Origin of the sequence: Nostoc sp. (assembly GCF_036918245.1) — a bacterium.
GTDB lineage: Bacteria > Cyanobacteriota > Cyanobacteriia > Cyanobacteriales > Nostocaceae > Nostoc.
Genome location: NZ_JBALEF010000111.1, coordinates 1 through 45,329 on the forward strand (window position 1 = coordinate 1; position 45,329 = coordinate 45,329).

The 45,329-nt window shown below is 42.4% G+C and carries 48 protein-coding genes and 2 pseudogenes; 17 read left to right on the top strand and 33 right to left on the bottom strand.

Annotated elements, in window-relative coordinates; genetic code table 11:
- Window positions 1-177 precede the first annotated feature (177 nt).
- From V7L12_RS32030 to V7L12_RS32045, 4 genes are all read right to left on the bottom strand, one after another.
- Window positions 178-1,926, bottom strand: a complete 1,749-nt coding sequence (locus tag V7L12_RS32030; protein WP_335090652.1) for an NAD+ synthase — start codon at window positions 1,924-1,926, stop codon at window positions 178-180.
- A gap of 105 nt (window positions 1,927-2,031) precedes the next feature.
- Window positions 2,032-2,778: an NUDIX hydrolase gene (locus V7L12_RS32035; RefSeq protein ID WP_334816162.1), complete on the bottom strand. Its 747-nt coding sequence runs from the start codon at window positions 2,776-2,778 to the stop codon at window positions 2,032-2,034.
- Window positions 2,739-3,338, bottom strand: coding sequence for a nicotinate-nucleotide adenylyltransferase (locus tag V7L12_RS32040; RefSeq protein ID WP_334816217.1), 600 nt, complete (start codon window positions 3,336-3,338; stop codon window positions 2,739-2,741). The genes V7L12_RS32035 and V7L12_RS32040 overlap by 40 nt, the downstream gene beginning before the upstream one ends.
- Window positions 3,339-3,342: 4 nt before the next feature.
- Window positions 3,343-4,788 (bottom strand): nicotinate phosphoribosyltransferase, encoded by a 1,446-nt coding sequence (locus V7L12_RS32045; RefSeq protein WP_335090595.1) that lies wholly within the window; start codon window positions 4,786-4,788, stop codon window positions 3,343-3,345.
- A 452-nt stretch (window positions 4,789-5,240) separates the two neighbouring features.
- Here V7L12_RS32045 and V7L12_RS32050 point away from each other — a divergent pair, with 452 nt between their 5' ends.
- Window positions 5,241-5,393, top strand: a complete 153-nt coding sequence (locus V7L12_RS32050; protein ID WP_334816158.1) for a hypothetical protein — start codon at window positions 5,241-5,243, stop codon at window positions 5,391-5,393.
- Window positions 5,394-5,845: 452 nt separating this feature from the next.
- Window positions 5,846-6,532, top strand: a complete 687-nt coding sequence (locus tag V7L12_RS32055) for a hypothetical protein (RefSeq protein WP_335090596.1) — start codon at window positions 5,846-5,848, stop codon at window positions 6,530-6,532.
- Between the two features lie 124 nt (window positions 6,533-6,656).
- Here the strand turns inward: V7L12_RS32055 and V7L12_RS32060 are convergent, their stop codons facing one another.
- From V7L12_RS32060 to V7L12_RS32090, 8 genes and pseudogenes are all read right to left on the bottom strand, one after another.
- Window positions 6,657-6,908: a BrnA antitoxin family protein gene (locus V7L12_RS32060; RefSeq protein WP_335090597.1), complete on the bottom strand. Its 252-nt coding sequence runs from the start codon at window positions 6,906-6,908 to the stop codon at window positions 6,657-6,659.
- Window positions 6,883-7,155, bottom strand: coding sequence for a BrnT family toxin (locus V7L12_RS32065; protein WP_335090599.1), 273 nt, complete (start codon window positions 7,153-7,155; stop codon window positions 6,883-6,885). Before V7L12_RS32065 ends, V7L12_RS32060 begins: the two co-directional genes overlap by 26 nt.
- 89 nt (window positions 7,156-7,244) lie before the next feature.
- Window positions 7,245-8,780, bottom strand: coding sequence for a trehalase family glycosidase (locus V7L12_RS32070; protein WP_335090601.1), 1,536 nt, complete (start codon window positions 8,778-8,780; stop codon window positions 7,245-7,247).
- A gap of 215 nt (window positions 8,781-8,995) precedes the next feature.
- Entirely contained in the window at window positions 8,996-11,788 is a 2,793-nt protein-coding gene (treY, locus tag V7L12_RS32075; RefSeq protein ID WP_335090603.1) for a malto-oligosyltrehalose synthase, read from the bottom strand.
- A gap of 142 nt (window positions 11,789-11,930) precedes the next feature.
- Window positions 11,931-12,215 (bottom strand): annotated as a pseudogene (locus tag V7L12_RS33445) (hypothetical protein); the annotation flags it as partial.
- 61 nt (window positions 12,216-12,276) lie between these two features.
- Window positions 12,277-14,124: a malto-oligosyltrehalose trehalohydrolase gene (gene treZ, locus V7L12_RS32080; protein ID WP_335090605.1), complete on the bottom strand. Its 1,848-nt coding sequence runs from the start codon at window positions 14,122-14,124 to the stop codon at window positions 12,277-12,279.
- A gap of 252 nt (window positions 14,125-14,376) precedes the next feature.
- Window positions 14,377-14,784 carry a thiol-disulfide oxidoreductase DCC family protein gene (locus V7L12_RS32085; RefSeq protein WP_335090607.1) on the bottom strand — a complete coding sequence of 136 codons (408 nt, stop codon included), beginning with the start codon at window positions 14,782-14,784 and terminating at the stop codon, window positions 14,377-14,379.
- A 126-nt stretch (window positions 14,785-14,910) separates the two neighbouring features.
- The gene (locus tag V7L12_RS32090) at window positions 14,911-15,516 is read right to left on the bottom strand and encodes a Uma2 family endonuclease (RefSeq protein ID WP_335090608.1); all 606 of its coding nucleotides are present in this window, start codon (window positions 15,514-15,516) and stop codon (window positions 14,911-14,913) included.
- Between the two features lie 75 nt (window positions 15,517-15,591).
- Here V7L12_RS32090 and V7L12_RS32095 point away from each other — a divergent pair, with 75 nt between their 5' ends.
- From V7L12_RS32095 to V7L12_RS32115, 5 genes are all read left to right on the top strand, one after another.
- Window positions 15,592-15,927, top strand: a complete 336-nt coding sequence (locus V7L12_RS32095; RefSeq protein WP_335090610.1) for a hypothetical protein — start codon at window positions 15,592-15,594, stop codon at window positions 15,925-15,927.
- Between the two features lie 25 nt (window positions 15,928-15,952).
- Window positions 15,953-17,002 (top strand): aldo/keto reductase, encoded by a 1,050-nt coding sequence (locus tag V7L12_RS32100; RefSeq protein WP_335090612.1) that lies wholly within the window; start codon window positions 15,953-15,955, stop codon window positions 17,000-17,002.
- 115 nt (window positions 17,003-17,117) lie between these two features.
- On the top strand, window positions 17,118-17,690 hold the full coding sequence (gene dps / locus V7L12_RS32105) for a DNA starvation/stationary phase protection protein Dps (RefSeq protein WP_335090614.1): 573 nt from the start codon (window positions 17,118-17,120) through the stop codon (window positions 17,688-17,690).
- 459 nt (window positions 17,691-18,149) lie between these two features.
- On the top strand, window positions 18,150-18,866 hold the full coding sequence (locus tag V7L12_RS32110) for a pirin family protein (protein WP_335090615.1): 717 nt from the start codon (window positions 18,150-18,152) through the stop codon (window positions 18,864-18,866).
- A gap of 279 nt (window positions 18,867-19,145) precedes the next feature.
- The gene (locus tag V7L12_RS32115) at window positions 19,146-19,382 is read left to right on the top strand and encodes a hypothetical protein (protein ID WP_335090616.1); all 237 of its coding nucleotides are present in this window, start codon (window positions 19,146-19,148) and stop codon (window positions 19,380-19,382) included.
- Between the two features lie 68 nt (window positions 19,383-19,450).
- On the opposite strand, the gene V7L12_RS32120 is transcribed toward V7L12_RS32115, so the two are convergent.
- Both V7L12_RS32120 and V7L12_RS32125 read right to left on the bottom strand, forming a co-directional pair.
- Window positions 19,451-21,307, bottom strand: a complete 1,857-nt coding sequence (locus tag V7L12_RS32120; RefSeq protein ID WP_335090617.1) for a CHAT domain-containing tetratricopeptide repeat protein — start codon at window positions 21,305-21,307, stop codon at window positions 19,451-19,453.
- An 81-nt stretch (window positions 21,308-21,388) separates the two neighbouring features.
- Window positions 21,389-21,715, bottom strand: coding sequence for a hypothetical protein (locus tag V7L12_RS32125; RefSeq protein ID WP_335090618.1), 327 nt, complete (start codon window positions 21,713-21,715; stop codon window positions 21,389-21,391).
- 335 nt (window positions 21,716-22,050) lie between these two features.
- Between V7L12_RS32125 and V7L12_RS32130 the strand changes: the two genes are divergently transcribed.
- The gene (locus V7L12_RS32130; RefSeq protein ID WP_292777714.1) at window positions 22,051-22,755 is read left to right on the top strand and encodes a mobilization protein; all 705 of its coding nucleotides are present in this window, start codon (window positions 22,051-22,053) and stop codon (window positions 22,753-22,755) included.
- A gap of 148 nt (window positions 22,756-22,903) precedes the next feature.
- Complete coding sequence (locus V7L12_RS32135; RefSeq protein ID WP_335090619.1) at window positions 22,904-23,626, top strand: class I SAM-dependent methyltransferase; 723 nt, start codon at window positions 22,904-22,906, stop codon at window positions 23,624-23,626.
- A gap of 8 nt (window positions 23,627-23,634) precedes the next feature.
- Here the strand turns inward: V7L12_RS32135 and V7L12_RS32140 are convergent, their stop codons facing one another.
- The 3 genes from V7L12_RS32140 to V7L12_RS32150 all read right to left on the bottom strand — a co-directional run bounded on the left by V7L12_RS32140 (window position 23,635) and on the right by V7L12_RS32150 (window position 25,886).
- On the bottom strand, window positions 23,635-24,192 hold the full coding sequence (locus V7L12_RS32140) for a YidH family protein (protein WP_335090621.1): 558 nt from the start codon (window positions 24,190-24,192) through the stop codon (window positions 23,635-23,637).
- Between the two features lie 265 nt (window positions 24,193-24,457).
- Complete coding sequence (locus V7L12_RS32145; RefSeq protein ID WP_335090654.1) at window positions 24,458-25,114, bottom strand: hypothetical protein; 657 nt, start codon at window positions 25,112-25,114, stop codon at window positions 24,458-24,460.
- A gap of 61 nt (window positions 25,115-25,175) precedes the next feature.
- Window positions 25,176-25,886, bottom strand: a complete 711-nt coding sequence (locus V7L12_RS32150) for a cadmium resistance transporter (RefSeq protein WP_335090623.1) — start codon at window positions 25,884-25,886, stop codon at window positions 25,176-25,178.
- 225 nt (window positions 25,887-26,111) lie between these two features.
- Here V7L12_RS32150 and V7L12_RS32155 point away from each other — a divergent pair, with 225 nt between their 5' ends.
- The gene (locus tag V7L12_RS32155) at window positions 26,112-27,077 is read left to right on the top strand and encodes a LysR substrate-binding domain-containing protein (protein WP_335090625.1); all 966 of its coding nucleotides are present in this window, start codon (window positions 26,112-26,114) and stop codon (window positions 27,075-27,077) included.
- 106 nt (window positions 27,078-27,183) lie between these two features.
- On the opposite strand, the gene V7L12_RS32160 is transcribed toward V7L12_RS32155, so the two are convergent.
- The 4 genes from V7L12_RS32160 to V7L12_RS33450 all read right to left on the bottom strand — a co-directional run bounded on the left by V7L12_RS32160 (window position 27,184) and on the right by V7L12_RS33450 (window position 28,824).
- Window positions 27,184-27,552: a pentapeptide repeat-containing protein gene (locus tag V7L12_RS32160; protein WP_334816118.1), complete on the bottom strand. Its 369-nt coding sequence runs from the start codon at window positions 27,550-27,552 to the stop codon at window positions 27,184-27,186.
- Window positions 27,542-27,856, bottom strand: coding sequence for a hypothetical protein (locus V7L12_RS32165; protein WP_335090627.1), 315 nt, complete (start codon window positions 27,854-27,856; stop codon window positions 27,542-27,544). The genes V7L12_RS32160 and V7L12_RS32165 overlap by 11 nt, the downstream gene beginning before the upstream one ends.
- A gap of 178 nt (window positions 27,857-28,034) precedes the next feature.
- Entirely contained in the window at window positions 28,035-28,565 is a 531-nt protein-coding gene (locus V7L12_RS32170) for a hypothetical protein (protein WP_335090628.1), read from the bottom strand.
- A gap of 67 nt (window positions 28,566-28,632) precedes the next feature.
- Window positions 28,633-28,824 carry a hypothetical protein gene (locus V7L12_RS33450; protein WP_442947942.1) on the bottom strand — a complete coding sequence of 64 codons (192 nt, stop codon included), beginning with the start codon at window positions 28,822-28,824 and terminating at the stop codon, window positions 28,633-28,635.
- 224 nt (window positions 28,825-29,048) lie between these two features.
- Here V7L12_RS33450 and V7L12_RS32180 point away from each other — a divergent pair, with 224 nt between their 5' ends.
- From V7L12_RS32180 to V7L12_RS32190, 3 genes are read left to right on the top strand one after another with little or no spacing between them, the layout of a single operon-like run.
- Window positions 29,049-29,198 carry a hypothetical protein gene (locus V7L12_RS32180; protein WP_335090630.1) on the top strand — a complete coding sequence of 50 codons (150 nt, stop codon included), beginning with the start codon at window positions 29,049-29,051 and terminating at the stop codon, window positions 29,196-29,198.
- Between the two features lie 2 nt (window positions 29,199-29,200).
- Window positions 29,201-29,467 (top strand): hypothetical protein, encoded by a 267-nt coding sequence (locus tag V7L12_RS32185; protein ID WP_335090632.1) that lies wholly within the window; start codon window positions 29,201-29,203, stop codon window positions 29,465-29,467.
- Window positions 29,461-29,703, top strand: a complete 243-nt coding sequence (locus V7L12_RS32190) for a hypothetical protein (RefSeq protein WP_335090633.1) — start codon at window positions 29,461-29,463, stop codon at window positions 29,701-29,703. The genes V7L12_RS32185 and V7L12_RS32190 overlap by 7 nt, the downstream gene beginning before the upstream one ends.
- A 76-nt stretch (window positions 29,704-29,779) precedes the next feature.
- Here V7L12_RS32190 and aat read toward each other — a convergent pair whose 3' ends face one another.
- Window positions 29,780-30,355: a leucyl/phenylalanyl-tRNA--protein transferase gene (gene aat / locus V7L12_RS32195; protein ID WP_335090634.1), complete on the bottom strand. Its 576-nt coding sequence runs from the start codon at window positions 30,353-30,355 to the stop codon at window positions 29,780-29,782.
- A 103-nt stretch (window positions 30,356-30,458) separates the two neighbouring features.
- Between aat and V7L12_RS32200 the strand changes: the two genes are divergently transcribed.
- Window positions 30,459-30,788: a hypothetical protein gene (locus tag V7L12_RS32200; protein ID WP_012410384.1), complete on the top strand. Its 330-nt coding sequence runs from the start codon at window positions 30,459-30,461 to the stop codon at window positions 30,786-30,788.
- A 62-nt stretch (window positions 30,789-30,850) separates the two neighbouring features.
- Here V7L12_RS32200 and rpsN read toward each other — a convergent pair whose 3' ends face one another.
- The 6 genes from rpsN to V7L12_RS32230 form a co-directional block, all read right to left on the bottom strand.
- Window positions 30,851-31,153 carry a 30S ribosomal protein S14 gene (gene rpsN, locus V7L12_RS32205; RefSeq protein WP_104909185.1) on the bottom strand — a complete coding sequence of 101 codons (303 nt, stop codon included), beginning with the start codon at window positions 31,151-31,153 and terminating at the stop codon, window positions 30,851-30,853.
- Window positions 31,154-31,190: 37 nt separating this feature from the next.
- The gene (nth, locus tag V7L12_RS32210; protein ID WP_335090636.1) at window positions 31,191-31,919 is read right to left on the bottom strand and encodes an endonuclease III; all 729 of its coding nucleotides are present in this window, start codon (window positions 31,917-31,919) and stop codon (window positions 31,191-31,193) included.
- Window positions 31,895-32,995, bottom strand: coding sequence for an RIP metalloprotease RseP (rseP, locus tag V7L12_RS32215; protein WP_335090638.1), 1,101 nt, complete (start codon window positions 32,993-32,995; stop codon window positions 31,895-31,897). The genes nth and rseP overlap by 25 nt, the downstream gene beginning before the upstream one ends.
- A gap of 117 nt (window positions 32,996-33,112) precedes the next feature.
- A complete protein-coding gene (serS, locus tag V7L12_RS32220; RefSeq protein ID WP_335090640.1) occupies window positions 33,113-34,393 on the bottom strand; it encodes a serine--tRNA ligase in 1,281 nt (426 codons plus the stop codon).
- A gap of 193 nt (window positions 34,394-34,586) precedes the next feature.
- Entirely contained in the window at window positions 34,587-34,928 is a 342-nt protein-coding gene (locus tag V7L12_RS32225) for a hypothetical protein (protein WP_292869300.1), read from the bottom strand.
- 317 nt (window positions 34,929-35,245) lie between these two features.
- Window positions 35,246-35,824 (bottom strand): DUF3611 family protein, encoded by a 579-nt coding sequence (locus V7L12_RS32230; protein WP_335090642.1) that lies wholly within the window; start codon window positions 35,822-35,824, stop codon window positions 35,246-35,248.
- 647 nt (window positions 35,825-36,471) lie between these two features.
- On the opposite strand from V7L12_RS32230, the gene V7L12_RS32235 reads away from it, so the two are divergent.
- Together V7L12_RS32235 and V7L12_RS32240 are read left to right on the top strand one after the other, a co-directional pair.
- Complete coding sequence (locus V7L12_RS32235; RefSeq protein WP_334816091.1) at window positions 36,472-36,819, top strand: PadR family transcriptional regulator; 348 nt, start codon at window positions 36,472-36,474, stop codon at window positions 36,817-36,819.
- Window positions 36,820-36,871: 52 nt separating this feature from the next.
- Window positions 36,872-37,402, top strand: coding sequence for a cofactor assembly of complex C subunit B (locus tag V7L12_RS32240; protein WP_334816089.1), 531 nt, complete (start codon window positions 36,872-36,874; stop codon window positions 37,400-37,402).
- Window positions 37,403-37,852: 450 nt separating this feature from the next.
- On the opposite strand, the gene V7L12_RS32245 is transcribed toward V7L12_RS32240, so the two are convergent.
- Window positions 37,853-38,170: a DUF3155 domain-containing protein gene (locus V7L12_RS32245; protein ID WP_041566316.1), complete on the bottom strand. Its 318-nt coding sequence runs from the start codon at window positions 38,168-38,170 to the stop codon at window positions 37,853-37,855.
- Between the two features lie 286 nt (window positions 38,171-38,456).
- Here V7L12_RS32245 and V7L12_RS32250 point away from each other — a divergent pair, with 286 nt between their 5' ends.
- A complete protein-coding gene (locus V7L12_RS32250; protein ID WP_335090644.1) occupies window positions 38,457-39,806 on the top strand; it encodes a GAF domain-containing sensor histidine kinase in 1,350 nt (449 codons plus the stop codon).
- A gap of 118 nt (window positions 39,807-39,924) precedes the next feature.
- Here V7L12_RS32250 and V7L12_RS32255 read toward each other — a convergent pair whose 3' ends face one another.
- The 4 genes and pseudogenes from V7L12_RS32255 to V7L12_RS32270 all read right to left on the bottom strand — a co-directional run bounded on the left by V7L12_RS32255 (window position 39,925) and on the right by V7L12_RS32270 (window position 45,258).
- Window positions 39,925-41,166: an S-layer homology domain-containing protein gene (locus V7L12_RS32255; RefSeq protein WP_335090646.1), complete on the bottom strand. Its 1,242-nt coding sequence runs from the start codon at window positions 41,164-41,166 to the stop codon at window positions 39,925-39,927.
- Between the two features lie 414 nt (window positions 41,167-41,580).
- Window positions 41,581-42,210 (bottom strand): annotated as a pseudogene (locus V7L12_RS32260) (S-layer homology domain-containing protein); the annotation flags it as partial.
- 1,646 nt (window positions 42,211-43,856) lie between these two features.
- Window positions 43,857-44,570: a conjugal transfer protein TrbI gene (locus V7L12_RS32265; protein WP_335090648.1), complete on the bottom strand. Its 714-nt coding sequence runs from the start codon at window positions 44,568-44,570 to the stop codon at window positions 43,857-43,859.
- 403 nt (window positions 44,571-44,973) lie between these two features.
- Window positions 44,974-45,258, bottom strand: a complete 285-nt coding sequence (locus tag V7L12_RS32270) for an NACHT C-terminal helical domain 2-containing protein (protein WP_442947941.1) — start codon at window positions 45,256-45,258, stop codon at window positions 44,974-44,976.
- Window positions 45,259-45,329 lie beyond the last annotated feature (71 nt).

The following is a 45,329-nucleotide window of genomic DNA, read 5'->3' on the forward strand; positions in this document are numbered from 1 at the left end:
CGAATCCGCAAAAAACTCGATCAGTTTGATTGTTTACGAGATGCGATTGAGGATGTCTTGCGTTTGGTGTCCTAACCGCCTTGGCGGTTGCTATACTAAGCAAAACCTGTCCCTTTCCGATGCGGAGAGGGACAGGTTTGAACAAAAATTCAAGGTAGGAAGAGGTTTGATAACTAATTACTTGATTTGCTGATGTGCATCTTGTCCATCCCAACAGACTAAGGTAGGTGTAGCTATACTTTTAGTCTGGTAGGCGTTTTTAACACCAACCCAGTTACTAGCAATTGGCATTCGCCAACCGGTTCCAAAAGCGCGATCGGTGATTTTTAAGCCGGGGGGTGCTTGTCGCCGTTTAAATTCAGCCCGCGCCACCATTTGAATTACTCTGTCTACAATCACCGCATCGTGATCGGCTGCTACAATTTGCGCTGCTGATTGGTGGTTGTGAATCAGGCGTTGCAAAATATCGTCCAAAATTTCGTAAGGCGGTAGAGAGTCTTGATCTACTTGGCCTGGTTTGAGTTCGGCGCTGGGTGCTTTAGTCAAAACGTTTTGCGGAATAATTTCATTATGGCGATTTAACCAATGGCAAAGTGAATACACACGGGTTTTAGGAACATCTGCAATCACTGCTAACCCGCCATTCATATCGCCGTAGAGAGTACAGTAACCAACTGCCATTTCTGACTTGTTACCAGTAGATAAAAGCAAATAGCCAAATTTATTAGCGATCGCCATTAATAAATTACCGCGAATCCGAGATTGGATATTCTCTTCAGCCAGTCCAAACTCTGTACCCGCAAACAAATCATCTAATGTTTGATCGAAGCCTTGCATTAACTCGCCAATTGGTAAAAGATGAGTCTTAATCCCCAAATTTTCGGCTAATGCCACAGCATCACTGATAGAATGCTCGGAACTGTAAGGGGAAGGCATGAGAACGCCGAGGACATTTTCTTTACCAAGTGCAGCGCTGGCGATCGCAGCTACTATTGCAGAGTCAATCCCGCCACTTAAACCCAACACTACTTTAGAAAAGCGACACTTGTGGGCATAATCTCGCACTCCCAAAACCAACGCTTGCCAAATTTCTTCATCTTCCGATTCATACATCGGTTCTACAGAACCCAACTGCAAATCACGTTGCGCCTCGTCAAATTCTACTATTAATAAATCGGTGTCAAAACCACGGGCACGAGATATAATTTCACCTTGACGATTTAAGGCAAAACTACGCCCATCAAAAATTAGGTCATCATTTCCCCCAACCTGATTAGCGTAAATCATCGGTTGTTGAAAACGTACTGCACTATGCCTGAACATTATTTCGCGAAACTGCTGCTTGCCGACAGTGTAGGGCGAAGCAGACAAATTTACAGTCAAATCTACACCTAAAATTGCTAAGTCAGCAATCGGATTCACTGTATAACTACGTTTGCCCCAAAATTCCTCATCGTTCCATAAATCTTCGCAAATAGTTACGCCAATATGGATATCATCGAGAGTGAAATAATTAGCTTGCAAGCCTTCTTCAAAATAGCGGCGTTCATCAAAGACATCGTAAGTAGGCAAAAGTCGCTTGTGAAAAACTTGCTTAACCTTGCCATTCTCTAACAAAGCCATGCTGTTAAATAAGCTTTTACCACCACTAATATGTGCTTTAACATTCGGTTCAACAGTTCCTACCAACACAGCTAAATTTTGTGGTAAATCCTGAGCCAGGTTTTGTAAAGTCATGCCCATCGCTTCCACAAAACTAGGATTTAGTAATAAATCTCTTGGTGGATAGCCACACAAAGAAAGTTCTGGTGTCAACAACAAACGCGCACCGCTAGATGCTGCTCGTTGTGCCGCTTCCAGTATTTTTTGGGCATTTAAAAGCAAATCACCGATAGTAGGATTAATTTGAGCGATCGCAATTTTCATTTTGTTTGTCATTTTGTTTGTCATTTGTCATTTGTCATTGGTAAATGCTCAAATAACTTACTCTGGACTTGAGACTTTTAACTCTGGGCTTTGGGTAACAATTGATTAAATAAACACCAAAGGTTTATCTTTTAAGGGAGCAAAAGCTTCGGCGTCAAACTTATACAAGCTAGCCGGACGACCAGCACCCCGTGATACCTTAATTCCGGTATCGCATAAAAAACCTAACTTGAGTAGACGCGCTCGAAAATTAGAATAATCGGAAAAATTGTCACCTAAAACTGTGGCGTATAACTGATATAAATCATTCAAGGTGAACATTTCTGGCAAGACTTCAAAAGCCACTGGGCTGTACTCTAATTTATTTCGTAACCGCCGATGTCCATAAGCCAAAATTTCGTTATGGTCAAAAGCTAATTGCGGCACTTGTTTGACAGGATACCAAGCGATGCCAGTCATGCGATCGGCAATTAATTCGGCTTCTTCAAATCGCACTAAGGCAAAGTAACTAACTGATAAATAACGCACACCATAACTATCATTTGCTTCCCGTGGATCGCGATTCGGCCCGCCAAATGTATACAGTTGTTCTAAATAGAGATTGTTGACCTTAATTTTCTCTGCCATAATGCGATAGGCGGCATCTTCTAAAGACTCTCCTGGACGTACCAAAGTACCAGGAAGACTCCAATGATTTAAAAATGGTTCTTGCTGTCGCATTACTAGTAGAACTAACAGCCGATTTTGTACAGTATCTACAGAAAAAATTACATTATCAACACCAACCTTGAAATCGGCCAAAGGTTGTTGGTTTAACGGAGTTGGTATCTTTTTTTGTGAACGTCCTGGCATTCGTACAAATGCTCTTGATTAATATAGGCAACTACAGGGGCTGTGAGGGCTTGGGGATCTCCATGTTCGCGGTACGCTGTTGAGGAAACATCTAGACCGGTCAGACTAGCGATCGCAATCTTCCCTCCCAGCTTTTGCACTACCTCTGAACTAGACTCATCTATTGCATATCCCGGTCGCGGTACAATCAGTAGTTGCACTTCCTGTAACAAATCTTCAATGCGATACCAACGTGGTAGCTGACTCAGTAAATCTGAACCAATAATTAACGTCAATTCAGCATCCTCACCCCAAATAAGCTTCGCTTTTTCCACTGTTTCCAGTGTTCTGAAGCTACTTAATTCTTGTTCCAAAGCAATATTGTGCCGTGGCGCGTCTATATCCGCAATTAACAGTCGCAGCATTGCCGCCCGATGCTCTAAGGGTGTTTGATGGGACTTAAATGGATTATCCGCCGCCCAAACTGCTACCCAATCATAACGCTCAGACAACCAACTCAGAATTTTTTGATGACCAGCAGTTGGTGGATCGGCACTAGTACCAAACAAAGCAATTCTCATCATCTTACTTTGCGTCCTTTACGTCCTTGGCGGTAGCCAGCGGCTTGCCCCTGGCGCGTCTACGTTTCTTAGTCTCCTCTGTCAACTCTTGCAGTGCGGCAGAAATTTCCACTTGCACCGCGATAGGATGATCCAAACGCCGTGTCTGTTCTGGCAAACTGGCAACTGAGGCGGCGGTACGCTGACGAATTGTTGCCAACGACTCTAACGGCTGCACCCGTTCACCTTCTTGCACTACCAACTGCAACAAAGGTTCTTCTTCTTGAGGGATTTCACCTAAGAGTCCCAACCTGTCTGCTTTTACCTTATCTCCCGTAAACGAGCGAAAAATCTGCTTGCGTCCTGGATAAGTAACTTTACCACTAGACTGCTTCATCACTGGGATGCCATCAATGTCTACAAGTTTATAAACTCCATTGACAGGCGAACCTGTAACTAGTCGCGTTCCCAGTCCGTAACCATCAATCTCAGCCCCAGCAGCTTTTAATCTGGCAATTTCCCACTCGTCCAAGTCGCCACTAGCAAAAATTGGCACACCGGGAAGGAGCGATCGCACCTGTTTTGATAAGGTAACTAAATCTCCTGAGTCCAATCTCACTCCTGTTAATTTCATTTCCCCAGAATTTACTTTTTCGGCCAAGCGCTGGGCAGCAGCAATGGTATCGTAAGTATCAATCAGCAACGGCGCACCCGGAAAATATCGATGAAATGCACTAAAAGCTTGCTCTTCAGTGCCTTCTAGTGCTGACAATGCCATCACCAAGGCGTGTGCCATCGTACCACTTGGCTTTTGTCCCAGTTGTAGCGCTGCTAACACATTGGAAGTGGAATCTAACCCACCCGCCAAAGCTGCCCGTGCCGCCCACAAAGACCCTTGGGGACTAAATGCTCGTCTTGTCCCAAATTCTAAAAGTGTTGCTGATTCCCCTGCTACATCCCGCAACCGTGCTGCTTTTGTGGCAATCAAAGTCTGGTAATTAATCGTATTCAGCAGGTAAGTTTCCACTAGTTGTGCTTGCCAAAGGGGTGCTTCCACTCGCAACAGTGGTTGATTGGCAAATACAGCCGTCCCTTCCGGTACTGCCCAAACATCACCTGTAAACTTTCCCTCAGCTAAAAGTGACCAAAAGCGATCGCCTGCGTGAGCAAAAATTCCTGTTGCCTGTAATGCCGCAATTTGCGCGGAACTAAAGCGGAATTTGGCTAAATATTCCAATGCCTGCGTTAGCCCCATTGCAATTAAATAACCAAAACCCTCTGGCAATCGTCTGACAGACAATTCAAAGCTTGCCCGTCGTTGTTCTATACCTTCACCTGTGTAACAAGCTGCCATCGTCAACTGGTAAAGGTCGGTCAGCAAGCTGTAATCATCGGCAGAAAGGTTTAGTTCCTGGTTCTGCTGGCTTTGCTGTTTATATACATAGTCCAAATCTGGCATAAAAGTTGTCATGCAAGAGCTTCCTTACAAGATGCTTCTTTTATTATGGTAATATTTACCATAAATAATGTCAACTCTCAGCACGTGTATTTTCAGATATTCCTGTATAACAGTAGGTTTACAGATAAACTAATCCTAGCTTCATAGAATATTTAATATTTTTTAATAGTAAAAGTTAGCAATAATCTTGATCTGACAAAGCGGCTAATGAAAAGCAACAATATCCTGTCAGAGAAAGTTTGTTTGCCAGCCTCTTTTCCCAACTGGGGTTGGAGAAACAAGTATGTTACAATTAGAATCTAAAGGGAAAAGTTTGTTTTTCTGAAAAGCTAAAGTATTGCGAAGTTATCTGAAGAAATATTGCATATATTCTCAATATATTGAGAACTAGAGCCAGCTTTGAATATCAGTATTAGAGTATAAGTAGCACAATTAAAGCGACTCGAAAAAAGGAGTCCAATATTATGGCTATTTCCCAAATTATTGCAAACATAACCCAGTATATTTCTGAAGCTGCAATGCGGATTTTTGGCCCTACGGATGATGCTTATCCTACTATTGGCGTACAACCTTTTACAGGTGAGCCTTACGATAAGCGTACAGCCGATACTTGGTAAATTATTGAATAATGATAAGCATACTGAGACTAAAATATTTGTCCAGCAAGGCTTTGAGCGTAAAAAGGTTTCATTAATCAAACTGGAGTTCTAAGTAAGTAGGCGTGAATAATTAAAGGTTTAAGATTTATAGTAAGCGGCTCTAGCTCTGAAAATATGGCTGGAGCCGCTTACTACAAACCAATTTTATTAGTTTTACATTGCCTAACATAATTTAATTTATTTTTGCCCAGCTTTCCCGACGCAGGAAGGAGGAAAATTTCAAAGCCTCTTCCCTTTTAGGGGAGAGGTTTTCCAGACACTGTTAAAAGTCAGAGCAATTTTAAGTTGGCAAACTACTCAAAGCGATCGCATCTTATACCATTTCACTCAATGACAGATCGCCCAGCCGTAAAGATTTGTTGTACCGTTAGTTGCATTAATTTTATTTATTTTCATATTTAGAGGGAAAAATGAATAAGATTTCTTTTTGGAAAAGTTATTTTGCCTTGACTTTTAAATTTTTGGTACCGATAGCTCCTGCTGCACACTTGGTTACTTTACTTGGCCTGCTGCTCGGAGTACATCAAACGGCATCTGCTACGACGATTACGTTTGAGAAAGCATCTGTAGGGACACTATCAACCTATACTGAATCTGGTTTTACAACTTCGGTAGTTTCTGGGCCTTGGGTTGCAATTGACTCATACGGGAATCCGGCTCCCTTCATAGAGTTTACCAATGAGGCTGGTCAGAACCCGCTGGCTGCGACAATTGAAATTACAAACGATGACTCCACGTTTAAATTCAACTCGGTTGATCTTTACTCCAGCGTGACACCAATCCCTTATGTAATAACGGGATTGTTGAATTCAACGCCAGTATTTTCTTTTGAAGGTACGGTTCCAAACACTTTTGGTAATTTTCAAACTGTGGTCAACTCGAACTCGAATTACTTAATCGACAGCCTGACAATCTCTCTAACTAACCCGGCAGCACCGTGTTGCTCTAATCCTATGGGGCTTGATAATATTACTGTGACACCCATTTCCACTACTTCAGTTCCTGAGCCAAATAGTTCTCTATTTTTTTTACTGGCACTTCCAGTTGTCACTTGGCTTCGTCGAGCGACATCTGACTCCTCGCTCAACAATCCGTAATGAGTTCATAGCGATCGCACTCACGGTAATGGCTAATAAATTCATCAACGGTTATAATTTTTGGGGCTGATTTAACCATTGTGATTATTCCTCATGATTTGGGATAAGCCAGTAAGGTAAGGTGTTATAGCGATGAATTCTGCTCAATATAAGAGCGGAGAGCGGAGTTAATTAGAGATTCGTAGCCTTTTCCTTTGCTTTTAAACCAATCTAGAATATCTTGATCTAGTTGAATTAATGTAGCTTCTTGGCTAACAGGTTTTACCATTTTAGCTGTTTCCCAGAATTGCTGATCTAATTCAGGAATATCTGAAGTATCAATCGCTGTATCAGGGATATTTTCGAGTTCTTTAAGTCGATTGGGTGAGATACTCATAGTAGGTTCTCCTTTCTTTGGGGGTGGCTTTTCGGGCAGAGATTAATCGAATTTTGCCGTTTCTGTCTGTATGGACAACAGTAACAATTACAACACCTTGGATTGAGCCAATACTAATTTCTCGAATTTCTTCATAGTCGTACCGTTCATCAATTGAGGTGAAAACAACACCGTCAAATATTTCTGTAGCTTCTTCAAAACTAATTCCATGTTTCTGAATATTTTGTTGGTTTTTATTTTTATCCAATTCAAATTTAATTCAACTATACATAATTAATATAGAGTCAAGTGTAATAAATCAGATAAAGGCATGAGGAAAAACTCACGCCTTTTTATTTAAACTTTTTTATCAGCGATTGCTAAGAGTTCTAGAATCGCTCCATTTGTCCAGCCGAAACCAACTTCGTTAGAACTATACCCAAAGCAGATTTCGTCGGAAACATTGGCAGAACAGCGCTCAACATCATATTTCTCAACTAGGGTATTGTGACGCTCGAATTCTTTAACTACCATCGCTAAAAATTTGTTGGCAATACGATCGCCTTCTGCGTGAAACCCATAGCGGTGAAGTCCCTGGACGGCAATTAACGTCAATGGTGCCCAGCCAAAGGGTGCATCCCACTGGTTGCCGGTGACACGAGTACTAGTAAAAATTCCGCCTGGGGCTTCAAACAAAGAGAGATTTTTGACAACGCGTTTGGCTTGAGTTGGAGAAGCAATTCCCAACCAGAGAGGATAGAAGGTGGTAGCAAATTCGTAGCGGCGGCGTTTTCCACTCTGGAAGTGGTAGTCGAAATATAATCCTTGTTCTTCATCCCAGAGAAATTGATCGATGCGATCGCGGCGGATATCTGCACGACTACTCCATTTTTGTTGCAGTTGTTCGTTTCCCAGAATACCCTTAATTTGCGCCATGTCTTGTTCAACCTGATACAGCAAACTGTTGAGGCACACAGGAGCGTAGTGGAGGATATCAGCACTGAAAGGGCCAAATCGGTTGGTGATATCAAAACCAGACTCGCGCATGGTGCGATCGCTCTTGTAAAATAGGTTGGTCAGTTGGTCAGTTTCCTGGTTGTAATAAAGACTAACGTCATAATCCTCAACTTCAAAAGTTTTATAGTACTCCTTGACGCGATCGTAGTGGCTTTTCCCCTGCTCATCCCGCTCGGAGAACACAACTTCTGGCGCGGGGCCTTCCCCAAAGGCATAAAATCTAGATAAGCCGGTTGCAGCATTCAAATGGGGCGGAACTACCCAATAATAGTAAAACTGTTCTAAAAGCGGTACGATTGACTTTAACCACTCTTTATCCTGGGTGTGCTGGAATAATGCCAAAACCATCATGCTGAGGACAGGAGGCTGCGATCGCGACAGCATATAAGTCCGGTTGGAATTGAGGACGATGCCGTAATTCTGCACCTGGTACAGCAGTTGGTCTACTTGGCTTTGCGCTAGTTCTAATTCCCCATCGTGCAAAAGTCCCAGTAATATAAAGTAGCTGTCCCAGCCATACATTTCATTAAAACGACCACCTGGTACGACATAAGGCCCTGGTAGGTACAACAATCCGTGATCTTTAATCGCCTCCACTTCACTTGGCAAAGTGCGAATTTCCAGGCATTCCATATCCTTGGGAGATAGCGATCGCTCCAACACACTTCTAATCTTGGGAGAATCTTCTAAGGGGGAAATGTAGACAATCCAACAAGCATCTTTTTTGTGCTCTAGTTTGGTATCCCTTGCAGATTGTAATAAGTGTTCGTGCGATCGCGTTAAGGTTTTCCACGTTTTTTTGATGTGGAGGCGCACGGCATCAATCTGCGTGGTGGTAAGTGCTGGTGGAGTGTCCGTGTAAGCTGGAGTAGTCATAATTCATCTCAAAATTCAAAATGGGGCTGGAGAGACTAAGGACTAGTACCGCAAGGCGGAAGTCAAAAGTCAACGGTGAGCGAAGTCGAACCGTTGACTTTTGACTTCCCCAAAGGGGCTGACACAGCTAGATCAAGGAGCAAGAAAGCAAGGCAGAATTTTCCCCTCTGCCTCTTTTGCCCCTCTGCCCCTCTGCCTCTTTTACCCCATGCCCGTTAGTCACTGACTAACAGTGCAACTGGAAAATCGGCGAGGGCTGCTGCGATAGATAATGTTTCTGTAGCTTGTAGGGGTTGCTGAGTTAGGACGTTTTTCCAGGTTTGGGAAGTTCCAGAGGGTAATTGCAGATGCGTATCTTGCCAAACTGACTCGCCCAAGGGATTCTCTCCAGGCTGGATGAGGCTAGTTAAAAAGCGTGGCGCGATCGCGATCGCTGTTTGATTTCCCTCCCGCCGCGCAAAGGCGATAATGTGATTGGCGTAGGTTCCCTGAACTTCTAACGGCAGATAGTCGCCATCCTGGAATAATGAGACATAGTTTGTTCTAGCTTGGAGTAATTGAGCCGTTAAAAACAGTTTGATTCTGCCGTCTGTTTTGTCGTTCAGTAACTCCTGAATTAGTCCGAGAATGTCTGTTTTTGCCTGTTCGCGGATGGCGCTTAAGTAAGTACGTCGCTGTTCAAAATCCACGGGACGGCGATTGTCTGGATCGACTAGACTCAGTTCCCAAAGTTCCGTTCCCTGGTATAAGTCGGGTACGCCGGGTGCGGTAATCTTCAGTAGAGTTTGGGAAAGGGAATTAAATATCCCATAGTCTGCAATTCGCTGTTGAAAGGGACGAAAAGCTTCTAGAAATTCCCCGGAGATGGTAGGATCGAGTACTTTCCCAATAAAGGAAGTACAAGCTTCTTCATACCCGCTATCAGGTCGTAACCAGGCTGTATGCACCTTTGCTTCTCGTATTGCCTTTATTATATATTCCTTCACCCGTTCCACGAAGGATTCATGTTCGTGTTCTGCAAAAGGAAACGCCCCCACTAGGGTTTGGTAGAGAAAATACTCATCGTTGCGATCGGGGATAGCAAAGCCGTGACGATCGCTCCGATGTCCTCGATTAATAGCACTCCAAGTATTTACCTGCTGATCCCATTCATCGGGGATTTCTGAAAGGACATTCAATCTGGCCCGGACATCTTCGCCGCGTTTGGTGTCGTGGGTGGCGGTGGTGTTCATTGTGTGGGGCCAGGTTGCTTGGTGCTGTTTGTTAAAGGCATGAAATTTGCTTACTGGAATCCCAAAATGACCGGGATTTCCCCCGACTTCATTGAGCGACAGCAAGCGATTGTATACATATAATGTGGTGTCTTCTACGCCTTTGGCCATTAGCGGCCCACTGTATTGCTGCATTCGCAAGACAAAATATATCCACTGTTCGCGTTCTGTTTGAGTTAGAGAATTATCAAACTCTAGCAGCATTAACTTTTCAATAAAGGTCAGTTCGTTCTGCAACAGGGGCGTTTGTTCTTTGGCTTGGCTAATTACTTCTTGAATGGTAGCGCGATCGCTATCTCCAATTCCATCAGGGGTAATATAGGTACGGTAAATTGGGAACTGTGTTAAAACTTCGGCGATCGCTCTTTTCAAGCCATTCAGTGTAAAATCATTGCCATAGCGATATTTGCTGGAAATGTTCTTTAACAAAACAGCCAGATTGTCAATATCACCGGCTAAATTCTTTTCTAGTATCAGGTGCTTTTTATCTTTTACTACCGATGCATAAGCTGCTCTTGAACCAATAAAGTTCTGGTAAATTTTATCGAAGGATGATTCATTTTCAGTTTGACAAAATACGCCATTTACATAGTTAAGAAAGTCATATCCCGATGTTCCTTCAATTTCCCAGTTTTCCGGCAACTCTTCGGTGAGTTCTAAAATCTTCTCGACCGTAATGTAAACATCTCCTGTTTTTTCCCGCAGCCTCTCGATATACTGAATTGGATTATAAAGTCCATCAATATGATCGATCCGTAAACCGGTAAACTTGCCTTCCTCAACCAGCTTTTGAATCAAGCTGTGGGTATTATTAAAAACCCGCACTTCTTCAACTTTAACGGAAATCAATTCGTTGACAGTAAAGAAACGGCGGTAGTTCATTTCTTCTGCCCCAACCTTCCAGAAGGCGAGACGGTAAAATTGGTCATTGAGTAAATCATCTAGGAGGTTAAAGCTTTCTGAATTGCCCGGTTCTCCGTTGAAAGTTTGGATATTTTCGTCAATGAACTCGTGGATGGTATCGTTTGTGGTGTAGAGTTCCCAAACCAATCCTTTAATAAATGCGATTTGGTCTTGTCGCTGTTTACCCGCAACTTCTGAGGGCACATTTTTGAGAATGTAGAGAATCCCCAATAGCTTAATAAAATCGGGGTGATTGCGTCCCAGTGTGCGCGTGAGTTTACCTAAGTTCTGAGTGATAACTTTTGTGTAAGATTCTAACCGCAACGGCAGTTTTAAGTCGTAATAGTTGACAGTTAAACCGTTTTGTTCATATTGCAGTTGAATGTGTCCGTTTTCCAGGGATACACCGTAGAAATCTCCCAGTAGCGGCGCGAGAATTCGCTCTTGGCGATCGCCAAAGGGTGCATTCCAAGAAAGGTCGAAGTAGTCGGTATAGCTGGAATCTGGACCGTGTTCCAGTATGTCCATCAAGTAATCGTTTTCGCTACTATAGGCCATGTGGTTGGGCACTATATCTTGTAACCAGCCCATACCAAGGGATTGAACTTCATCAACTAATGCATCAAAGGATTCATTAGTTCCCAATTCTGGATTTAGTTGAGTGGCATCTACTATATCGTAGCCGTGGGTACTCCCGGATCGGGCTTTGAAAATCGGGGAAGCATATAAATCAGAAACGCCCAAATCTGCTAAATAAGCTGCGATCGCTTTAGCGTTGTCAAAGCCAAACTGAGGTGTAAACTGAATTCGATAAGTGGCGGTAGGAATTCGCATGAGTTTGTTCTAATGAGAGATGGGGCGATACGGTTTGGTTAACATCTTTGTCTCTCGAAGATCCCCCCAACCCCCCTTAAAAAGGGGGGCTTTTTCTGATCTTTACCCCCTTTTTAAGGGGGTCGCCGCAGGCGGGGGGATCTTATCTGAAATGTTTTGAGAGGTGAGGGAGTTTGAGCCTTTTTACTCGAACGTTGAGCCTTTTTGCTTGAACGTTAAGCCTTTTTACTCGGACGTTGAGCCTTTTTGCTCGAACGTTGAGCCTTTTTGCTCGAACGTTGAGCCTTTTTACTCGAACGTTGAGCCTTTTTGCTCGAACGTTGAGCCTTTTTACTCGAACCTTGAGCCTTTTTGCTCGAACATTGAGCCTTTTTACTCGGACGTTGAGCCTTTTTGCTCGAACGTTGAGCCTTTTTGCTCGAACATTGAGCCTTTTTGCTCGAACGTTGAGGTTATCAGGGTGAAACTTTAAGTTCTAACTCTCCCCCTCATCCTTTTTCATAGAGTACTAAACTAGTAGGTTGCAATTTCACTTCTTGGCTCACAGAAAGATGTTCAGGGGCCTCAGAACCATGCCCAGACCATGAGGTATCAGCCGAGTCTAACAATTTATTAGCATTTTGCTCAAACGGCAAAGTCACTGTCACCGCCGATGAATTGAAATTCATTACAAATATAACTTCACTCGATTCGCACCAACGACGCACGATCACCAAATCCTTCTCTTTATCGCTAGTCGCTTGGATGAAATTGCGGTCTTGATTCAAAAGGGCTGGATGCGTCTTACGTAAATTAATTAATTGGCGATACCAATTCCACAGAACTTTGTGCTTACCTTCATTGCGTAATTCCCAGTTGAGTTTAGACTTTAGGAAAGTTTCTGCTGATTCTGGATCTGGAGGATCGTCTGCAAAGTGAAATGCTTCAAATTCTTGTTTGCGTCCGGCTCGAACTAATTGAATTAAATCAGGATCGGAGTGACTGACAAAGTAAATGAAGGGTGCAGTTTCACCGTATTCCTCTCCCATGAACAACAGGGGTAAGTTGGGCGACAGCAGCACAGCGCCAGCAGCTAACTTTAATCCTTCAAAAGAGATGCGCTGGGTAAGGCGTTCTCCTTTCATTTGATTGCCGATTTGGTCGTGATTCTGAATGCAGACTGTAAACTGTGATAAAGGGCGATCGCGGCAAGATACACCATGAAATCGGTTGCGGTGTGGTGCGTACTTCCAATCGTAGATAAAAGTATCTTCATAAGCTTTTGCCAGATCAGCAACCTGCCCAAAATCTTGATAATATCCTTGGCGATCGCCTGTCAAAAGTGCGTGCAATGCATGGTGGAAATCATCACTCCACTGAGCATCGAGTCCATATCCACCCAATTCTGCTGGACGAATTAATTGCGGATTATTCATATCACTTTCGGCAACTAGATGGCGTTTCCATCTTTGCCCTTGTTGTGAGAAATGATGAACAGCTTCAGCTAATTCCCACAAAAAATGCTTCGCCCCCAAGTCGTAAATTGCTTGAACGGCATCCAACCGCAATGCATCAATGTGAAACTCACCCAACCAGTACAGCGCATTTTCGATAAAATAATTTCGCACACCCTGACTATGGGCATCGTCAAAATTCAGCGCTTCACCCCACGGCGTTTTATAGGTTTGAGTAAAGTAGGGCGCGAACTGACTCATATAGTTGCCTTCTGGGCCAAAGTGGTTATATACCACATCCAGCACAACGGCGATATCATTTTGGTGGCAAGCATTTACCAGTTGCTTGAGTTCAGCTGGACTACCATAGGAATTTTGCACAGCATAAGGGTAAACGCCATCATAACCCCAGTTGCGATATGCAAGAGTTGCCTCAATATGAGTGTCTCCCGGAACCTGGGAAATGGGCATGATTTCAATAGCGTTAATTCCCAGTTCCCTTAGCTCTGGTAAACGGGGAATGATCGCGGTGAAAGTTCCTTCCGGCGTGAATGTCCCAACGTGAACTTCATAGAAAATCATCGACTCCAGAGGAACACCCGCCCATCCTTCATCTGTCCACTCAAAATCATGATCGATAATTTGCGACGGCCCATGCACCCCTTCCGGTTGATACTGCGACGCCGGATCGGCAAAGGTGTCTTGGCCATTCAAGACATACTGATAAAGCGTACCTGGATATACATCGTTGACTTTCGTGTGCCAGTATCCCTCAGACTGAGGCTTGAGGGGAATTAACTGCTGTTCTGGCGTCAAAATTTTTACCGTAACGCTGTCTAATAGCGGAGACCAAACTGTAAATTCACACTCTCCGTTACCCAAGTAGTTAGCACCAATTTTCACGCAGTATCCTCCCGTCAAACTCTTTGTTGTGCCGAATTGTGGCGCGATCGCAATGTCATTGATTGCACAATGTTTACAAACACGCCAGATAGCATAATGGTTAGTCTACCAGACTTTTTGCTAGCATCTGGAGGCGGATTTTTTACCAGAACAAATTCTGTCTAATGACAAATAAGGAGGCAGTAGGGATTTTGAAACTTACGCAGCTGGGTAAAGCTTCGTGTAGCTGCGGTTTCTAACAGCCTATTTAACTTAAGTTGACTTGCAGCTACCATCAACACAGTATGCCGATTGATATGTATTAGAACGTTTACCAAAGAGTGCATAGCGGTTATCGCGGATTTGTTCGTAAAAGCGATCACCTGCCCATTTCATCCCCGGCAATGCTCGATAAGCGTCTACAAATATACTTCCTGCTGGCAATAACCGCCCAATTTCTTCTACTGCATTACTACCTTGCCAACGTCTCTGAGGTAGATTGCCATCAATTAAAATCATCCCCTGTTCGCAATCTTGGGCTGAAATTCCCCACTGTAAAAGTGTTTGCTCATCTTGCATGGGACTGTAGCGAAACAGCTTTCCCTTGTCTAAAGTTTCTAGCAACTGCACTAGGGAAACGCAGAGATTACAATTCCCGTCGTAGATTACGTAGTAATTCATAAAAATAACAGCTCTTTGGCAATTGACTTGTCGGATGTGTCTAAACACAACTTTGGTATTCTAGCTTAGAAAACCGTAGCGATCGCTTTTGCCTCACCGAATCATCCCCAGCCCCCAATCCCCAGTTCAAATATGCATAATGTCGTCTAGCTTAAGTTGTAAATTTGGCAAGACATCAGAAGAAATAGTATCTCCTAAGCGATATTGTTGCTGCTGGTATACACCGTTAACTAACTGACAAACGGTGAATGTAGGTTGTTTGGGATTGCCGATAAATTGCAAACCACCCAAACCACGAAAGTCCACAATCCAATATTCTGGGATATTAAGAAAAGCGTATTCTTCCACAATTCTTGCATAATCGTCTTGCCAATTAGTACTTACAACCTCAGCAATAAGTTTAATTGTATTGCCGTTACAAATAATCGGTTCTTTTTGCCAGAGTGGTTCTTTACTAAGTTCTGCTTTATCTAAAACAATTACATCAGGACGCAGTGCTGTAGCTTCAGCCGCAGGTGGTTTAATCAGACTAGTTTTTGGAACTAGCCAGTTGAAATTAGAATTAAAAATTTCAACATAGATTCTACCAGCAATACTACCTGCAACAGCTTCGTGTGGCCCTGTAGGTTCCATGTCTCTTATTTGTCCGTCGATTAATTCGTAACGTGTATTATCACCATATTGAGCGATAAATTCCTCAAAGGTAAGTAGTTTGGGTGAAGTGTAGGTCATTATGTCTTGTTTTGACTGAACGTAGGCTTATTGTAGCGACTGCCATTGCAAAGTACAGGAAAGGTGGGTTAATTTTTGCAAGCAATCACATTCACAAGGCGGCCGTCGCATTCACAATGTAAGCGATCGCATTTACAAGGCGGCCGTCGCATTCACAATGTAAGCGATCGCATTTACAAGGCGGCGATCGCATTCACAATGCAAGTCATCGCATTCACAATGCAAGTCGTCGCATTCACAATGCAAGTCGTCGCATTCACAATGCAAGTCGTCGCATTCACAATGCAAGTCGTCGCATTTACAAGGCGGCGGCCGCATTTAAATAGCACGACAATACAAATACTAAAAGGCTTCTCCTCAAATATCCCCTCGATTTCCAGTTATCATGCCTTTGGAATAGTATTTGCTTAGTTTTTTCATTAATCAGAAAATATTCATGAAATATAAACTTTTGGGCAAAAGCGGCTTAAGAGTATCTGAACTCTCCTTGGGAACCATGACCTTTGGTGAAGATTGGGGTTGGGGTGCATCTGTTGACGAAAGTCGGAAAATTTTTGATAGCTATGTAGAAGCGGGGGGAAATTTCATTGACACCGCCAACGGTTATACCGATGGTAGCAGTGAAAAAATTGTTGGTGAGTTAATTGCTAAAGAACGGGAAAGCTTTGTAGTTGCGACAAAATATTCCTTTCCGTTACAGATGAATGGCAAGAAGGGCGACCCGAACGCCAGTGGAAACCATCGCAAGAATTTAATTCAATCTTTGGAAGGTAGTCTCAAACGGCTAAATACTGATTACATTGATTTATTCTGGTTGCACGCTTGGGATTTTACAACACCGATTGAAGAAGTCTTGCGATCGCTTGATGATGTAGTCCGTCAAGGTAAAGTGCTTTACATCGGTATTTCTGACACACCCGCTTGGATTGTTTCCCAAGCAAATACCATCGCCCATTATCAAGGATGGACGCAGTTTGTTGCTCTGCAAATTGAGTATAGTTTGATTCAGCGAACACCAGAGCGGGACTTGATCCCGATGGCAAAAGCTTTGGATTTGGCACTAACGCCGTGGTCGCCCTTGGGTGGTGGAGTGCTGACAGGAAAGTATAACAAACCCAGTCAAGAAGGCGGCGAACAAGGGCGAGTAGCGAGTTTAGGGGGAGAAGTTTCTCAAAAGAATTTAGCGATCGCGCAAGTTGTCAGTGAAGTTGCGGCAGAAATTGGCCATACACCTTCACAGGTAGCATTAGCTTGGTTACGCGCTCAAACTGGTGTGATTATTCCGATCGTTGGGGCACGTAAATTAACTCAGTTTAAAGATAACTTAGCTTCTTTAGATGTCAGCCTCTCGCCAGAACATTTGCAACGCTTAGATGAAGTCAGTCAAATTGAACTGGGTTTTCCCCATGACTTTTTGCACAGTGATATGATTCGCGATCGCCTTTTTGGTGGTACATTCAATACCATAGAAAACCATCGTATTTGACCAAGAGTCATAAGCAGTAACACATTCAGCCATTAATATAATCTGTCGTCAGAGAGTTTCGCCTAGCCAACCAAAATCTGTAAAGTTAGATGCAAAAGGCATTAACGTAAGAAGCATGAGCGACGACACCATTTCATCACGTCTGTACCCTACCCGCATTGACATTCCTGCTGAAGCACGAGTGCAAATCGTGGTACTTCTCAACCAAACCTTGGCAGCTACTTCGGATTTGAAAACCCAAGCAAAGCAAGCGCACTGGAATGTAAAAGGAACTGACTTCTACCAGTTACACCTATTATTTGATGAACTTGCTGGGGAATTGGAAGAGTACATCGATATGATAGCTGAACGCGTCACAGCTTTAGGCGGATACGCTTTCGGAACAGTTCGCGCCGCAGCTAGTAATTCCATCCTGCCAGAATATCCTTTAGATATTTTGGATGGTAAAGACCATGTGACAGCCTTGGCAGATCGCTATGCATCCTATGGTAAACATCTCCGGCAAGCGATCGATAAAACTGATGAATTAGGCGACCTCGATACTGCTGACCTTTACACCGAAATTTCTCGCACCATTGACAAACGACTCTGGTTCTTAGAAGCTCATCTGCAAGTAGCAGAAATTAAGGCAGAGAATGGCAAAGCGGGTATTACTCAAACTCAAAAGATACCTGCTAGTGTAAATTAAGCACTTCTGAGAAACATTTGATTTAGTAGTAGTAGGGTGCGTTAGGCTAAAGCCTAACGCACTTTTTTATATAGCGCTGCGTTAGGCGCTTTAATCATATTTTTTGTAACAAACTATATCAAAATATGCGCCGAACACACCCTACTAGCGTGACTTATTGAATAAATATAAAATTTTATTGTCCGATGATTTAAATGAAAATCTCACAGTATCTTTTTAGTAAGTACCCCACTTTTAAGTGCGTACTTTTCATTTTATATGTGTATGTTTTATTATTTAAATAGTTCAAAAGTAATTCGGAATTCGTAATCAGCTACGCCCCACTATGCTAAACAAATTCGTAATACTTACCAAAGGCAAGAAGCAAGCTACGTAATACTTCGGCTACGCTCAGTACAAGTTCGTAATTAAATACTTAATTTTTTGACACTCAAAACTAATTAACAGCGAGGTAAATCTATGTCTCAAAAGACAATTAGCCACCTAATTCATGATAGAAACGCCCGTGGTCACGCTAAAATGGGCTGGCTCGATAGTTATCACACATTTTCCTTCGGTAGTTTTTACGATCCCAACCGCATGGGATTTCGCTCTCTGCGGGTAATTAACGACGATCGCATCGCCCCTGGTGCTGGATTCCCTACCCACAGCCATCGTGACATGGAAATCCTCACTTATGTCTTAGAAGGTGCTGTAGAGCATAAAGACAGCTTGGGTACTGGTTCGGTGATTCGCCCTGGTGATGCCCAAATTATGAGTGCTGGAACTGGAATCAGCCACAGTGAATTTAATCCCTCACCAACAGAACCACTACACTTGCTACAAATCTGGATTCTTCCCGATCGAGAAGGTTTAGCACCAAGATATGAACAAAAAGCTTTTCCTCTAGAAGAAAAGCGTGGCAAACTTCGCTTAATCGCTGCTAAAGATGGGCGCGATGGTGCTGTGACAATTTACCAAGATGTTGATTTATACACATCTGTTTTAGAGTCAGGTGATGTTGTTAATTATCAAGTCAAACCCGGTCGTTATGCCTGGTTACAAGTAGCGCAAGGTATAGTCAACTTAAATGGTGAAGAACTCAGAGCCGGTGATGGTGTACAAATCAACGGCGAAGAACAGCTAGAAATTAGCACCAGCATAGGCGGCGAAATCTTGCTTTTCGATTTAGGCTAATATCTCCTTTCTCTGGTAAAAGGCTCATCTAAATGAGCCTTTTACTCAGAATATTACGTTTACTAATCAAGTATGTTTGCAGCTTCCGTGAAGGCAAATAAAATCACTGGAAATGCTAGCAGAATGTCTCAGAGCGCTTAGTGCAGATCCAGATTCTTTGGTTTAGGATGTGCTTTGGGGTGAATTATGGCGATCGCAATCTCCGACAAGCAAGCCACAAGTCTAAAAAACTGGTGAACGAGTATCAAAGACTCATTAATGGAGTTCAGAACCTCTTTAATGAAGCTCAAAGACTCTTTAATGAAGCTCAAAGGCTCATTAATGGAGTTCAGAACCTCTTTAATGAGTATCAAAGACTCATTAATGGAGTTCAAAGCCTCTTTAATGAAGCTCAAAGGCTCATTAATGGAGTTCAGAGCCTCTTTAATGAGTATCAAAGGCTCATTAATGGAGTTCAAAGACTTGTGGATGAATCAGCTTAGCGCAAAAGAGGCGATCGCTCATACAAATTTTTAAAGATAGGCGACAGATACCAACCTGAAAAGCCAGATTAAATTCTGACTTTCTTAATTACGAACTACGGATTACGAATTACGAATTAAACCTTGCACTCTCGCTACAATTTGCCTCAAGGCATCAGCATTAGGGGATTGGATACGCTGAAATATCTCTAAGGCTGACTGTAAATAATCTAGCGCTTGACTGTAATTACCCTGTTGTTCTGCTAAATTCCCTAAACGCCACAATGTATATGCCTTGCCTAAAATATTATCAATTTGCTCATGAAGGCTAAAAGATTGTTGAAAAATGTCTATTGCTTCGTTTATTTCTCCTGTCTTAGCTTTGAGTTTCCCAAGTTCCACCAACGTCCAGGCTTTGCCTTTAATACTGCCCATTTTCTCATGGAGGATAAGGGTTTCTTGAAAAAGATTTATTGCTTCGCTGAACTCACCTATGTCGGTTTTGAGTATCGCCAGTGCAAGCAACGTCCAGGACTTGCCTTGATCACCGCCAATTTGCTCCCAGAGGACAAGGGACTGTTGAAAAAGAGCTATTGCTTCACTGGTTTCTCCTGTATTAGCTTTTAGCCTCCCCATTTCGTGCAACGTCCAAGCCTTGCAAGCCTTGCCTTGGATTTGTTCAGGGACAGCAAGGGCTTGTTGAAAAAGGTGTATTGCTTCGTTGATCTCACCCCTCTCAGCTTTGAGTGTCCCTAGTTTGAGCAATATCTCAGCTATACCTTGAATATCACCGATTTGTTTACGGAGAGTAAGGGATTTTTCTAAAAGGACTATTGCTTCATTGGTTTCTCCGGTATCAGCTTTTAGCCTCCCTATTTCTAAAAACTGGGTAGAAACAGAAAGCGGTGGTGCTGGTTTACGTCCACGAGTCCGCAAAGGTGTGACTAATGAACTTGGTAAATTACCTCCTGCATAAAAACGCAATAAATGCCAATCCCGCGCCTTGTTCTTAATTAATGCTTGGTATGTACAAGCAACAGCCTCGGTGATTTGCTTTCCGGCTGATAATTCCTGATATAATGCGGCTGCTGCGGCTGTAGCATCAGGATCTAAAACCTTTTGACCCCAACCCAAAACCGCCTTTGCACCCGATTTGAGCAATTCTTCAGCCATTGATGGCACAGATCCCGAATTGCCAGCTTGCCCAGTGCGACAACCAGAGAGGAAGATCAGTTTAGGCAGTCGAAATTGTAATTCTTGAGCTATATCCCCAGCACTGGCATAGAAAGCTTCACCGATTTCGGTTTCTGTAATAAAGCGGGGTTGCCCATCTTGTAAAGTAGCATGACCCGTCAAGTGTAAAACATCAAAATAACCGCTGTCGTAACCATCGACTAAATAACCCAACTCCGACAAACAGCCGCTTTCTTCCACCGTCAGCGCTAAAGGTTGCCGCTTTGTCGCCTCCAAAATCCGCGCTTCCTCTCCCTCAAAATCCAGCACAGGTTTGACATCCAAAGGCGAAGTTGCCATAAACAAAACTTGCAGCGCCCGGTTTTCTGGTTCACCCTCAAAAGTCAATTTTTTTACCGTGCTATCTGACACCCAACGCACCGGGACAATAGCCGGGACTCGCTCAACCAAAAAGCTAACACCATCGTGCAGGACTTCCCAAGGCAGATGGGCGAGTTTTTCTGTTACGGCGATCGCTAACACAATTCCTTCCCACCGATACTTATCTAGCAAGGGTTGTAGCCAGCGCTCGCTCCCATCCAACCAGTTATACAATCGCCGTCCAGTTACCGTATAATCCTCTGGGAAAAACGAAACGTAATAATCTCTCTCAGCCAACTTAATCAAATCGGTGATTTCTGATAGAGGAAGCGATCGCTTTTCATACTGATTTGGATTATCAATAAAGTAACGTAGCTCTACGTAATTCTCATCAACTGGCTTGAGGTCGAGGTGGAGCGTTTGCACGTTCTCAATCCTGAGACTTTAGTATTTACCCCAAGTCTACCACCCCCAATTCCGCAACAACAGACGCGATTAATCGCGTCTCTACGATTCTAAAATTTGGCGAATCTCTTCCAAGGTTGCATCCTCTAAAAGGATACGTCTACCATTGCGCCCGACAATCAACACCTTTTCAATTCTTTTACCAGACTGCTTGGCTTTATACTCTTGATACCACTTGCGGATTTGTTCAGCAATGGCGATCGCACCCCCAACAATACCAACGATGGTAGCAACTGTTGCTGTTACTCCTTCTCTTTCGGGTGCATCTGAACTCACTGCATAGTTACCAGATATACCAGGAATTGCCAAAAGCGCCTCTGTTGCTGCGATCGCATCTTTCCCCTCAATCGCCAACTGAATTTCTGCCATAGTGTTGATCTGTAAGTAACTCCAGGCTTATTTTAAACAACATCCCAAGGCAGTTTCTTCTAAAAATTCCTAATTCTTGTCGTAAAGAATGTCTGAAAACCTAAATTTTCGGTTTTTAGTTATCAATCAACTTACAACAAGGGGCTTAAGCCCCTTGTTTTGTCTTAGTCTGCGCAGACAGACTTTAACTGTGTAAAATGAGACTGTTGAAAAACTATATCCAAATCACGGTTATACTTTCTCATAAAACCACCAAAATACTTGGGCCAATGGCCAAAAAGTTCTTAGTTTGGGAAAGATATATCAGACTTTAATAACTATTAGAGGTGGCTGTAATGCCGACGATTCATTTTGTGGATGGTGAAAAAGGCGGGGTAGGAAAGTCTCTCTTTGCCAGGACAATGATTCAGTATTGTCTGGATAAGAGAATCCCATTTGTACCAGTGGAGACAGATAGATCGAATCCAGATGTTGCAGGGGTATATAAGGAGATATGTAAGTATGCTGTGTTTAGTGAGAATGAACGACAGGCAAATAAGGCAGATAGAATATTTGAGTGGGCGATAGAGAAGCCAGTAATTGTGAATTTAGCCGCACAATCGCATAGAGCAGTACAAGGGTGGATTGAATCTAATCAATTACTTGAACTAGGAAGTTCACAGGGAGTTCTGTTTTGCAAATGGTTTGTATCGACAGGAGGATACGACAGCATCAACCTGTTTACTCAGTCAGTGAATACTTACGGTGAGAAAATCCCTCATATTCTGGTGAGGAATTTAGGGCTGTGTGATGATTGGGAGCATCTAGAGTCAGACTCCAACTATCAGAACATAGTAAATAAATATCAGATAAAAGTTATAGATTTTCCGAAGTTAGCATACAGAGAAAGAAACATAATTGACCAAAATCGCCTGACTTTTGCAGAGGCTAGAGAGTATAAAGAATTTGGGATAATTGGGAAACAGAGAATAGTGAATTTTCTGAAGCTTGCTTATGGTGCTTTTGAGAAAGTAGGTATCTGGTATGAAAAAGTTGAGTAGCAGCCATTAGTCATTGGTCATTAGTACCAATGACTTCGGACAAACCTTAGCAGGAGATTAAATGGGGGTGCGATGGTGTACCCGCCCGCTGTAGGCGATCGCTTTGCGAATTTGACTACAATCCTTAGAAAGAGTAGCAAAAACCTAAATGTCTAAAAAGCCCGATTCGCAGTTCCAAAATCTCTTTAGTTCACCCAAATCAACCAACTGGGACGAAAGATTAGCCCAAATAGCCTATCGTTTTAACCGAGAATATCAACGTGAAACCTTTGAACTCCCAGCAGAAGTACAGGCGATGCCGATATTCCGCGAGTGGATTGGAGGTAGTTTTTCAGGGAGAATTGCTTCCCCTTTCTGGGAAATTGCTAAACCTCAAAAAAACCAGCACTGTATAGATATTGGCTGTGGGATCAGCTTTTTAATCTATCCTTGGCGGGATTGGCAAGCATTTTTTTATGGGCAAGAAATTAGTAATGTGGCACGTGATACCCTGAATTCTCGTGGGCCGCAGTTGAATTCTAAGCTGTTCAAAGGTGTTGAGTTGGGAGCAGCCCATCAGTTAAACTATTCATCAGAGCAGTTTGATCTAGCGATCGCCACAGGATTTAGCTGCTATTTTCCCCTCGAATATTGGGATGCTGTACTAGCAGAAGTCAAGCGGGTGTTAAAGCCAGGCGGACATTTTGTGTTTGACGTTCTCAATCCAGAACAGCCTTTAGCGGAAGATTGGGCAGTTCTGGAAACCTATTTAGGGGCTGAGGTGTTTTTAGAGCCTTTGCCTAAGTGGGAAAAAACGATTAAGGCCGCCGGTGCTAAAGTCGTAACGCATAAATCAGGGGAATTATTCGAGGTGTATAAGGTGCGATTTTAAAAATCTTATTACTCAGGGATAAGTGGACTCATTGGATCTAAAGAAGTTGTAAAAACAAAATAGATTACCCCAGCGCCGAGAATCATCACAGCCAGACTGAACAGTAACACCCATCGGTCTGTTGGTTCGTAAGTATCTTCTTCGATATCACGACGGACAGCAAAATAGTGTACTGTTGAGAGCCACACCGTGATTAAACCCACCAGCGAGAAGACTAAACCTAACTTCCAGCCGTTACCAGGACGGGGTACCAAAGGTACTTGGAAGGCACGCAAACGCACGATGACGACACCAAAACCTAAAAGAGCGATCCCTGTCCGCATCCAAGCGAGGTAGGTACGCTCATTTGCCAAGTGATCTCGGATTCTGGACGGATTCAGTCTTCCTGGCTTTTTTTTATCTTGATCTTCTTCTGTAGGTTTCAATTTTAACTGCATCAATAACACCCTTATCCCCAAAGCGGCTTTTCTCAAAAAAATGCGGAGGTAGTAAGAAATCTCTTTCCAGATGACTTGCAGCCAGCACAATAGTTGCGCTACTGAAATATACTTGTTGTGATTGTACATTTTTTCCAAAATTTATTTTAATGCAGATATCGAAATAAAACAAGCCTGACCGAATAATTCGGAATTCGTAATTTATGTTATGGAGCAACTGTAAGTAATAAGGGTTCATAAAGAAAACAGCCAATTTCAGAGAGATTTTCACCAGTGTTTGTCCTGTTTTTCTCTGAAATTGGCTGTTACCCTGTTGAAATTGAGAACAATCTATAAACAGTTACAAGTCTAAATTTCTTACCATACGCCTAGTAACTGTTGAGTGTTCAATGATTTAAGACTTCATGATAGGCGCATTGGGAATACGTGTATCTATTATAGCCTGTGAGACATTCGGGATAAACCAGTTAACTTCGTTAGCTTTGACAATTTGAGCATTAGGAATGTTGATTTCAATTGCAGCAGTATCTGGATTAGTTTTAATTGCTAACTTACTGCCATCAGGTATCTTAATAGCTACTGCCTCTGTAAATTCTTGAGCTTGTCCATCTGCGGTTAAACCTGCAATTGTGGCATCATTTGGCAGATAGAAGCCATCACAATCCCAGTTATTTTTAGTGGACTGACCATCAGCTAGAAAATATAGACCGTTCTCGTACATGGCATCTTCATCCTCTTCCTCATTTAGTCTTTTGCCATATACTGCTATGGTGTTACCTGTTTTATTTTCGCATTGACCCCAATTAATTCCTGTCTCTAAAGCATATTTTTGGAATGTTAACTCATCGATTTTCTGCTGAATTTGCTCTGGCGTGATACCTTCTACTTGAGTTTGGGCTTCTTTGACCTTAGTTAGTTCATTAAGTGTTTTCGTGACTTCGATGTAATCAGGGTTTTTGCTAAATTTTGCTCGATCAGCAAAAGAAGGTTGAGCAAAGGCGAAATTAGCGACAATCATTAAGAGAATTAGCAGAGATTTCCAGATTTTCATGTTTTGATTCCTATTGATGGGTAAAATATTTTGCTGTTGGGAATTCATGATGTACTTCTTTTTAGACAATAAATTTTTCTTGTTCTTCACTTGATGGCTGAGTATTGAAACCTAAAATTAATGAGAATATATAACTAGAAACTACAGATAAAAGAGTCCAAGTAACATTTTCTGTGACAATAAACACGCCCAAACCAATCAAGATACAAGGTACAAAAGTATTACCATTTTCAGTTAAAAAATTGGCGATCGCAGGCAAGTAGGTTAATTTGTAAGCGGTATAACACCATACACCCACTAAGGTAAAGAATACACTTAGTATCACCAGCAGACTATCTAATTCTGAGTTGGCAAACAGGGGTACATAGACACTGATATTATCACTACCATTGGCAAAGGCGATCGCAGCTACATTACAAGTTTGCGGAGAGAGAAAACTGCTAACTATAGAGGGACAAGATGGCTCAGTTTCTTCTTCGGCTTCCTGTGGTGAATCCTCTTCGCGTTTTAGTAAACCGCTCACACCAATGATTATTGGCATAAAACCAAGTAGTCTAATCCAGTCCTGCGGTATGATTAGTCCACCGAAGAAACCAGGAAGGCTAGCAACGATCAATGCTGCAAAACCGAGATACTGACCAGCAACGATGTGACGACTACGAAACGTTTTAGTTATTTGCGAAAAAAGCAATGTCAGAACGACAATATCATCAATGTTGGTGGCAGTGAATGCGGTAATCCCTGTGGTAATTGCAGTTACTAAATCGTTCATTTGTGAATGTCCTTATTTTCATGCTGGGGAATTGGGCATGGGGCATTGGTTGTTCTCCCTCTGCTTCCCCTGCTTCTTCCGCTCTCTACTTGGCCGTTTGAGTCCGTGCCGAAGCCTTGATTTATACTTTAGTCAAACTAACCGATAGAATCAAATGCTTTTATTTGTCAAAATGATAAATGAAAGTGATTAAAATTTTGACACCAAGTCTTAGGGATACGATAAATGGCAGGAATGACGCTTGAGCAGCTAAAAATATTTCTGGCTGTGGCGCAGAACTTACACTTCACTCGCGCAGCAGAGGAGCTTTATATTACACAACCTGCGGTCAGTGCAGCGATCCACAACTTAGAGCAAGAATACGGAGTGAAACTATTCCATCGGATTGGTCGCCATATCGAGATTGCTGAGGCGGGTAAATTACTGCAAGTAGAAGCGCAGAAAATTCTCGATCAAGTTTCCTTGACAGAAAGGGGATTGCGAGAATTGAACAATCTGCAACGAGGTGAATTGAAATTAGGATCGAGTCTGACAATTGGTAACTACTGGCTACCAAGTAAGATTAGTGAGTTTAAGAGCCAATATCCTGGTATCCAGATTGACTGTACCCTTGCCAATGCAGAAACGATTTGTGTCGGTACAGCGATGGGACAGTTTGATTTAGGTTTGGTAGAAGGAGATGTGAAGCCAGCGCTTCAGAATACTCTGGAGTACGAAATAGTGGCGAGCGATCGCTTGCAAATTGTGGTTGGTCAAAAACACCCTTGGTTTGAGTGGGGAGAAATTGACTTAAGCCAACTAACTCAAACTCCTTGGGTGATGCGGGTGCGGGAATCTGGTACACAGCAAAGGTTTGAGGAAGCGTTGCAAAATTGGGGGATTAATCTCAGCGAACTGAATGTAATTTTAGTGTTCGCCAGTGGTGAGATGGCAAAAGCCGCGATTGAAAATGGCGTAGGCGCAACTGGAATTTCTGAGTTGATGGTAAAAAAAGAAATCCAGTTGGGGACTTTGCGGGCAATTCGAGTTATTGATAACAGAGAAGGCAACGGTGCAATCGCAGAAATAGTTCGACCTTTTTTCAAAATCAAGCATCGTCAGCGTTTTCAAACTGCTCTTTCCAAAGTCTTTGAACAAATTTTGATATCGTCTATGTTAGATGGCTCACATCAACATGTGTCAGTTATTTAAAGGGGATTGGGGATTGGGGATTGGGCACAAGAGGCAGAGGGGCAGAGGCGAAAAACTTACTGCAACTGCTTCCTGCTCCCTCATCTCCCCCAGTTCCCAATCCCCTTCACACCTTCTGCATATTTCTACTGATGGGGTCAAAACCTCTAGAAAACCGCGTACTTTCATCGTAGTAAGCGCCAGTCAGATTCGCTCCATACAACTTGGCATAGTTGAGTTTTGCTCCTCGGAGATTTGCTTCATTCAGATTGGCACCGCTCAAATTAGCTCTGGTCAAATTCGCTTTGGCTAAGTTAGTTCTACTCAAATCTGCTCCCCAGAGTTTAGCTTTAGCTAGGTTAACTCCACTTAAGTCAGATCCCCATAAATTAATTCCAGGCAAATCGGCTCCAATCAGCTTGTCCTTACTCAAGTTGACGGCTGGAAAATATCTTTCCCCTGCGGCAAAACGCCTTTTTAATTCTTCAGCATTCATGCGTCGCGTTGACCTTTCTTAGCAATACAGAAGTTATTTGTTCCCACTCCTGGCTTAGTTCTCCTGAAAATGCTGGCTGACCACTGCGTTGATACCAGTAATGGGCATTTTTCAAATCGCCTTCTTTGCGGTGTAGGTAAGCATGAACCCAGGCACTATCAGCATCGCTGGCATCTGTAACTATTTCATGAGCTTTGTTCCAATCACCTTTGTTGTCATACCACATTGCTTGCAGCCCTTTTGATAGTGTCTCAGGACATGGGCGCTGCTTTTCCATCAATCGCAGGAATTCCTCTATATTCACGATCGCCACCCAACAAGAATTAAACTTCTATCTCTAAGATACTCCTCAGCTTCAGGGGAAGATGGGATTGGGGGAGCAAGTTGCAGTAAGTTTTTCCCCTCTGCCCACCCGGTCAGCGTTAGGGGTTCCTGCCATAGACCTCTGCCCCTCCGCACCTTGTGCCCAATGCCCTTCATCTCTACTTAACTGGAATAACTTCAAACTGGAAAGTACCGATCAAACGGTCATCAATATAGACTTCTATTCTATGCTTACCAACTGGATCGCCAGGGGCGATTGTCCAAAAATTCTCAATCACACCTTCTGGAGCCGACTGTGTGCGCCGTGTTACAGATGTCTTGCCGTCTACTGATATTGAGAAATCTTCACCATTATCTGTACCCCAAGTTTCTGGAGGTTTTGGTAAATACAAGACCTCACGCCATTTCACTTCACCTTGGTAGTCTTTGAGTTTAATCCGCCACCCGTAGGTGTTTCCTTCCTGAAGTGGCACTCTTGTTGTCTGGAAAATGGTAACGTTTCCTTTGGAGTCAACTCTCTTTAGACCAAACTCGGTGTTACTGACAGTAATCTGTTTTGCATTCGTTGGCGGCGGAGATGATATGGCATTTTCTACCAAAACAGAAGTAGCGTTGATTGGCTCAGAACCGATGACCCCAGATATTAGCCAAAAAGCAGCTAGCACAGCAGTAGTAGTCCAAATTCTCATTAGTATGGTTTTCCTGTCAGACTTTTGGTACTTATTCAAGTAATCTGCCATGTTTTCCGGGTCAAGGTTAGCGATGGTTAGACAAAGACGAAATTGCTTTCAGAAATTTAGCGGATTTAATCAACCCACTGACTTTGGTTAACATCCAATCTAAAATCAGTAAATCATAATCTTGGCGAAAGGCAAACCATTGCGCCGTCGTTTCTCCATCTGCGTAGGCGTAGCCCGCCGTAGGCATCGCATCTTCTTGTATACCCATTCCTTACCGTCTTACTCTACGAGACACTCCACGAACGGGACAGTGTGGCATAAATATAGTATTCTGAATCCTGAATTCTGAATTCTAACTCCTTGTTTATATCTTCCTTACTTCATCACACTTTGTACATGAGATACCAAGTTGGCGGTAGCCTCCACAGTGACGATCCCAGCTTATGTTGTGCGTCAAGCAGACGAAAAACTTTATAATAGAGGACACAAAGAATGAAGACACTAGCGACTCTTGGTATCCTCTACCTCCAATATCTCCCGTGCCTACCGATGATAGTCGAGAACATGACATTTACATCTTTTGTTGGAGAGCATCCAGGCATCATTGCTCAAGAAAAAGGATTCTTCAAAGCCAAGCGGTAGATGTGGAACTAATTCATAAACAATACCCTCAATTGGAACAAGCAAACTTCAATGCGGCTAAATATGATGGTATTACATCGTCCTTGGGAAATTTTATAATCTTGAGTGCCACAAATCCAGATATACAAAGCGTGATCGTTATAGATGAATCAATAGGAGCAGATGTAGTAGTTGCCCAATCAAAAATTAAAACCGTCGCTGATTTGAAAGGGAAAAAGCTGGGTGCAAATCTAGGTGGTTTTAGCGAAGTTTTCGTACTGAAATGTTGAAAACTGCCAACTTAACCAGTGATGATGTGAGCTTGGTTAAATTAGAGGCTTTAGAAATTCCTCAACGCCTGAAAAATAATACGATTCAAGCCGGACACACTTGGGAACCCCATCTCTCTGAAGCGATGAAATTAGGGGGAAATATCCTATTTACGAGCAAACAAACCCCTGGCTTGATTTTAGATTTGATTATCTTTCGCGGTGAAATAATCCGCGATCGCTATTGTAATGATTAAAACATTTTTTATAGCAATACCTTCATTCCCGGCACCACTACATCAGTAACAATCACATCCGGCTTTTCTTGCAAAATTATACTAAGTTATAAGTACGTTGCAACGCTTGCTGAAGTAAAGATTGATATTCTTCATCCCCAACCCGATAAGCACCGAACCTTTCCAAATGGGGATTCATCATTTGGGCATCAAAAAACACAAATTCCCTCTGACGCAATCTTTCTACCAACTTTACCATCGCTACCTTTGAACCTTCAGGAATGCGGTAAAACATCGACTCGCCAATAAAAGCCCCACCAATCACAATCCCTAAAATTCCCCCGGCTAATTCGTCACCTTGCCAAGTTTCAAAACTATAAGCATAACCCTTCTGGTAAAGCAGCCAGTAAATCTTTTGTAATTCCGGTGAAATCCAGGTTGTCTCTCTGTCAGCACAGCCAGCCACTACAGCCTGAAAGTCTCGATTAATCGCCACACTAAACCGCTCTTGATTCAGAACGCGCTGCAAAGACTTGGGGTAGCGAAACCTCTCATCCAAAGGAATCAAAGTCCGATCGCGACTTCCGTACCAACTCAGGCGATCGCGCTCATCAGCCATGAGAAAATAGCCTTGTGCATAGCCCTCAACAATAGCGGCGATATCATATTGCATAAATAAATATAAAAAAACACTCTTAGAAACGCAATTTGATGCTAAAAAGTCAACCTCAGCGTTCCTCTGCGTTTCCCTCCGCGTCCCTCTGCGTTAAAAAAAAATGACTCAACCAATTCCACCCATCACCCTACCACCCCCTGAAAACCCCCTGCTCGAAGGTGAATGGTTAAGAGAACGCTTACAACGGTGGCTAGATACAGAATTTATCCCCGAAGCAGTCAACCAAAATATAGCCCAACGAGCCGCACAGATTTTTGTGCGTCAACGGATGGAAGGAGAAAATGACCTTGGTTCTCTAGTAATTGCCATTGTCACAGAGATGCAGTCCTATGATTTTTCCAATAGCTTCTACGGAGAGTTTGCGATCGCCAACGCCGTCAGCGATCTACTCTTAGAAAGTCTGGGAATTGATAAGTGTTGTGGTCAATAATTTTTGTCATTAGTCATTTGTCCTTTGTCCTTTGCAAATGACTAATGACTAATGACTCTTGACTACCAACTAGACTTAACAACTCCAGGTAAAAGACCTTCATGCGCCCATTCTCGCAGTACGTTCCGAGATAACCCAAAATCGCGGTAAACACCTCTAGAACGACCAGTCAACCAGCAACGGTTGCGGTGGCGGGTGGGCGCACTATTCCGGGGTAGCTGTTGAATCTTCCGGTGGATTTCTAGCTTATCCAAAGGAGATGCTGCACTTCTGAACTCTTCCAAAAGAGCTTCTCGCTTGTCAGCATACTTTTCTATCAACTTGGTGCGCTTTTTCTCGCGCTCAATCAAGCTCTTTTTTGCCATATATTCTCTAACTTATTTAAAGACACCGTTTTCCATTCTACAGTCTCTCCATCAATTCTGGGGTTACTTGTGTCGCTGACCCTACAACCACTGGCTTATTTGCAGCAGGACATAAATCGGCAAGTTCACAAGCAACACAGACGGGAGAGCGCGCTTTACAAATAGCACGACCGTGATAAATCAGCCGAATTGACCAATTTTCCCAATCAGGCTGAGGCAATAAACCCATTAAATCTTGCTCAATCCGAAGGGGATCTTTTGCTTCAGTTAAACCCAAACGTTCGCACAGGCGCTTAACGTGAGTATCTACTGTCACCCCAACATTAATGCCATAACCATGACCCAAGACTACATTTGCTGTCTTTCGCGCCACACCTGGAAGCTTTAATAATTGCTCCATTTGGTTGGGGACAACAGAGTTAAACTCAGTGACAATCATCCGACAAGCAGCTTGAATGTTCTTGGCTTTATTGCGATAAAACCCTGTTGAACGCACCAAGTTTTCTAATTCTACTAAGTCAGCGATCGCTAAACTCTCAGCATCAGGAAACTTACCAAATAAAGCTGGTGTCACCTTATTTACCCGCTCATCAGTACACTGAGCAGAGAGAATCGTTGCCACTAACAGTTGTACTGGGGTTGAGTAATTCAAAGAGCAGGTAGCATCTGGATAAAGACGCTTCAGACGAGCTAAAATTTCTATCGCCCGTTGCTTTTTAGATAATGATTTGCGGGTAATGCTCACTGGAACAATTTTTGTACCCACTCCAATTGGCTAGTTAATTGAGTAGTTTCTTTGACGATCAGAAAAATTCCTAACCCTAAGAGTAACACCAAACCGGTTTGCATTACACCTTCTTGAATGCGGGACGGTACAGGCTTACCGCGTAAACCTTCAATCAGCAGAAAAGCGAGTTGTCCGCCATCCAAAGCTGGTAAAGGCAAAATATTGATAATAGCCAAGTTAATGCTGATAATTGCAGCAAAAGACAACAAATTTGCGCTATTGTCCTCAGCTAATTTTGCACCTATTTTGACAATATTAACTGGCCCAGAAACTTGTCCAGCAGTTTGTTGAAAGTTGGTAATTAACTGCCCAAAACCGCTGAGTGTCCCAACAAATAATTGTTGAAACCTGTCAGCTGCAATGCCAAAAATTTCAAAAGGACTATTAGGACGGCGATAAACTGCTGTAGCATTTGGACTAAGTGCCACACCAACTACACCTTTGCCATCGGCTCCCAGTTTTGGCGTTAATTTCAGGGTTTGTTGTTGGTTTTTACGCAGAATTTTCAGTTCGATTTGCTGATTGGGATGAGTTTGAATTTCTTTAGTCAGCAAAGGAGTTGACTTGTCAGAAGCCGAGAGTTCTTGACCGTTAACAGCCAGAATAATATCTCCTTCTCGAATTCCTGCTTGATAAGCAACAGATTCTTGATTAACAGGCTGTACAACGACACCAGCTTGATAGTTTAATTCCTTGGGAATGCCGACAATACCCAATTGCAGAGCCAACACCAAGTAGGCAAATATTAAATTGGCGATTACTCCGGCACTGATAACTATCGCCCTGTCTAAAACTGGACGGTTACGCAGCAGATTCGGGTCATTGGGTGGAACATCGCTATCGGGATCATCATCGGGAAAGCCCACAAAGCCGCCCAAGGGAAAGGCACGGACAGCATATTCGGTTTGTGAACCTTGGTACTTCAAAAGAACTGGGCCAAAACCCAAAGAAAAACGGTTAACGAGAATGCCTTGAGAACGTGCTGCAACAAAATGCCCCAACTCGTGTACCAAGATCAAAACAGCCAAGACTGCGATCGCTGCTAAAACTGACATAGAGTAAATTAGTGAAGATATTAAGCTATAGTTATCTCCATTCTAATTGGGCATTGGGTATTGGGCATTGGGCATTGGGCATTGGTAAAAGACAAAGGACTAATGACTAATGACAAATTACAAAACTTCACGCCCAAAATAAGGTTGCAGCACTTCTGGTATCTTCACCGTCCCATCAGGTTGTTGATAATTTTCCAAAATTGCTGCCATCGTCCTTCCTACCGCCAAACCCGAACCATTCAGAGTATGTACGAACTGAGTACCTTTCTTCCCCGCCTCTTTGAAGCGAATATCAGCCCGTCGTGCCTGGAAATCTATAGTATTGGAACAACTAGAAATTTCGCGGTATTTGCCAGAAGATGGCAACCAAACCTCTAAATCATAAGTTTTGGTAGAGGCAAATCCCAAATCTCCAGTACTTAAATTTACTACTCGGTAAGGCAACCGCAATGCCTGTAAAATTGCTTCTGCATTCCCTACCAATTTCTCCAATTCATCAAAAGACGTACTGGGTTCGACAAACTTCACCATTTCCACCTTGTTAAATTGATGCAGGCGAATTAATCCCCGCATATCGCGCCCATAACTACCAGCCTCGCGGCGAAAACAGGGAGTAAAGGCACAGTGGTAAATAGGCAAATCTTCAGCAGCAAGAATTTCACCCCGGTAGAGATTTGTAACTGGAACTTCCGCCGTCGGAATCAGCCATAAGTCATCATCAGCGCATTTAAAGCTTTCTTCCGCAAACTTGGGTAACTGACCGGTCGCCGTCAAAGACTCAGTATTGACTAATAGAGGCGGACTGACTTCCACATACCCAGCTTGAGTATGGAGACTCAGCATAAATTGAATTAATGCCCTTTCCAATGCTGCACCAGCGCCTATCAATGTCACAAATCGACTTTGGGCAACTTTTACAGCTCGTTCAACATTGAGAATACCCAGCTTTTCGCCAATTTCCCAGTGAGGAAGAATATTCTGATTTTGGGGAATGTACTCATCACCCCAACGCCGCACCTCTACGTTATCTTCCTCATTCTTACCAAGGGGTGTAGAGTCGCTTGGCAAGTTGGGAAGGGCCAACACAAGTTGAGCAATTTCAGCTTTGAGGTTTTTTTCCTGGGGTTCCAGTTGACTCAACGTCGCTTTGACAGAGTTCCCTTCATCCCGCAAAGCTTGAATTTCTGGATCTTGAGGATTGATCCCAGATTTAATCTTCTGCCCGACAATTTTACCAATTTCGTTGCTCCGGGCTTGGAGTTGACTACGCGTCCCCTCAAGTTCCCGTTGTTGCCGATCTAACAGTAATATCGGTTCGATGTCGTATTTACCATTACGACTATTCAATCGTTCTTGAACTAATTGCGGATTTTCCCGTATTTGCTTAATATCCAGCACAGATTTTTCTCAGTTTTTAGCCTAAAATCTTCCTGTCAATACAGTTAACACATAAGCATTTAGCATATAGTAATTTTGCTTTGCTGTAACTGCAAAAACAAAGTTTATTAGAAAAATCAGTTTCAATCTCTGAGCAAGATTTTACCCTAGCATCACTGCCAGGGCTAAGAAACCATATAATGCATTAAACCAATCATGAATTCGTATTTTGAGTCACTGTCGTTTCAGAAACCTGAGCAAGACTTTGATCATTACCATTATTGTTATCAACGGCTGCAAACGTCCTTTGAGTGATATTCGGTGGTTCCTTATCGTCTCTAGTTTGTCCAGGTGAAGGTAACCAGTATGCAAGCACACCTGATAAACCACCCCAGTAAAGCGCAATATTCTTATCGTCCTCTGCTGGCGAGCCAAGCTTGAAAATGCACAGCCCCAATACGATGCTACTAAAGAAAACCTGTACGCCAAATCTCCATACGTCTTGATTAAATTTCTGTGCTGGTTGATTTCTCATGGTGTCAAATTGATTTTTCATGGTGTCAGACTTCTAAAAAAGGTACATATTATCCCTGTGCTAGTTTTGGCATCACCTACTACTACAGCTTGGCAAAATTCCTAATTACGCTCGTACCTTTACAGGGATCTTGTTACGCGCAGCGTGCCGTTTTCCTGACTCGCTAACGTAATTTGTAATTCCTATACCGCAAGCGTTCCATTGATTTGAATTACGCAGTGCTGTACTAGTAAGATGTTTTTCAAGGATTATGTAGTTATCTTCACACCCAGTTTTGTCCGTTTCGGAAAAATTATGATTAACTTCTTTAGACTTTTGAAAACTCAGCACTCATAATATTAGGGTCGGTTAATCCGATTGAGCAACCAAAGTGACGCAATAAGCCCTGCAAAGTGGGCTGAGACGGTGTTAGTGTTTGCCTGTACTACAAGCATATCTAGACCGCTAATAATTCGGGTAGGGTCAAAAAATTGGGTAGTTATAGCTTGGGGAGAAATGGATCTTGCTACCAGTGTTCCAACGATCGCTTGCGCCCCCAAAAGAGTTACCAGCGTTCCTCCTAAATTCACCCACACCCCTAAGCATAATACTTGCACAGTCTCGCTTTTCCGAGGGCGGTTGCTGGGATTGGAGGATTCCAATTGCTTGCCAATTCTCGTGTAACGGTAAGCTAAATAAATCCCCCCACCTAAAACAACCAGTCCACAAATTGCTAAAAATACGCCAAAGCCAGTCCCAGGATTATTACTAGAACTGCCAGTTCTTTGATTAAAGATGGCGAACAGCAGCACAATTATGCTAGAAACAACGCCTAGTACTAGCTGAATCCAGAAGCTAATCCAACCTGTAAGGCGAAAAGTTTGGGCAATTGCCCTAAGAGTTGAGGAAGATGATGGGGCATCGGGAGTTTGTGACATAGCGATCGCTAATATGCTGGGTGCTTGATTAAGGAAGGCGAGGACGAGAGGACGAAGGGATGCGAGGACACGGAGAGTTCTTTCCCTACGTTTCCCCTAGTCTTTAGCGCCTTCTTTGATAAATTTACTATCACACTTGCCAAATAAGACAAGAAATTCTGCGAACGAGGAAATCAGAAATGGTTACTGCTTAAATGTGTATACCGACGTAGCAGCTTGCTCCCAGATATATCCCTTAGCTGAAGATTTTAGAATTTGTATTGGGAAAATCACTGTAAAACAAAGTGTTTATTAAGTTTTACAGACAAAATAGCATTTTACCTGTAAAATTTCTTCGATGGCATTTTATTGCTTAAGCAGTTCTAAGCAGCTCGGCATCAGTTAACACCAAGATAGTGACTTGCTCACTGTCTGTTCGCTCCTCACCACACCGTATCGAGCTTGAGTGGGGGTACATTATTTTGTGCCCCTAAAACTCGCAAACTCACCCCACAACTTCACAGGCGTGGGTAATTGTTTGATGTTTACGCAATGGATATCTAGTCTAAGTAGCTTTATATGTATTACTCACGTAGTAGTAGCACTGTATACTGGCTACAAGGATTGTAGACTTTACCCTAAGGCCTTTTTTTAGCCATTCACTAACCATGAAACTTGAGGATATATATCAATTTTTTGAGAATCCTCCGCCAACTTACCTTTGTCAGGAACTAGCAGTTTGTTACATACTGTCTGTTTTATTACAAGGTGAATCCTACGGAACCGAGTTGATCGAGCAATTAGAAACTGAGTATCCCGTCTATCGGCTTTCAGATACCGTACTTTACAGTGCAATCAAATTTCTGGAAGACCAAAGGGCAATCACTGGATATTGGAAGAAACTCGAAGGACGGGGACGCCCCAGGCGGATGTACCAAGTTTCTCCCGAATGGCAAGTTCAAGCTCAGAATTTAGCTTTTCAATGGCAAGACTACATCAACGTGAGGAAAAAGTAACGAATAATTGATAATGAATAAGTCTCCTCCAGTCAAACACTAACAATTAGTTATGGATACTGCTATTCTGCCATCTACGTTCCTGCTAACCTTGTTGTTATCGGTTGGGCTGTTTTTCTTTATTCGTGCCTCGACTAAAGACCGTACAGAAATAGCCCAACTAGTATCTGAGCAAGATGAAGCTGTTTTAATGTCTCAATTAAAAGAGTATTTTCGATTGCGGTCTTACCAAGTGGCAGTGGTAGACCGAGAACAAAATCAGGTAACTTTTGAAGGTAATGTTCGCCCTAGCTGGTTCTTAGCTATATTTCTAACTTTACTGGCAGCTACTGGGATTGTTTGTCTATCTTTGGTTGCATCCCTGCTTTTTCCTAGCCTCAGTACCCTTGTTCTGGCGATGGTACTGCTGTCGCCTTTAAGTGGTCTATTTTATTGGAAAAAATCTGGAAGACTTGAGAAGGTGTCGCTCAAAGTAGAAACAACTCAGAGCGAACAAACCTCCTCAAGTAAGATCACTGTAGTTGCCCATCGAGATGAACTCAGTGAGTTACAGAGGACTCTACAGCTCAAGCCTGGGAAATAATTGTTGATTCTTGCGACCATCTCTTAACTATGATATGCAGACTTCTGACCTAACCTACTCTTTAGGCAATGGAAAGTAGTCAGGAGAAAATCAAGACTGCTGCTTTGTCAGTTTTCCCCACGACTTGGGTCGTGGGGAAAAAATTTAAATTCATTAACTTAAATTCATTGACAGAGCTTACTTAACCATCTACGGCATAAGAGCGCAACTTCACTAGCACTTTTAGACGCGCTTGGCTCTATACCCACTCCCTTCTGCATCATCAAAGTAGTATCAACCCATGCAATCTAGCGTGGTTTGAAACAGGTTCACTTTCCAACTACCTGGACTAGATTTACTGGCAAATCAGCTACAAACTAAAAAAAAATTAAATTTTGCATAAACTTAGCAATTTTGCCAGTTAATAATAGTCAGGAGCCACATTCAATGCCTAAGATGACCATCTATGGTTCACCGACTAGCTAAAGCAAGAGGTTCTTGACCTGGTGAAGGTTCTAACACCCTCAAACTAGGAAACAAGAAATGGTTTTCCTCTACGTATTGAGCACCAAACAGTCCCTTTTCTGCCCAGAAATAACGATCTGTAGTGTGTTCATTTCGCTTTACAAGTAGCAACGCTGGTGGCAAAATTCCTTCAGCTTGAATGAATCTTCTCGCTGCTGTCACAGGCTTTTCTTCACCACTTTCGATGCTATATTGAGGCACGTGCTCCAAAATGCGCCGTCCTTCCTGACGACGACGACTCTTCCTTTTGCGTCTCCTTGCCAATCTATTGTCCTCCTCTTTCAAGCTATAGATTGTAGTGATAGCTACAAAATACGTCGTCATTATATAGGTTCTAGTTCAGAAGATCAATAGTTTTTAACCTTTTAATATAAGAAAGTTAATATATTTGAAACATAGAGAAAACAAAATTACCTAAGAATATAATCCCTTAGTACAAACCATCTCTAAGAAAATTTTAGTTAAGCTTTATTAAATGAGTGAGGTAAAAATTAAGTATCCTCTCTTACATCATGCCTCAAAATCTATAATCTTGAGCAAAAGCTAAAAAATGTTAATGTCTGCCAGTTCCGATTTTCTTGCTCTGTGTCGAGAGCAAATAGCGCTACTAACCCAAGGGCTGGGAGCAACTTTAAGTATTGTGTACCTAACACAAGAATTGGTAGATACTCCTTCCGGCGATGCCAAACTGATTCCTGTAGTGATTTACCCGGAAACAGCATTATTACCCCAAGGTGAGGAAACTATTGAAGCGACGGCATACAAGCAACTTCAAGTTGGAAATGCGTTTATATTACCCAATCATCAAGGAAGGTTATTGACACCGGGTTCAGAATTTCCAACTTCGTCACAGGAGTCTGAGATACCAGATGCGTCTCAACCCGATCTTAAAGAGGAATACCTACTTAGTGGCAACCAAATTGTTTTACCTCTGATTTATGAGGGTGTGATGATGGGGTTACTGGTGACACGCAGGAAAGACCGGGCGTGGAATGAACACGAGCAAAGTCAGATTCAGCGGATAGCCCAAACATTAGCGATCGCTTGTATTTTAGATCAGCGACGAGCATGGTTTGAGCAACAGTTGCATGAACAACAAATTCTCCAAGAAAAACAGCGGGATTTGTTGGATAACCTGTTGCATCAGTTTCGTAACCCATTAACGGCGTTGCGAACTTTTGGCAAACTGCTATTGAAGCGACTACAACCAGCAGACACCAACCGGGATGTAGCAAATAGTATTGTCCGGGAAAGCGATCGCCTCCAAGAATTACTGCAACAATTTGAGCAAGTAATTGACTTGACAGAGGCAGATTTAGCACCACTACATCTACCGGAAGATGAAGTATTTGTAGAAGCAACTATCCAAAAATCCGCTAAACCGCCGCTATTATTACCGGGAACGGGAGATAAAGCAGTTGACTGCTCCTTAGCAGATATATTAGAACCATTATTAATATCAGCCAAAGCGATCGCCCAAGAGCGAAAGCTAAAACTAATAACTGAAATTCAACAGAATTCATCCCTAGTACGTGCCAATGTCAAAGCATTACGAGAGGTATTGACTAACATTATTGATAATGCTTTGAAATATACTCCCACTGGTGGCAAAATTCTGATTCAGGCTGGGCAAGAAAAAGCTAATTTTCAGGGAATAGTTATTAGTGATAATGGGCCTGGCATTCCACCCCAGGATTTAGAACATCTTGGAGAACGGCATTATCGGGGTGTACAAGCGCAAACAGAAATCCCTGGCACAGGTTTAGGGTTAGCGATCGCTAAACAATTGATAGAGCAAATGCAGGGCGAAATCGAGGTTTTCAGCCCTGCAATCAACTCTAAGCTAACGTCGCCCGATGCACCGGGAACTACTTTTATTATTTGGTTGCCGGAAGTTTAAAATTAACATTAGTCATTTGTCATTTGTCTTTTGTCATTTGTAAAGACTAATAACTAATAACTGAAGTTAAGAGTTGGTCATTTGTTATTTGTAAATACTAAATACTAATGACTAATAACTATCTTAGTGAAACCAACAAGTTTTGATTAATTGTCATTTGTAAATCGGTATTTGGGTCAATGGCAATTAAGTCAACACTATTCTTGCCGAAGAACAGACCAACCAACGCACCGATACCAGCACCACCCAAGACTTCTTCTGTGGCAATGGCGCGATCGCCAGTGACAGCAGATACCGCAGTAGCTGCACCTGCGCCCAATACAGTATTTTTGATAATTGAACCAACACTAGTACCTTTCTTGACGGTTTCAGTTTTGGTAATCACTTCAGAACTAGCATTAAGCTGATACTCTTGACCATTGGCCAAAACTAATTTCTCGGCAACGAATTGAGAACCGCCTGTAGCAGGTTTGAGTTGACCAACAACTTGGCTACCAGCAGGAATCACTACAGATCCGTCTTGTGTCACCACGTTTTGGGATACTGTCAATGTCAAGGGTGATGTTTCATCCTTTGTAACTAGAATTTTTTCTGCCTTGTCATACTTCACAGGAATAGTAGTCCCTTGGGCAATTGTCACTGATGCAGGTGTTGGGGTAGTAGATCCGACAGCCACAACATAGGGTGAGTTAATTGCTGAGGCTTGATTAGAACTAACCAATGCTTGGTAGATAAAAGCTGCTACCTGCGCGCGAGTGGCAGTTGCAGTTGGATTCAGGAAGTTCACGTTCGGATAGTTCACCACAATTCGCTTTTGGGTTGCTGCAGCGATCGGGCTACGGGCATAGCTAGCGATGTTAGAGGCATCGTTGAAGTATTGTAGAGTGCTTTCGGGATTGCCACTGGCACTATATTCCAGACCGTTAGCGAGGGCAACCAAAACCTGCTCGCGGGGAATAGCTTGGTTAGGCTCAAAGCGATTACCAGGATATCCAGATAAGAAACCAATAGTATAAGCTTGCCCAATCGCACTGGATGCCCAATAGTTGCTAGGTACATCAGCAAAACTGATTGGCTGCCGTTGCTGTGCTTTTTGGAAAGCTTTGTTGACCATCGCGGCAAATTGAGCGCGTGTCACCGGTTCTTCAGGGCGGAAGCTACCATCAGGAAATCCGGCAATTACACCTCGCTGTGACAATTGTTGAATAAATTGTGCCGCCCAATAGTTAGATGAAACATCAGAAAAAGTAGTTTGAGCTAAAGATGGCGAAGCTGTAATGAAAGGCGCTACAGTACCGACTGTGACGCTCAAAGCCATGAGTGCAGCTGTTCTAGATTGCCAACGATTTAAGTTAAACATTATTTTTTTCTCCGGTACAATTATTTTTTTACTGTTAATTAGTTAGACATTTACTAAAGTATAAGGTTCCTAATTGTTTTGCTTTTTGTACAAACCATTACTTTAGTCATACAGTCATAATTAAAAAATCTATGCCAAACGAACTAGCTAATAGAAGTAATGTAATCATCCTATTACCTATTAGCAACTTTTCAAAAATCTAGATATTAAGTGAGACGATACAGAGATATAATAGTTGCTGTTAAATAGAAAATTTTATGGTTAAAAGTATAGGCGATCGCACACTCTAGTTAAGGTAGCGATCGCCTATTGAATAACTATTTAAGTCAACAGATTCTAATTGTGACTAATACAGGTGTTGAAGTAGTAGACCCGACAACTACTGTATATGGCGAGTTAATTGCTAAGTTTTAACACAACATAAGGCGAGTTAATTGCTGAGGCTTGATTAGAACTAACCAATGCTTGGTAGATAAAAGCTGCGACCTGGGCGCGAGTAGCGGTTGCAGTCGGATTCAGTAACTTTACATTAGGATAGTTAACTACAATTTGCTTTTGGGTTGCTGCTGCGATCGGGCTACGGGCATAGCTAGCGATGTTAGGGGCATCGTTGAAGTATTTCAGAGTGCTTTCGGTATTGCCACTGGGACTATATTTCAGACCGTTAGCGAGGGCAACCAAAACCTGTTCGCGGGGAATAGCTTGGTTAGGCTCAAAGCGATTTCCAGGATAACCAGATAAGAAACCAATAGTATAAGCTTGCCCAATCGCACTGGATGCCCAATAGTTGCTAGGTACATCAGCAAAACTGATTGGCTGCCGTTGCTGTGCTTTTTGGAAAGCTTTGTCGATCATCGCGGCAAATTGGGCGCGTGTCACCGGTTCTTCTGGGCGGAAGCTACCATCAGGAAATCCGGCAATTACACCTCGCTGTGACAATTGTTGAAGAAATTGTGCCGCCCAATAGTTAGATGAAACATCAGAAAAAGCAGTTTGAGTTGAAGATAGCGGGGAGCATCCCACTTTGATGGGTTTGTCTTGCAAAGGATAATTCACCGACTCACAAACAAAACCTGCCGAATTAGCCTGTATAGAAGTCCGCGTTGGCGGATTTCGTTTATCTGGCTGTGATTTCCAATCGTCAGATATTTTTTCAAGAGTGGGATGCTTACTTAAAAACTCTGAATCTGCAACAATATCGTGAGATCCCTTAACATTTATCTTAGAACTATTGAGATAGATATTATAGTCATAAACAACGTTTTTGTTTTTAGTGTTATTATTAATATTTTTTCCAGGAAAAGCATAGAGAATATTCCTGAGAATTTTGACATCAGATGACGTATGAGCAAATATTTGCCCACCATTAAGTTCTGGACTCTGATTATTTAAAACAGCTGTGTTATTTACAATATCAACATGATCGCTAAAAAATGAATGAATCCCCGATCCACCATTATTAAATGCAAGATTGTTTTGAACTAAAGTACGTCCTTTATACGCACCCAATTTGGAGTTATCTTGATTTCTTGTACTATCGATAATAATGCCATTACCGTCTGTAATTTTTCCGACTGCAATCCAAGGGATATACATGCGATTGTTGTAAGTCTTGTTGTTAGTAACAAACATCTTGTATCCCTGGTTGTTGTCAGAATTCCAATTATTCAACATTGAAATTCCACTAGAACCATAAACACCATACCAGGCATTATTAAATACCACATTATTATCTATTGTCACATAGTCTGCTTGAATCGCTGAAATACCTGCTCCTCCACAGTCATGCACTTTGTTGTTCAAAATACGGATGTGATGAACATGACCATTCGTTCGACCATCAACATTGATACAATTTCCATTAGTCAGTGGGTTTTGTTTGTTAGTCTTCTGACTCATCGCATAATCAAGGGTTATATTGGCATTGTTTCCTATAACCTCTAACCCGTTGATCTCAATATATGAAGCTTTATTTGAAATCGAGATACCATTCCATGTATTGTGCTTAATTTTTGGGAAATGCCCAGGATATGCTTTATACTTAATCCATGCATTTGCAGTTCCAGAACGTTTAATATTTACTACATTTCCAGCTTTGCCTGTATTTGTGTATACTCCGTTCATAATCAACACTGTATCGCCAGGGTTGGTAAGGTCTGCTGCCTTTTGAATTGTCCTAAAAGCTGATGAAGTAGAGAATCCGCTATTATTGTCGTTTCCACTACCACTAACATAGTATGTTTTAGGTGTTGAATTCTTGCTGATTAGGTTGTCATGGCTGGATAGACTCATTTCCTTGTTTGTGGATACGTGACGGACGTTTTCTACTAAAGATACTTTTATATTGTCTCCCGGTATCAAAAGACTTAATATTACCGGAATTCCAAGATATGTGCTTAAACCGAAACCTTGAATTACCATCAGAATAGGCTCCTCAATCGCTACTACTTAAAAAAAGTATCAGGATATTCCATAATTTTGAATACTCTTTTAGATACAGAATACAATAGAGCCAACTTTTAAATAAGTATTCCAAGAAATATCGATACTGATTAAGACGATATAGAGGTGGAATAGTTGCTGTTCAATAGAAATTTTTATGGTTAAAAATAAAGGCGATCGCACACTTCAGTTAAAGTGGCGATCGCATATAAGGGATGATTAAATTCACAACTTGAATGAAGTTAAATCTAGTAGCGGGATTGTGGTACTAAATTCAAGTTAGAATTCAATGTGAGCTTTAAATCCTGTTCAGGTCTGATGACAAAGGCATTTCCTTCTTTTTTCCGCAATAGTACACTAGCACCTGCACCCGCAGCCGCACCAATAACAGGTTTTAAATCGTCAATTCTGTTGTTGCCAGTAATTAGTGAACCTAAAAGACCAGCACCCCCACCAATAGCTGCATCAGTTAAAACCTGACTGCTGTTGGGCCCCTGTTTAACTCTTTGAGTTGTGGTGTATGTCCGAGAAGTTGCATTAATCGACTGACGCTGACCATTAGAAAATTCTAATTCTTGAGCGACAAACCTTACGCCTTTTCCTTGGTTATCATCTCTATCTCTAGAATAACCATCTAAGTCAACAGGTTCTAGCCGTCCATTTATTTTAGTACCAGCAGGAATTAAGACATTTCTATTCCTATCGATAATGTCATTGGCAATTCTCAAGGTTAGAGATTTACTTTCCCCAGGAGCAATAGTAATTGTCTCTTTATCGTAGGTGACAGGAAAAGCAACTCCAGAAGGAATGGTAACGTTTCCGTATTGTCCAATTCTGTCTTGGTTAATTCTATATTGTGCATTAGCAGGAGCCAAGCTCAATAGGGGACTAATGACGGTTGTAGTAACCGCCATTGCCATAAGTGCAGCAGTACCAGATTTCCATTGATGTATGCGAGTCATAAGAGGGTTGTCCTTTGTGTATGTGATGTATGTAATGACGAGGATTCACTGAGTTTGTTTCTGACTGTTTTTGAACCTGTCTATAGGCGTATACAAGTACTTATTATGATGGGAAGTCTGTGCGATCGCACAGGTGTAGCCCGTCCTAGACATCGTTGTTCAGAATTTGTATCCTGCTAATGTGCGTTACTAAAATCAAAGGTGAGACACTCATAGGACGCAAAATGAGTATTATTTTGTTCCAGAATGCTGTTTTATTACTTATGTCCACATATCTTAAGCCATCGAATAGAGGCGAATAGGCTGACTGCGAACTATTACTTTTATTATAAATTTATTTGCTAAGAATTGGAAACTATTTTCGCTTTCTTAACAAATGATTTAGTATCTGCTATGTGTGTATTTAAGATTGCTGTTGGCGCTGTTTAATCTCTGCGATCGGTAATAACAAAGTATCTTCTATTTGCTGTCGCACTTTCCGGCTAACATAACAATCGCTATTTAGGCAATCTACCAGTATTTTGCTGGCATTATAATACTGGTTCAGTAATTTCTTTTGTTCGTGGCTGAACTGCCAATCATAACCAATATTGCGATACTTAATCATTACCTCTCTTAATTGCTTAATCCAAGCCTGACTATTAGATTGACACCATTTGTCAAATTTTTGTAAGGATTCAGGTGGCAGAGTATTGACAAGGGGGACACTTGAGGGGGAGTATCACAAATATGAACCAAAACCTGCCTCAAGATATAGAC

What these genes read in the sequence shown, in the direction of transcription:
- V7L12_RS32030 (WP_335090652.1), bottom strand. Translation starts at nt 1,926, where the DNA reads ATGAAAATTGCGATCGCTCAAATTAATCCTACTATCGGTGATTTGCTT.
- V7L12_RS32035 (WP_334816162.1), bottom strand. Translation starts at nt 2,778, where the DNA reads ATGCCAGGACGTTCACAAAAAAAGATACCAACTCCGTTAAACCAACAA.
- V7L12_RS32040 (WP_334816217.1), bottom strand. Translation starts at nt 3,338, where the DNA reads ATGAGAATTGCTTTGTTTGGTACTAGTGCCGATCCACCAACTGCTGGT.
- V7L12_RS32045 (WP_335090595.1), bottom strand. Translation starts at nt 4,788, where the DNA reads ATGACAACTTTTATGCCAGATTTGGACTATGTATATAAACAGCAAAGC.
- V7L12_RS32050 (WP_334816158.1), top strand. Translation starts at nt 5,241, where the DNA reads ATGGCTATTTCCCAAATTATTGCAAACATAACCCAGTATATTTCTGAA.
- V7L12_RS32055 (WP_335090596.1), top strand. Translation starts at nt 5,846, where the DNA reads ATGAATAAGATTTCTTTTTGGAAAAGTTATTTTGCCTTGACTTTTAAA.
- V7L12_RS32060 (WP_335090597.1), bottom strand. Translation starts at nt 6,908, where the DNA reads ATGAGTATCTCACCCAATCGACTTAAAGAACTCGAAAATATCCCTGAT.
- V7L12_RS32070 (WP_335090601.1), bottom strand. Translation starts at nt 8,780, where the DNA reads ATGACTACTCCAGCTTACACGGACACTCCACCAGCACTTACCACCACG.
- treY (WP_335090603.1), bottom strand. Translation starts at nt 11,788, where the DNA reads ATGCGAATTCCTACCGCCACTTATCGAATTCAGTTTACACCTCAGTTT.
- V7L12_RS32085 (WP_335090607.1), bottom strand. Translation starts at nt 14,784, where the DNA reads ATGAATTACTACGTAATCTACGACGGGAATTGTAATCTCTGCGTTTCC.
- V7L12_RS32090 (WP_335090608.1), bottom strand. Translation starts at nt 15,516, where the DNA reads ATGACCTACACTTCACCCAAACTACTTACCTTTGAGGAATTTATCGCT.
- V7L12_RS32100 (WP_335090612.1), top strand. Translation starts at nt 15,953, where the DNA reads ATGAAATATAAACTTTTGGGCAAAAGCGGCTTAAGAGTATCTGAACTC.
- dps (WP_335090614.1), top strand. Translation starts at nt 17,118, where the DNA reads ATGAGCGACGACACCATTTCATCACGTCTGTACCCTACCCGCATTGAC.
- V7L12_RS32110 (WP_335090615.1), top strand. Translation starts at nt 18,150, where the DNA reads ATGTCTCAAAAGACAATTAGCCACCTAATTCATGATAGAAACGCCCGT.
- V7L12_RS32115 (WP_335090616.1), top strand. Translation starts at nt 19,146, where the DNA reads ATGAAGCTCAAAGACTCTTTAATGAAGCTCAAAGGCTCATTAATGGAG.
- V7L12_RS32125 (WP_335090618.1), bottom strand. Translation starts at nt 21,715, where the DNA reads ATGGCAGAAATTCAGTTGGCGATTGAGGGGAAAGATGCGATCGCAGCA.
- V7L12_RS32130 (WP_292777714.1), top strand. Translation starts at nt 22,051, where the DNA reads ATGCCGACGATTCATTTTGTGGATGGTGAAAAAGGCGGGGTAGGAAAG.
- V7L12_RS32135 (WP_335090619.1), top strand. Translation starts at nt 22,904, where the DNA reads ATGTCTAAAAAGCCCGATTCGCAGTTCCAAAATCTCTTTAGTTCACCC.
- V7L12_RS32140 (WP_335090621.1), bottom strand. Translation starts at nt 24,192, where the DNA reads ATGTACAATCACAACAAGTATATTTCAGTAGCGCAACTATTGTGCTGG.
- V7L12_RS32145 (WP_335090654.1), bottom strand. Translation starts at nt 25,114, where the DNA reads ATGAAAATCTGGAAATCTCTGCTAATTCTCTTAATGATTGTCGCTAAT.
- V7L12_RS32150 (WP_335090623.1), bottom strand. Translation starts at nt 25,886, where the DNA reads ATGAACGATTTAGTAACTGCAATTACCACAGGGATTACCGCATTCACT.
- V7L12_RS32155 (WP_335090625.1), top strand. Translation starts at nt 26,112, where the DNA reads ATGGCAGGAATGACGCTTGAGCAGCTAAAAATATTTCTGGCTGTGGCG.
- V7L12_RS32160 (WP_334816118.1), bottom strand. Translation starts at nt 27,552, where the DNA reads ATGAATGCTGAAGAATTAAAAAGGCGTTTTGCCGCAGGGGAAAGATAT.
- V7L12_RS32170 (WP_335090628.1), bottom strand. Translation starts at nt 28,565, where the DNA reads ATGAGAATTTGGACTACTACTGCTGTGCTAGCTGCTTTTTGGCTAATA.
- V7L12_RS33450 (WP_442947942.1), bottom strand. Translation starts at nt 28,824, where the DNA reads ATGGGTATACAAGAAGATGCGATGCCTACGGCGGGCTACGCCTACGCA.
- V7L12_RS32180 (WP_335090630.1), top strand. Translation starts at nt 29,049, where the DNA reads ATGAAGACACTAGCGACTCTTGGTATCCTCTACCTCCAATATCTCCCG.
- V7L12_RS32190 (WP_335090633.1), top strand. Translation starts at nt 29,461, where the DNA reads ATGTTGAAAACTGCCAACTTAACCAGTGATGATGTGAGCTTGGTTAAA.
- aat (WP_335090634.1), bottom strand. Translation starts at nt 30,355, where the DNA reads ATGCAATATGATATCGCCGCTATTGTTGAGGGCTATGCACAAGGCTAT.
- V7L12_RS32200 (WP_012410384.1), top strand. Translation starts at nt 30,459, where the DNA reads ATGACTCAACCAATTCCACCCATCACCCTACCACCCCCTGAAAACCCC.
- rpsN (WP_104909185.1), bottom strand. Translation starts at nt 31,153, where the DNA reads ATGGCAAAAAAGAGCTTGATTGAGCGCGAGAAAAAGCGCACCAAGTTG.
- rseP (WP_335090638.1), bottom strand. Translation starts at nt 32,995, where the DNA reads ATGTCAGTTTTAGCAGCGATCGCAGTCTTGGCTGTTTTGATCTTGGTA.
- V7L12_RS32225 (WP_292869300.1), bottom strand. Translation starts at nt 34,928, where the DNA reads ATGAAAAATCAATTTGACACCATGAGAAATCAACCAGCACAGAAATTT.
- V7L12_RS32230 (WP_335090642.1), bottom strand. Translation starts at nt 35,824, where the DNA reads ATGTCACAAACTCCCGATGCCCCATCATCTTCCTCAACTCTTAGGGCA.
- V7L12_RS32235 (WP_334816091.1), top strand. Translation starts at nt 36,472, where the DNA reads ATGAAACTTGAGGATATATATCAATTTTTTGAGAATCCTCCGCCAACT.
- V7L12_RS32240 (WP_334816089.1), top strand. Translation starts at nt 36,872, where the DNA reads ATGGATACTGCTATTCTGCCATCTACGTTCCTGCTAACCTTGTTGTTA.
- V7L12_RS32250 (WP_335090644.1), top strand. Translation starts at nt 38,457, where the DNA reads ATGTTAATGTCTGCCAGTTCCGATTTTCTTGCTCTGTGTCGAGAGCAA.
- V7L12_RS32255 (WP_335090646.1), bottom strand. Translation starts at nt 41,166, where the DNA reads ATGTTTAACTTAAATCGTTGGCAATCTAGAACAGCTGCACTCATGGCT.
- V7L12_RS32265 (WP_335090648.1), bottom strand. Translation starts at nt 44,570, where the DNA reads ATGACTCGCATACATCAATGGAAATCTGGTACTGCTGCACTTATGGCA.